37 protein-coding genes and 1 pseudogene are annotated in these 41,043 nt (G+C 36.2%); 4 read left to right on the forward strand and 34 right to left on the reverse strand.

The genetic code is table 11. The features are described 5' to 3' along the window. Nucleotides 1-503: 503 nt before the first annotated feature. Both GCWU000282_RS15430 and GCWU000282_RS15435 read right to left on the reverse strand, forming a co-directional pair. Nucleotides 504-764, reverse strand: a complete 261-nt coding sequence (locus tag GCWU000282_RS15430) for a glutaredoxin domain-containing protein (protein WP_023356136.1) — start codon at nucleotides 762-764, stop codon at nucleotides 504-506. Nucleotides 765-844: 80 nt separating this feature from the next. Continuing rightward, entirely contained in the window at nucleotides 845-2,005 is a 1,161-nt protein-coding gene (locus tag GCWU000282_RS15435) for a CapA family protein (protein WP_023356137.1), read from the reverse strand. A 393-nt stretch (nucleotides 2,006-2,398) separates the two neighbouring features. On the opposite strand from GCWU000282_RS15435, the gene GCWU000282_RS15440 reads away from it, so the two are divergent. Further along, on the forward strand, nucleotides 2,399-5,266 hold the full coding sequence (locus GCWU000282_RS15440; RefSeq protein WP_023356138.1) for a transglutaminase domain-containing protein: 2,868 nt from the start codon (nucleotides 2,399-2,401) through the stop codon (nucleotides 5,264-5,266). An 88-nt stretch (nucleotides 5,267-5,354) separates the two neighbouring features. On the opposite strand, the gene GCWU000282_RS15445 is transcribed toward GCWU000282_RS15440, so the two are convergent. The 6 genes from GCWU000282_RS15445 to GCWU000282_RS15470 all read right to left on the reverse strand — a co-directional run bounded on the left by GCWU000282_RS15445 (nucleotide 5,355) and on the right by GCWU000282_RS15470 (nucleotide 9,423). Then, a complete protein-coding gene (locus GCWU000282_RS15445) occupies nucleotides 5,355-5,789 on the reverse strand; it encodes an NTF2 fold immunity protein (protein WP_023356139.1) in 435 nt (144 codons plus the stop codon). Between the two features lie 27 nt (nucleotides 5,790-5,816). Then, nucleotides 5,817-6,800, reverse strand: a complete 984-nt coding sequence (locus GCWU000282_RS15450) for a glycerophosphodiester phosphodiesterase family protein (RefSeq protein ID WP_023356140.1) — start codon at nucleotides 6,798-6,800, stop codon at nucleotides 5,817-5,819. Nucleotides 6,801-6,867: 67 nt separating this feature from the next. Then, entirely contained in the window at nucleotides 6,868-7,725 is an 858-nt protein-coding gene (locus tag GCWU000282_RS15455) for a PQQ-binding-like beta-propeller repeat protein (RefSeq protein ID WP_023356141.1), read from the reverse strand. A 203-nt stretch (nucleotides 7,726-7,928) separates the two neighbouring features. Further along, a complete protein-coding gene (locus tag GCWU000282_RS15460) occupies nucleotides 7,929-8,249 on the reverse strand; it encodes a branched-chain amino acid transporter permease (RefSeq protein ID WP_023356143.1) in 321 nt (106 codons plus the stop codon). After that, nucleotides 8,246-8,944 carry an AzlC family ABC transporter permease gene (locus GCWU000282_RS15465; RefSeq protein WP_023356144.1) on the reverse strand — a complete coding sequence of 233 codons (699 nt, stop codon included), beginning with the start codon at nucleotides 8,942-8,944 and terminating at the stop codon, nucleotides 8,246-8,248. Before GCWU000282_RS15465 ends, GCWU000282_RS15460 begins: the two co-directional genes overlap by 4 nt. A 41-nt stretch (nucleotides 8,945-8,985) precedes the next feature. Next, nucleotides 8,986-9,423, reverse strand: coding sequence for a DUF523 domain-containing protein (locus GCWU000282_RS15470; RefSeq protein ID WP_035041475.1), 438 nt, complete (start codon nucleotides 9,421-9,423; stop codon nucleotides 8,986-8,988). 401 nt (nucleotides 9,424-9,824) lie between these two features. On the opposite strand from GCWU000282_RS15470, the gene GCWU000282_RS15475 reads away from it, so the two are divergent. Then, complete coding sequence (locus GCWU000282_RS15475) at nucleotides 9,825-10,463, forward strand: hypothetical protein (RefSeq protein WP_023356146.1); 639 nt, start codon at nucleotides 9,825-9,827, stop codon at nucleotides 10,461-10,463. 185 nt (nucleotides 10,464-10,648) lie between these two features. Here the strand turns inward: GCWU000282_RS15475 and GCWU000282_RS15480 are convergent, their stop codons facing one another. The 20 genes and pseudogenes from GCWU000282_RS15480 to GCWU000282_RS15575 form a co-directional block, all read right to left on the reverse strand. After that, a complete protein-coding gene (locus GCWU000282_RS15480) occupies nucleotides 10,649-11,215 on the reverse strand; it encodes a GNAT family N-acetyltransferase (protein ID WP_023356147.1) in 567 nt (188 codons plus the stop codon). 3 nt (nucleotides 11,216-11,218) lie between these two features. Beyond that, a pseudogene (locus GCWU000282_RS17245) lies at nucleotides 11,219-11,458 on the reverse strand (DUF4368 domain-containing protein); the annotation flags it as partial. Between the two features lie 19 nt (nucleotides 11,459-11,477). Beyond that, nucleotides 11,478-11,984, reverse strand: a complete 507-nt coding sequence (locus tag GCWU000282_RS15490) for a hypothetical protein (RefSeq protein WP_023356149.1) — start codon at nucleotides 11,982-11,984, stop codon at nucleotides 11,478-11,480. Between the two features lie 110 nt (nucleotides 11,985-12,094). Further along, entirely contained in the window at nucleotides 12,095-13,318 is a 1,224-nt protein-coding gene (locus GCWU000282_RS15495) for an ATP-binding protein (RefSeq protein WP_023356150.1), read from the reverse strand. Between the two features lie 412 nt (nucleotides 13,319-13,730). Then, on the reverse strand, nucleotides 13,731-15,032 hold the full coding sequence (locus GCWU000282_RS15500; protein WP_035041476.1) for an ATP-binding protein: 1,302 nt from the start codon (nucleotides 15,030-15,032) through the stop codon (nucleotides 13,731-13,733). 370 nt (nucleotides 15,033-15,402) lie between these two features. After that, the gene (locus GCWU000282_RS15505; RefSeq protein ID WP_023356152.1) at nucleotides 15,403-15,699 is read right to left on the reverse strand and encodes an AbiH family protein; all 297 of its coding nucleotides are present in this window, start codon (nucleotides 15,697-15,699) and stop codon (nucleotides 15,403-15,405) included. Between the two features lie 275 nt (nucleotides 15,700-15,974). After that, a complete protein-coding gene (locus GCWU000282_RS15510) occupies nucleotides 15,975-17,849 on the reverse strand; it encodes an FtsX-like permease family protein (RefSeq protein WP_023356153.1) in 1,875 nt (624 codons plus the stop codon). Beyond that, on the reverse strand, nucleotides 17,830-18,585 hold the full coding sequence (locus tag GCWU000282_RS15515; RefSeq protein ID WP_023356154.1) for an ABC transporter ATP-binding protein: 756 nt from the start codon (nucleotides 18,583-18,585) through the stop codon (nucleotides 17,830-17,832). The genes GCWU000282_RS15510 and GCWU000282_RS15515 overlap by 20 nt, the downstream gene beginning before the upstream one ends. Nucleotides 18,586-18,927: 342 nt before the next feature. After that, complete coding sequence (locus GCWU000282_RS15520; protein ID WP_023356156.1) at nucleotides 18,928-19,917, reverse strand: sensor histidine kinase; 990 nt, start codon at nucleotides 19,915-19,917, stop codon at nucleotides 18,928-18,930. Continuing rightward, nucleotides 19,907-20,593 (reverse strand): response regulator transcription factor, encoded by a 687-nt coding sequence (locus GCWU000282_RS15525; protein ID WP_035041477.1) that lies wholly within the window; start codon nucleotides 20,591-20,593, stop codon nucleotides 19,907-19,909. The genes GCWU000282_RS15520 and GCWU000282_RS15525 overlap by 11 nt, the downstream gene beginning before the upstream one ends. Before the next feature lie 177 nt (nucleotides 20,594-20,770). Further along, nucleotides 20,771-21,589, reverse strand: coding sequence for a hypothetical protein (locus tag GCWU000282_RS15530; protein WP_023356158.1), 819 nt, complete (start codon nucleotides 21,587-21,589; stop codon nucleotides 20,771-20,773). A 13-nt stretch (nucleotides 21,590-21,602) separates the two neighbouring features. Further along, entirely contained in the window at nucleotides 21,603-22,619 is a 1,017-nt protein-coding gene (locus tag GCWU000282_RS15535; RefSeq protein WP_023356159.1) for a hypothetical protein, read from the reverse strand. Between the two features lie 4 nt (nucleotides 22,620-22,623). After that, nucleotides 22,624-23,124, reverse strand: a complete 501-nt coding sequence (locus GCWU000282_RS15540; protein ID WP_023356160.1) for an imm68 putative immunity domain-containing protein — start codon at nucleotides 23,122-23,124, stop codon at nucleotides 22,624-22,626. A gap of 34 nt (nucleotides 23,125-23,158) precedes the next feature. Beyond that, nucleotides 23,159-24,337, reverse strand: coding sequence for a DUF6138 family protein (locus GCWU000282_RS15545; protein ID WP_035041478.1), 1,179 nt, complete (start codon nucleotides 24,335-24,337; stop codon nucleotides 23,159-23,161). Nucleotides 24,338-24,366: 29 nt separating this feature from the next. Beyond that, nucleotides 24,367-24,786 carry a hypothetical protein gene (locus GCWU000282_RS15550; protein WP_023356162.1) on the reverse strand — a complete coding sequence of 140 codons (420 nt, stop codon included), beginning with the start codon at nucleotides 24,784-24,786 and terminating at the stop codon, nucleotides 24,367-24,369. Further along, nucleotides 24,779-25,225, reverse strand: coding sequence for a hypothetical protein (locus GCWU000282_RS15555; RefSeq protein WP_023356163.1), 447 nt, complete (start codon nucleotides 25,223-25,225; stop codon nucleotides 24,779-24,781). The genes GCWU000282_RS15550 and GCWU000282_RS15555 overlap by 8 nt, the downstream gene beginning before the upstream one ends. 75 nt (nucleotides 25,226-25,300) lie before the next feature. After that, the gene (locus GCWU000282_RS17250; RefSeq protein WP_242828980.1) at nucleotides 25,301-26,200 is read right to left on the reverse strand and encodes a DUF6630 family protein; all 900 of its coding nucleotides are present in this window, start codon (nucleotides 26,198-26,200) and stop codon (nucleotides 25,301-25,303) included. Further along, entirely contained in the window at nucleotides 26,187-27,077 is an 891-nt protein-coding gene (locus GCWU000282_RS15565) for a ketopantoate reductase family protein (RefSeq protein ID WP_023356165.1), read from the reverse strand. Before GCWU000282_RS15565 ends, GCWU000282_RS17250 begins: the two co-directional genes overlap by 14 nt. 311 nt (nucleotides 27,078-27,388) lie before the next feature. Beyond that, nucleotides 27,389-28,123, reverse strand: coding sequence for a YjjG family noncanonical pyrimidine nucleotidase (locus GCWU000282_RS15570; protein WP_242828981.1), 735 nt, complete (start codon nucleotides 28,121-28,123; stop codon nucleotides 27,389-27,391). A 201-nt stretch (nucleotides 28,124-28,324) separates the two neighbouring features. Then, a complete protein-coding gene (locus tag GCWU000282_RS15575; RefSeq protein ID WP_023356167.1) occupies nucleotides 28,325-32,335 on the reverse strand; it encodes a hemoblobin-interacting domain-containing protein in 4,011 nt (1,336 codons plus the stop codon). A 385-nt stretch (nucleotides 32,336-32,720) separates the two neighbouring features. Between GCWU000282_RS15575 and GCWU000282_RS15580 the strand changes: the two genes are divergently transcribed. Beyond that, the gene (locus GCWU000282_RS15580) at nucleotides 32,721-33,464 is read left to right on the forward strand and encodes a DUF975 family protein (protein WP_051384220.1); all 744 of its coding nucleotides are present in this window, start codon (nucleotides 32,721-32,723) and stop codon (nucleotides 33,462-33,464) included. Continuing rightward, nucleotides 33,457-34,203, forward strand: a complete 747-nt coding sequence (locus tag GCWU000282_RS15585) for a spermidine synthase (RefSeq protein WP_023356170.1) — start codon at nucleotides 33,457-33,459, stop codon at nucleotides 34,201-34,203. Before GCWU000282_RS15580 ends, GCWU000282_RS15585 begins: the two co-directional genes overlap by 8 nt. A 53-nt stretch (nucleotides 34,204-34,256) precedes the next feature. Here GCWU000282_RS15585 and GCWU000282_RS15590 read toward each other — a convergent pair whose 3' ends face one another. From GCWU000282_RS15590 to GCWU000282_RS15615, 6 genes are all read right to left on the reverse strand, one after another. Further along, a complete protein-coding gene (locus tag GCWU000282_RS15590; RefSeq protein WP_023356171.1) occupies nucleotides 34,257-35,096 on the reverse strand; it encodes an aldo/keto reductase in 840 nt (279 codons plus the stop codon). Nucleotide 35,097: 1 nt separating this feature from the next. Next, the gene (locus GCWU000282_RS15595) at nucleotides 35,098-36,132 is read right to left on the reverse strand and encodes a M42 family metallopeptidase (RefSeq protein ID WP_023356172.1); all 1,035 of its coding nucleotides are present in this window, start codon (nucleotides 36,130-36,132) and stop codon (nucleotides 35,098-35,100) included. A gap of 13 nt (nucleotides 36,133-36,145) precedes the next feature. Next, on the reverse strand, nucleotides 36,146-36,580 hold the full coding sequence (locus GCWU000282_RS15600) for an RrF2 family transcriptional regulator (protein WP_023356173.1): 435 nt from the start codon (nucleotides 36,578-36,580) through the stop codon (nucleotides 36,146-36,148). Continuing rightward, on the reverse strand, nucleotides 36,577-37,215 hold the full coding sequence (locus GCWU000282_RS15605; RefSeq protein WP_023356174.1) for a hypothetical protein: 639 nt from the start codon (nucleotides 37,213-37,215) through the stop codon (nucleotides 36,577-36,579). The genes GCWU000282_RS15600 and GCWU000282_RS15605 overlap by 4 nt, the downstream gene beginning before the upstream one ends. Before the next feature lie 43 nt (nucleotides 37,216-37,258). Further along, a complete protein-coding gene (locus tag GCWU000282_RS15610) occupies nucleotides 37,259-37,996 on the reverse strand; it encodes a hypothetical protein (RefSeq protein ID WP_035041479.1) in 738 nt (245 codons plus the stop codon). Nucleotides 37,997-38,141: 145 nt separating this feature from the next. Next, nucleotides 38,142-40,277 carry a methyl-accepting chemotaxis protein gene (locus GCWU000282_RS15615; protein ID WP_023356176.1) on the reverse strand — a complete coding sequence of 712 codons (2,136 nt, stop codon included), beginning with the start codon at nucleotides 40,275-40,277 and terminating at the stop codon, nucleotides 38,142-38,144. Nucleotides 40,278-41,043 lie beyond the last annotated feature (766 nt).

Raw genomic sequence — 41,043 nt, forward strand, 5'->3', positions numbered from 1 at the left:
CGGCTTGCCCTTGATGGCTCATAAAAGAACTGCTACACTGCTGTAAGCGACGGAGAAGTACTAACTGTTCTCATCATCTTCGCCGTCGGTAACGACCTTCCAGCAGTTCTTGTTGTGCTGTCAAGGGTGGCGTGCTGTTAACACAACCTAAAATATCTACAGTTTTCAAGGTGCAAAAGTGCTTTTTTTCTTACTAACGTTTTTTCATATGTCAGTTGACACTATCTATTAAAAATTAAATCCGTTTATTCACGAAACATCTTGTTCTTTCTGACTTTGGTTAGTTCTAACTAATATTATAGTAGCATTTTATGATACAAGTGTCAAAAGTAAAAGAGTGCGTGCATACACACACTTCGCGCGCGAGCGGTGCAGCAAGGCAAACTTCCTTACCGCGAATCCAGCATCCCTCGGAGAGATTTTAATTTAATAGGAAGTTTTGAAGAAATTTCCTATTAAATTAAATAAGAGCAGGATGTATCTCCCACTCTTAAACCGAAGCGTTATTTCTGACTTCTTATATAACCTTCCCAGTCAAGGGTTATTTCTGTAGGGCTTGTAATAAGTGCCGGAATTCCTATACTTGTACCGCTGCCCCTTACATCCTGAAAAGCATCCTTTGTATCTCTGAGCTTTAAGAACTGTTTCATAGAACCGAGGCTGTCAGTTATGTTCAGATATTTATACTCTATACCGTTTTCTTCAAGAGCCTTCTTGGCTGCAACACAGTCAGGGCAGAGATCAGTTCCATACATCATTATCATAATAAGTATCCTCCTTAAAATTAAATTGTTCGCAACTTAATTGTAGCATTATTAATGATAAAATGCAACCGGAAATTTCCTTACATCTGCTCCAAGATATACTCCTTAACAGCCGCAAGCTTTGACTTCTTCCATTCTCCCTCTGCTGCCTTTTCAGCCAGTGGGTACATAATCTGAAAGTCCAGTCCTTCCCCCTCAACCCTGCCGCTTCTCTTAGGGTTGAAGAAATTTTCCTTCCATTTTTCCTCATCAGCATCTTTATATTCGGGCTTAAAGTAAATCTGCTGCCTCTTATAAGCCGCCACCAACATTTTAGCCGCTAAAGGTGCCAAAAGTTTGTATTCCTCTTCTTCAACATTTTCAAATATCCTCGGAAGCTTCTCTTTTACTATATGTTCTGTTTCTCTGTCTATCCTCAGTCCAAAAGCTTCCCAGGTATAATTATCTTTTGTGAAATTAAGCTTTACAAGCAGACCGAACTCTGTATTAAACTGCGCTCTCTGATAGTCTGTATCAAAGATAAAGTTTCCAAGTGAATAAAAAATGATTTTCTCCCCAACCTTTTCATAGTTCATAGGAACGTGAGGATGGTGTGAAACAACTATATCCGCCCCCATCTCAAGATATTTTAGATATCTCTCCCTTGTGTAAGGTGACGGCAGGGAGGTAAATTCCTCTCCTCCATGCACAACCATCACACACCAGCGGCACTTGTTCTTTACTTCTTTAAGCTTCTTAGCTATCATTTCCGTTTCATGCCACATAAAACAGCCTGCCTTATCTACATCAGCAGGCTTACAGCCCCTTCTGTAGCCCACGCTTATTAAACCTATTCCACCTGCTTCCTCCAAAATAAGCGGTTTTGCCGCCTCTTCTATATTTCTTCCTGCACCTATGGTCTTTGCCTTATGAAGCTCTGCAAGCCTTAAAGTTTCAGACACACCTGCCTCTCCCGCATCCATAATATGATTGTTGCAAATGTTCCAGATATCAGCCTTCATCCTGTCAAGCACCTTCACCGCCTTCGGGTTCATAGAGTGAAGAAGCTGTCCTACACCTGTAGTATCTCCCAAACCTGCCCCATCTATCAAAGCTCCCTCTACATTGGCTATTACATGATTTCCACTATGTAAAAACTCTAATACTTCCTTAGAAATAAGCTCGTCATCATCCCATTTTCCATCCATATATTTATCAAAGCCTATATCCCCTGTAAATACCAAAGATGTTAAATCCTTCATTATTATGCTCCTTTATTTATCGCTTACGTAATTACATTTTCATTATCAGCAACTATATTATAACATTATTATTTACATTTTGCCTATTTATTCAGATTATGATTCTTAATTTGTTATAACGGGGTTCCTATTCAGCGCTCAAAATATTCATTATTTGCAAATCAAGCTACAGCAATTCACGTTATTTCTTAAATCTTTATAAATTTTTATTTTTTGATGACGAACTCTTTTAAATATGTTATACTCTGTATTCAGGTCGGTTACTTAACGCGTTTTAATTGTATTTGAGTTAAAATTTTAGTAACCATTATGTTTATAACCAAAAACTATTAAAGAAATAATTTATTTAGCCGAAATTATTAACGGGTAAAATAATAGGAAGGAAAAGTTAAAATGCTAAAAGATACCAAAAGACAACTGTTTATGACTACTGCAAAGGGTATATGTTGCAGTTTACTGGCTACAGGCTTGCTTCTGCAAACCGGCACTGCGCCTGCATTTGCCTCTTCATCCGGTCAACATATAATAAATACCGGTGTACTTGCAGCAAATATTTCCAATACTGAGTTACAGGATTTAAATACCAGAATTGCCGGTCTTGAGGCAACAACTCAAGCCGAAATTGCCGATGTCTTAATTAATGAACACGAAACCAGTCTTAATATTGGTGATACTTTTCAGTTACAGCTTACTGATAAGTACGGCACTAAAATAAATAATGTAGAGTGGTTTGTAAAAGTCAGAGTACCTCAAGATATTTTATATACTGCCGAAGATTATAACCTTGAAAATAAAGCCTGTACTGTAGGCAATGACGGACTTATTACTGCCAGGTCTGAAGGTACTGCCGAGGTATGGGCAAAATATAAGAATGCCTTGTACAGATGTGTTATAAATGTAAAAAACAAAATGGACTCCGACCTCGAAAATAAAGTTGTTGAAATAGCTGATAAATTCAGGCATTTAAGTGATGTTGACAAGGTAATGGCAGTACATGACTATCTGATAGACCATATAGAATATGCATATTCACATATTGTAAGACGTGCCTATGGTGCTTTGATAGAAGGAAAAGCTGTGTGCCAGGGTTATGCACAATCTTTTCAGAAAATTTTAAGTAATCTTAACATTGAAGGACATACTGTTATAGGATGGAATATATCCGAGAAACCTGTATTACATGAATGGAACAGAGTGAAATTAGATGGAAAATGGTATTATATCGACCTTACCTGGGATGATACTCCTTGGGTTTCACACAGAAATTATAAGCATTTTTTGATAAATACTCCAATGCTTGGCAAAGACCATCAAAAATGGTATTCAATTGCCGGAGGAGCCGAAGCTGATGGAAGCAAATACCTGTACTATGCTTACAAAAAGCATGGAATTCTTGCAAACAACAGAGAAGAACTTGAAAACATAGTTAAATCTCAGATTAATTCAACTGACTTACCTAATGTTGATGTAAATGTGGCTGTTCCAAATACAATTGCTGATTATGAAATTATAGATACCATTAAGAAAATAGCAGGCAGAACAGTTACCATTAATGAAAATAATGACCTGAGAAATACTTTGGGAGATTATCATCATTACTGCTATCAGGTTGGATACATTAAGACACAGCCTACAACAAATATAAATTTAATTGAGGTTAAGCCTTTAAATGCAGAAGGTGGAACTACAACAAAATTAGAGTTGACCTTTGACAAAGACATAGATAACCTTACTTTGGATAATATCAAAATAAATGGCGTACATAAGACCGGCTTAGAAAAAATCAACTCACGAGTTTATCAGCTTTCATTTACTGACATAATGTCTAGAACAGATACCGAGCTTACTGTTCAGGTAAGTAAAAGAGGCTATAACATTGCAAACAATGAAAAAACCGTAAACATAAGTGTGGTAAAAGAAGCTAAACCTGAAGCTGTTTTTGAGGCTACAGGACTTAAAGAAGGTATACTTAAAAACATTGAAGCAGGTATGAAGTACAGCTTGGGAGATGGTATCTGGCATGATATAACTTCCTCCGAGCCTATAAATATTACCACCATTTACCTTTCATCTATTTATTTAATTAGAAAAAGCAGTGGCAGTGGCATACTGGATTCTGATACACAATTAATATATCCAAAAAATGTCAGGGAGCCATATGGTGTAAAGGCTGTAAATTCTATAGGAAATGAGTCAAATGGTAAAATAATCTACGTAAACCGCAAGATGGAATATCAAAAAGATGGCGAACAGACTTGGACCGCCTGTGAGGGTAATGAAGTAACAGGACTTTCAGCCGGTAAATATAATGTAAGATATAAAGCTGATGGACTTAAACTTGCTTCAAGTGAAATCCCTGTTACTGTAAATGCAGTACCGGGAGAAAACAACAAAGATAACAAGCCTTCTACTAAACCTGATGTTTCCGGTGGCGGTAGTTCCAATAATGGCGGTAGCAACTCAGTTGGTGGTAGTAATAACTCCGCTGATAATAGTGGCTCAGCCGGCGGAAATAATAACTCCGGTGATAATAGCGGCTCAGTCGGTGGAAATAGCTCGGCCGGTAGTAGCAATGGCTCAGCCGGTGGCGGTGGATTTGCCGGCGGTGGTGCCGGTGGATTCGCAGGTGGCGGTTTCGGTGGTGGTTCTGCTTCATCTGTAAATGATAAGGCAAATACTGATTTAAATAGTGAAAAAACTACCAATACAAAAAACGATGACACTCAAATTAACAAGACAGAGAATACTCCTGTTAAGTCTGAAGCGGTAGAAAATATAAAGCCTGCCATTTCTAAAAATGTTGCTTATTTTTCAAAATCAGCTCTTGAGAATATTATTAAATCAGGCATAAAAACATTTGATTTTACAAGTAATAAAATTAAACTCAGCTTTGAAACAAATGTATTAAAATCACTTAATAGACAGGCAGACTCAGATATTCAGATAAAAACAGTCAATGTAGATAATACCAAGCTTTCCGATAATGCAAAAAAGCTTATAGGCAAGCATCCTGTTTATGATTTGAGGATTTCAGATAAGAGCGGTACTAAGATTACAAAGCTTGGAAAAGGTAAGGTAACCATATCAATCCCTTACAAACTTGGAAAGAAAGAAAAAGCTGAAAATGTAGCTGTATATTTTATTGACAAGAAGGGTAATGTTAAAAAAATATCAAACTCTGTTTATGACTCTAAAACAAAGACCTTCACCTTTACAGCTAAATCCCTTTTGCGTTTTGCAGTTGGACGTAAAAGTAAATAAAGTTTTCACTCCTATTGGGTTTAATAGAAAAAATCCTCTTACTTTGATAATTTCAGAGTAAGGGGATTTTAACATTTTATTCCTATATCTACAAAATCCCGTTAACCCATTTTTTCTTCCAGTTACTCCATCTTTTATAATCGTCAATTCTCCAGCCGGTTTTCTTTTTAACAACAACGAATAAATAGCCTGTATCACCAAATTCCTTAGTTTCTGTCTTAAAGATAACTTCTGCTTTGTGTTCATTTTTAAGTTCAACTTTAATTTGGTATGCAGATTCAATCCCTGAATATTCCGGAGGATAGCCAAAGCTGTGAGGATTTCCGCCATAAACACGCTTTTTATCCGTACAATAAGCTTCAAAAACAGGGCGATACCTCTTGTTATATTCCTCAAACCAATCTTTCTTATCATCTTCATCTTCTTCTGACTTTAGATAAATATCGGTTTCTATTTCATTCATCTTTATTGCAAATGTCAAAACTAAGTCCGATAAATATTGTTTTAATTCCTGCTCGTCCAACTGCTTCTCCTCCTCAGTTTATAATATCTATTCTTTGGCTGTAGCCGGATTTACGATATCAATTCTGTTTGTCCAGATAAATCCCGGGAAATTCTTCGGAGACGACTTCAGGCTTTCAACTGTATCAAAGCCCTCCGAAAGACCTGAGCCATCGGCTGTTATTTCCACTCGGGTGCCGGCTTTCTCCATCCTCTCCATAAATTTATATGGCCATCCCCATAAAAGCTTAGCATATGTAAGGGGTATTCTAAGGTCCGTATTTCTTATTTCCTGCGGAATATACCCTGTCCAGCCAAACAGTTCATATTTTATCAGTGCTTTAATCATAGAATTTTTCGACATTATCTTCAGTTCTGAGCTCTGACTTCTCAGATATTTCGCTCCGTCATCATTAGCACAAACCACGCTCAAAAGGTTTACTTTCTCTGCAGGCATAGTTGATAATTTCTTCCATAAAGCCTCATAGGTCTCTATTTTCCAGTCTTTTACCTCTACAATAAACTTTTTATCCGGGAAAATAGATAAGACTTCATCCAATGTCGGCATTAGGCCAACGCCTTTACCTCTTAACGGATATGTTGTGCCGCCATCGGCAGTATAGCCATAGCCTACATCCATCTTTTTCAGTTCTTCCATTGTATAGTCTTGAATCTCTCCTTCAACTCCGCAGCGGTACAACAAAGTTGAATCATGGAAAACCGCGAGTTGCCCATCTTTGGAAAGCTTTATATCAAGCTCAACAGCCTCTGCTCCCAAATCAAAGGCAGCCTGCATAGATGAGATTGTATTTTCAATATAGTTATGAATCGGTTTATCAATCATAGCCGCAGTATTACTGTCCCAACCCGCCTTCGATTCATCAAAAGTCTGAGCCAGCCCTCTATGTGCCAAAAACTTATAACCTATATTTTCATGTGAACTAAATAAGCTTGTATTATTCAGCCACAGAAAAAATATAAACAAAATAAGAATTGCGGCAATGATTTTTCTTTTCTTTATTTTTTTATTCAAAATATGTCCTCTTAACTACTTTTTTAAATTCCGGTCGGTAAATTAAATAATTTGCCTTATTTTACATTTAAGCAAGCTCTGTACATACTGCATAAACAGTATCTTTTTTAGATGCAATAGCATACAAATTATCATTTACAACAATCATCTGCTGATATACGGTTATTATATAATTTTCAAACTCTATCTCCTTAAATAAGCTGCCATTATTTCGTTTTATTAAAATCGGTTTATTCTTTTCATCAGATAACAGGACACATTCTTTATAAAATATAAAGTTTGAAGTTCCCCTTGTGTTGTAACTGTATATTATACTGCCATCCTGCAAATTAAGTGCGAAGAACTTGCCGCCGTTGCCATCGGTTCCGAAATAAATAATACCGTTTTCTTCCTTTACTTCCGTATATAAATATCCGCCTATTTTTGTTTTCCAGACAATCTCTCCCGAGTGAATATCTCTGCAAGCCATAATAAAGGGAGAATACATATACACTTCCAAGTCCCCGAATCTATAATTTTTACTATCATTATATATCTGCCTGACCGGCTCCGGCGACTGTCCAATTTCAACCAGGGCTGTATCCGAAACTTCAATAAGCTTTTCTATTGTTGCCGTATATCCCTTGTACTTCTTTGTATTTAATATAAATCTTCCGCCATCTTCATACAGTTCAGCGTCTGAGGCAGAAAAGAATTTCTCCTGAAAATAATGTAAATTAGCTTTGCTGTGTTCCTTAAAATCCTTTGAAAACATATCAAGCAAAACATAACTTGGAATCCTTTTATCGTCTTCAGGCTGTTCCTGTGGCACAAAGCCAAATGCACTGTGAAGTACGGCAATCCTTTCTTTTATCTGATAAATACCTATTATACCATGTTGTCTAAACGGAACATCTTCAAGTATAAGCGGGTAAGCTCTTACCATTTTACTGTCCTTTCATTTAATACTACAAGTGTCATAAGAATTTATTATCTTTTAATACCTGTATCATTTATATCTGTTTCATTCTATCAGTTCTTTCCACATTTTGTCATTTAACAAAGCTTCGTCCAAAGCAGAGTCCGGTCTGATGAACCGAATACCACGCTTACAACATTCGGCTTGGATTGCTTCTGTGACAAAATTTGTCATATAAGTCGAATAATCAGCATATACACTGCTGTACCGGCCAGGATGCTAGGCAGAGATTTACGTGTTTTAACCTGCAAGATGATGATTGCAGTGATGGCAATCAGCTCAGGCATCCCGAAGGGCGGTATCCGCACAGCAGTATTTCTCAGGCAGTACACCACAAGCATTCCGATAATAGCCGGAGGCAATACTTTTCCCAGATAAATTACATAGTTCGGAACCTTTTTTCGGAAAACAGCAAACGGCAGGAAACGGAGAAGAATCGTAAAAGCCGACATTGCAGCTATAAGAGCTGCCGCATGAAAGTTTCTGTTCATTCGGCTACCTCCTTTTTACCTTGAAGGCGTCCTCTTAAAAGAGTCAGAACAAGCGTAATGAGCAGCATCGCAGGAATCAGAAAGATTTCCGGTCCGAATACTAGGAGACAAAACAATGAGCTGAGCAGTCCGGTGAGAGCCGGAACATGATTATCTGCTGTAAGCCACTGTTCCACAAAAGAAGTTATGAATAACGCTGTCATAGAGAATTCTATTCCCTTCGAAGAAAACGGAAGCACCGAACCCAGCAGATTTCCTAAGACACAGCCAATCACCCAGTAACTGTGATTAAACAGGGAAACCAAAAACCGGTAAAGATTTGCATTCTCTTCATCCGGTACACTTCCCTCGCAAAGAAGAGAATACGTCTCGTCTGTTAAGGCAAAAATCAGATAAGGCTTATAGCGGCCGGAATCTTTGTACGTGCTTATCATAGATATGCTGTAAATAAGATGACGGGCATTTACCATGATGGTTGTAATAATCGTCATAATTACGGATGCACCGCCTGAGATCAGACTTACACCTATATACTGCATCGAACCGGCATAAATAAGCAGACTCATTGCAAATGCCCATAATACCCCATAGCCCGCGTCCTGCAAAAGGATGCCAAAACCAATACCAAGAACAAGATACCCGGCCATTACCGGCAGTGTTTTTATAAAGGCATTTTTTACAACGCTCAATTTCATGCTCAGACCTAATTCCTTTCTTCTGAAATACAAATTCTGATTTAGCTGCTACCCGATTCATCAATAAACGATTCAACATCGACAACCTTATATCCCTTTTGCTTCAATGCCTGTGCAAATAATCCCATACCGGGAATCAGTTTTCCGCTAAAACTTCCATCATAAATCTGATTCACACCACAGGTAGGACTTCTTGACTGCAGGACAGCAAGCCCTATATCATCATTTTCAATTTTCGATAAGGCAATCTCTGCCGCTTGCATGTATTCTGAATGAACATCATTTCCATTTTCATCCGTAACGACCCCGTTAACAATTTCCGCACATGGTCTGGGCGTTTTCATACCTGCAAGCATCTCCGGGCAAATAGGGATAATCTCATAATTTTTTAACAGATTAATAGCCAACCGGTTTCTATTATTCTTTCCGTTATATTTACAATTTTCGCCCAATATACAGGCACTTACTAATACCTTCACACAAAACATCCTCCGCATTAAATTCAGCCTTAAAACCATATGTTTTTATAATTTTAACACAAATCTCACCTGAGGTCACTATTTATATGTACAAAACGGTATTTCCTCACCTTATTTTTCTTTCCAGACTATCACATCATCATTACTGCCTACATACTCCCGAAATACTTCTCAAGTCTATAAAATCTGATTTTTTATTTTAGTATATTTACAAGTTAAGAGAGATAATGTTAACAAAACTTGATTATACTTAATGCTTTTGATAGAATAATTTTAAACTTACCTACCGGCTATCTTGAACATATTGATAGTTTTCAGGAAAACATATGAAAATATCTGAATTTGTTTATTGAGGGTATCATATATCATCTTTGGAACAGCCCCGCAAAAGGAGAGAATAGATGACTACTAAAAACTTTGCCAAATATATTGAAAAACAGTGTAAAGGGATAAATAATTTTTCGCTGGAAGCTCTTTTTGGAGAGTATGTCGTTCTTGTTTCAGGAAAACGAGTTGGAGTAATATATCAGGAAAAATTCTATGTTCTTTATGCTCCTACTTTTGAAAATGTAGAAGATATGATTCCTGATTTTAAGGTTGTTAATTTATTTTCTTGGGAATATCATAACTTTATTGAAATCAAAGATATTGAAGATAAAGAGAAACTAAAAAACATCATAAACTATGTTTATCATGAGCTATATTTTGCCAAAGATCTTGTTATCGATATAGGTTTTTTCTTTCAAAGCTTTAGGGGATATCCGGATAGAATATATAAGTTGTACCAGCAAAACATTACTTTTCTGCGTTTTGCTTATGAAAAAAAGCTTCTAAAAGTAAATCCTTTGGACTCTGAAGAAAGAATAATTAAGCTTTCATATACAAATAATGATTTAACAACTGAGGGACAGCAGATATTACATTCGTTATATAATAAATGGCTTGCTTATACGGACAAAAATGATGCTGATTCTTTAAAAAGAGCCGTAAATGTAAAACAGTTAGAAAAATATTACAAAAAGTTAATAGACAAAGATTGACTAACAGAATGTATAAGCCTTCCCAATATCCATAATTAACTGTTTATGTCGTGGTGCTTTTATCTCTCTTTTTTCTTCTTCCATGTGTCCTCCTTTCCGTTTTTAAGCAAAGAAAAAACAGTAAACCTTTTTCGATTTACTGTTTCCTTGAATTTTAACTATATTTTTTGTTAATCTATTATTTTTTATTTATGAATTGTCCAATAGTCTTTATATGAATATCCATCATGTGTTCCTACTAAAAAATTATCCGATTTTGTAAAACCAATACCCGATGCAGCTGACATTCTTTCAATGGCGTAATTAGGAACTTTAGTAATAACTTCTTCGCAATCAAATAGTTCATAAGTTGGCGAAACTATAAGCTCTAAAATTTCTTTAATAACTTCTTCTTTTTCATATTCGCTTTTCAAATCCAGTCTAAGTACGCCCATTCCATTAAACTTATCTTCTGATGTTCTATTAAACAGTTCAATAGTTCCAATTGCTTTTAATGAAATCTTATCAATGATAACCCAACGAACGAACCATTTTGTCTGATATGATTTTAGCCAAAAATCAATAGCTTGTTCCATCTTATCTTTTGTTGGATAGTAAAAATTATCCCCATCACAATTATCGCTGTTGAAAAAAGGTAATGAATTTTTATCACTATAAACTTCAAATAAATCATCTACATCAGCTTTATCTACAAATCGAAGTGAAAATTTTTCACTTTCAAATTTAGGAACATTCTCATATATATTTGACATAGTTTAGTCCTCCCAACTAATATATCTCACCTTGAATCTGTTATATATTATACCATTTTTAAGCCTTTTTTCTATATCAACTTTCTGTGGGACTTGACAGTTACCTATAAAATTAAAGTACACATCAACTTGTGGTTTTCTGTCTTTGCCTTGTCTTCCCCCTGTTGCTTCATGGACTACTACTTTTTCTATATACTCATTTATCATTGGTACTGTCAGTTCCTCAATATCGGTATATTTTTTAGATACAATATAATACAAATTATCTTCCTAAAAATCCGACAATCAAAGCCTGAATCACCGATACAACAGGAATAATTAAAAAAGGTGCGGCTAAAAAATGTTCCCTAACTGCCAAATGTTTCATCCAGTTACTAAATTCATAATCTTCGTGTCCCTCTGTCCCCGGAATTACAATCTTATCCTTATATTTTCCCTGAAACAACAGACAATCTAACAAGAAAAAATCTCCCAGGTTTAATATACTCCACTGAATATATCCCATCCAAAATACATTCCAAAAGCCAACAATTCCCGAGTGCAAAAGGCTTACAATCGAATAAACAAAACAAATCCCAACAATGACAACTGTTAATATCCCATTTATCTTCTTCTCCTGTTTTGTCATTTGTTCGGGTGCAGCCTTCTGAATAGCTTTGGGATAAGAATCAAAAAAGAATCTTGGATTAATGAGTACCAAGGCAGCTACTGTCCCGTTAAATATAGCCGCTATAGCAATTCCATCAAGAACAGCTTGAATTATATCCATAAAATCCCCCTCTTACCTTTGAGTCGATTATCTGTTAACTGAAGAACAATCTAATTTTTATAAGTAAAACAGGCTCTATAAATCTCATTGTTTCTGCATCAGAGAGTATTTCAAATCACCCACACCGGTACAATATAGTTCTCTCTGTCAATAGCAGACAGCTCAGGCTTCATACATATTATAGCTCCCTTGTCACGAGCCTCTGACGCTTTGTCCAACAGACCAAACACCTTAACAAGTTCCGAACCCGGATTTGATGATTTTTTAATTTCTATAGGATTAATTACTCCGTCATGCTCTAATATAATGTCAATTTCTTTAGCATCCTTATCTCGATAATAGTACATAACCGGCTCTCTGCCAGTATTTAAATATGTTTTCATTATCTCAGAAACAACATAATTTTCAAGTATTGCTCCATTCATAGCCCCACTTTCCAAAGTTTCTGCATTGCTCCATTTAGTCAGGTAGCATACTATACCTGTATCAAAAAAATATAGCTTAGGAGTTTTAATGAGGCGCTTTAACATATTATTTGAATAAGGGTGTAAATAAAAAATAATCCCCAGGGTTTCAAGAATAACAAGCCAGTCTTTTGCCTGTTTTTGATTAATATCCGCATCCCTTGCAATATCAGCTATATTTAATATCTGCCCACATCTTGCTGCTGCTGCTGTTATAAATCTCAAAAACTTTAATGAGTCAATCGAATCCGAAAGTTCTCTTACATCTCTTTCGATATAGGTTGACAGATAGCTGCTATAAAAGATCTGACTATTATTATTTTTACCGCTCATAATAGCAGGCATTGACCCCTTAAATATTCTGTCAAATATTTCTCTGACATTAGCAGGCTTTCTTCCTTTACTTCTTACCGTCAATGCTTCCATATCTATAGCAAACGGTTCTCCACCGCTTCCATAAATTTCACTTTGTGATAAAGCTGTTAGCGAGAGTACTGCTACCCTTCCCGCTAAAGACTCCTGCAGTCCATTCATCAGCTTAAATGCATGCGAACCTGTAAGCCAGAAATCCCCCATGTTTTGATTCCTGTCCACATATATTTTTATATATGTAAACAATTCAGGAGCATATTGAACCTCATCTATCAGTATCGGAGGCTTGTGCAACTGCAAAAACAATTCCGGATCAGTTTTTGCAAGATTTCTTTCATTCAAATCATCCAAGGACACATAGGCTCTGTCAGTTCCTTCCATAAGCTTCTGAAGCATAGTAGTTTTTCCGACCTGTCTCGGCCCTGTTACAAGCACTGCAGGGTATTCCTTTGTTACCCCTAGAATAACCTTTTCTAAATGTCTTGAAATATAACTCATACAGACCCCTTTCGGCTAATTTGCATTATGATTACATATTAGCCGAAATATTATTATAATGCAATATTTTCAAAATTCTTTTTCGAGATATATTTTTTACTTCTTTGCATGGTCTCAAAGTTAAATTCTATACATTAAGCAGGATGTATTGTTACCATAACTCATAGCTTCTCAAACCTCCATAAATTTGAAGTTGTAGGGCTAATGTACCCGAGTATATGTATTATATGACTAAGTCACGCCTTCGCTGATAAATTTGCCATTTAATCTATCATATGCTAAAAAATATACTTGCACGAGATGTATAAATTAATTGACAAAGTGACGCCTTCACTAATAAATGTCCAGACTCGCTCCGGTTTTCGTTAGCTACTAAAATCATATTTTTAGTTTTTGTATCAAATCAGCTTAATTAGATAAGCAGACTGTTTGCATCCAGCAAAAATTCTTTTACCCCCATCATCAAATAGCCATTCTCATCATAACGAGGTTTCATACTCTTCTCAACAATAATAATCTTTTTGAAAGAATCCTTAGTGCGTTCAAATGACATTATTTCCTGCTCATACTTTTCTTTATTTTGGATTGCATAAGCCGACTGAATATAATATTTTTTACTTCCCAAAATAGCTATAAAATCAATCTCTCTCTGTACTCGTACTTCCTCTCCGTCAGCGTCTTTTTCCCTTGATTCCACTGTTCCAACATCTACCTGGTAGCCTCGAAACCTTAATTCATTGTAGATGATATTTTCCATAATATGAGTCTCTTCAATTTGCCTGAAAGCTAAACGTGCATTTCTTAGTCCTATATCCTCAAAATATATTTTATACGGTGTACCAATATATTTCCTTCCCTTTACATTATATCTTTTTACACGGGTAAGCATAAAAGCCTCCTCTGCATAACCAATATACTTATCAACCGTTGTATCGCAAGTAGTCGTTCCATGAACAGAGTTCATTGTTTTGGCTATTTTTCTTGGATTTGTTAGTGTAGAAATTCCCGATGCAATTACGTCCATTACCTCACCGAGTGCGGCTTCATCCTTTACTGAATATCTAAGAATGATATCCCTAAGATATACATTCTTCATCTGTGAAATCAAATAGTTTGTCTTCTGTTCTTCTGTTGTCATGAGCGCAACTGCCGGAAGTCCACCATACACAGAGTAATCATCATAGGCTTCACCTTTATCACCTTGCTTGAATGCGTAATATTCTGAGAATGATAAAGGAAGGACATGAATCTCATCTCCTCTACCCTCAAATTCAGTCAATATGTCCTTTGATAAGAACTTAGAATTACTACCTGTAACATAAACATCCACATTACTATTACGAAGGAACCCGTTCAATACTGACTCAAACGCTCCTAACTTCTGCACCTCATCCAATAAAAGATAATGCATTTCATCTCCATTTATCTGTGGCATTATCCAGTTAAGGAACTTGGAAGGATCTACTTTTCGGTCTTCTTTTTCGTTGTCGAGAACAATAGGATCTTCTCCTATTTTTAATAAATCTTGTGCTGAATCAAAGGCAAATTTAATAATATGATCCTCTAATATATTTTCACTTTTCAAATGATTATAAAACAATGTATTTAAGAGATATGATTTTCCGCATCTTCGTATTCCGGTTATTACTTTAATAAACCCATTGTGTTTTCTAACAATAAGTCTCTCAAGGTATGCATCTCTATTTATTTCCATAGCTACCTCCATTTAATTTTTTTGCCGTAAACGGCGCTTTTGTTAATTATAGTATAACAAATTCAATAAATTATGCAACCTTTCATTTAATTTTTTTGCCGTAAACGGAATTTTTATTAAATAGGTATCAAGAAACTGTCTCACAAGCTAGGAATCATCAAAGAAACACCCTTTATTTTAATCCTTTTATCGTCTATTCTTTTTTACTTCTGATAACAGGCACACCGTCTCCACATGGAACGAGTGAACACTATGTTTCCTGGCTGTATGTAAAAAGATATCTATGAACCTTTTAACGATATAAAGGCTATCATTAAAAGATTTCAGACAGACATACTGTGATATGTATTACAATCTATTTCTGATTTCATCAAAGGCTTTTATTCGTTCCTAATATTTCACCCATTGTTTTAACATGTATTTTGTTTCTAAGCGAGTATGTGTTACATAATGACACTACGCTGTTTATTCCATTTACATCTCTCACAGAGATTGTCCATTTTACCGGCCGAATATACTGTTCAGCTAGTTCAAAATATTCCCTATCTACATTACCCATTCCATGTCCCAAAACAACTACTTCATCAATATGTTTTAATTTTTTTAGATAATCCTCTAATTTATTAGTTTGCTTTCCTTTTTTATTTGCAATATAAAAATCTACCAATAATACTTGTTAAAAAAGACTCCTTGAAAAATACAAGACCTATTTCATTTGAAACCAGTCTTCCCTGCTTTCCTTTCGCAGATTCCTTTTGTTTTAAGTAACTCGTAAACCTCTGCCTTGTTCATATCTTTCCCTCCTAAATATTAGATTTGCTATTATATCACACTTCGATGATTTTCAACAAACTACCTATAGCAGGTCATGTAGATACACATACCTGCCACAGAAAAAAACATTAAAAACGTTCTCCAAAATTGCTTAATCCCAAATTGGGTTTAATATATGCTATCACATACCTTTTTCTGATATCTTTTCTTTATTATCATATACATAATAAATTCCGTGAAAAGATAAATTATACTGCAAACTACGGCCAGATTTGTGTAAGATGTCAATGTGACTTTATTGATAAGGCTGATGGCAATCCACGATATGGCCAGAGCGGTCACAAACGGAACGACCAATATCCATCTTAAGGTGCTTGCCAGGATATCTTTTATCTCCTCTCTGCTCAGTCCCATTTTCATCATTATACTGTACTTTCTGCTTTCTTCATCCACTGAAGAATACAACCTTGAATAGATTATACTTGCTATTCCTATTAAAAATGATACGCATAAGATACTGCCAACATAGGCAACCAGTCTCCTTGTCAGATTCTCGATATCATAATAATAAGAATATGACATCAGAGTTTCTTTCCCTGTTTCAAAGCCTATGGCTTTTTCTAAACTCTCCAAATCTTTCACCTTGCCCGACTTAATATCACTTAACATAAAAGCGTATATTTTGTCCTTAACCAGATCTTTTGACAGAACTTTGTACATTTTATCGGATACAACGGTAACGCTTGTAAAATAGCCGGACATTGCGATGATACGCTTCTCCTTGCCGCTTTCTTTATCTATACCGTTTTCTGCCAGCTTTTTACTTAATTTATCCGGCAGATTAGGTTCTTCTTTGCCATCTACTCCTACCAGGAAATACTCATCATCCGCAAGCTTTATTTTATCCCTGTTTAGAAGATTGGCTACAGAATTATACATTTTATTTGACAAAATAATATGTCTTATTGTTCTGTGCTCACTTTTAAGTTTAACAAAGGATATTGTAAGTTCCTTAACATCATCTGTCTTTGCAAGTTTTTCCTTGATTATTTCAGCCTTATTTTCTCCTTCTGCCACATTTTCCCAATTTGCATATAAATAAGAATACGGCATTATCTTTTCCGCATCTTCGGCAATATTCATAGGCGCTCCCACTATATACACAAAGGCGGTGAGAGTTATACAGAACAATATCATTGCACCTGCCATAGTCTTGATATTGGTATTTATCTTATACTTAAAATTACTTATCTTTATCAGATTATTTTTCTTGTAAAGCTTTCCGCTTTTTCTCATTATAAAATGATAAACACCGAAAATAAAATGAAAAAGGAAGTAAGAAACACTTATTACGGACAGCAACTGCAATACATAAATAAAGATGAAAATCTCTTCTTTTATATAAAAGTAGATTGTCGGAGTTAAAGTGATGATAAGAGCAGCCAAAGACCAAGTAAAATGATTTTTTTCGGCAGTTTCCTCTTTTTTCAGAAGATCGATTATCTTCTTCTTTCTTAAAATTATCGGAGCAATTAATGATATGGCTAAAAACAGACCTCCCATAAGTGCCAGTGTAAGTATCAGTGCCATAACCGGAAAATAAAAATGCAGTTCCAGGCCATCTATCGTTCTCTCTGCTGCCATCAGAAAAATCTTTGAAAAAATAAGGCCGGTTATTATTCCCGCAATCAGTGCAAATACGGATATTATAATATTTTCAAGAAAAATCAGTTTATTAAACTGACCTCTGCTCGCCCCGATAATATTCAGGATTGCAAACTGTCTGCTTCTGTTTTTCAGAAAATTTCCCACCGAATAAAGTATAAGTACAAATGAGAACATCATAGATACTATACTTGCCATAAATATAATAATCCCGATTGTACTGTCCAAATCCACTTCCTTTAATGCCGGATGCAGAGCCAGTGTCGAAAACAGCAGGAAGATAAAAACAGAAAATACACAGCTTAAAAAATGGTAGAGATAGGTCTTAAAATCTCTTGTTATATTGTTATATGCAAAATTAAACAGCGTCAATTTCATCACCTCCGAGAAGACTCATTGTATTCAGGATTTCTTTTCTATATGTCGTTTCATCATTTCTGTTAATTATTTCCTGATAAATATTACCGTCTTTTATTATGTAGGTTTTATCACAGTAGGATGCAATATTAGGATCATGAGTCACCATAATAATTGTTACCCTCATTGTCTCGTTTAACTTCTTAAACAGTTTCATCACATCTTTTGCGGACTTGGAATCCAGATTTCCTGTTGGCTCATCCGCAAGCAGGATTGAAGGATCATTTATTACCGCTCTGGCTATAGCCACTCTCTGAGCCTGTCCACCCGAGATTTCATATGTCCTTTTGTCGAGCAAATGAGAAATCCCCAGAAACTCACTGATTTCTTCTACCTTTCTCCTCATTTCATTCACAGGCACATTGGATAAGGTCAGAGGAAGCATAATATTTTCCCCTACAGTCAATGTATTTATCAGGTTGAACTGCTGAAATACAAAACCTAACTCCTCCCTTCTGAAAGTTGAAAGCTGTAAATCGTTCATTTTGTAAGGATTTTTACCTGCGATTAAAACGGAACCACCCGTGGGTTTATCAATTGTAGAAATCGTATTTAGAAATGTACTTTTTCCGCTTCCGCTAGGCCCCATTATTGCTACGAACTCGCCCTCCGACACTTCCATATTTATATTATTCAGTGCCTTGAAAGATACCCTCCCTTTATATGTTTTTTCCAGATTTGAAACTTGTAAAATCATGTTGTCCTCCTTTGGTTATCCTCATTTTATTATCTTTTTTGTTATCCGAACCGGTTTTATATAAAACAGAGATTTATGTGCCATCTCCTTATTTCTCTTACATTTTACAAAATGAGACCGCAAATAAAAATCCGATAACATTACATAAGCTTACAATTTTGTAATGTTACCGGAAATTTTCCGATTTATCTTAAACCAACAACCGTACCAATCTATATTATAAACACACAGAGTTTTGATGGATATACAACTCCTTTACCGTATTATAGCCAACTCCGATTATTAACGCCATAAGTTACAGCTCTCTAAGCCGAGATATATGGTGATTAAAGCATATTCGGTCTAAAATACAATCCTTACTGTCGTACCCTTGCCCACTTCAGACTCCACTTCTGTTTTATGTCCCAGATATTCGGTAACTCTTTTTACTATATAAAGACCTATTCCGCTTGAATCGGCATTATTTCTTCCGTTTTTACCTATATAGAACAGCTCGAAAATATTCCTTAAATCAGCATTTTCTATTCCAATACCCTCATCAATAACAGATAAGACAACTCTATCCTCTTCCTTTTCTGCTCTTACAGTCACACTTTGCCCGTTATCACTGTATTTTATTGCATTGGTAAGAAGCTGGTGTATAATCAGTTTTAACCATTTGGAATCCGAATACACATAAATATCGTCATCAATATCCAGTTTTGGATAGATTTGCGAAGCAATAAAATAATCTTTCAGCCCATTAATACAGTCCTTACATACATTTTTCAACATTACTTTTTCGGATACAAAATCATTCTTAAACTCTTCCAGCCTGTATACATCAAGCATCTGATTCAGGTTATACTCAAGTGCATTTATATTTCTTCCGATTTTTTTGTATTCACCTTCTTCACTGTGCTTTTCTAAGATAAGCTTCAGCACCGACACAGGAGTTTTCATCTGATGCACAAATCTGTACACCATGACTTTCTGCAGCTTTTTATCCTGTTTTTGCATTATTTCTCTTTTATTGTTATTATCTATCATTTCTTCAATCATCAGATTATAATTTTCTTCAAGCCTGCTTCTCGGTTCGTCTATCAGATAATCATTCAGAAGTTCGCTTTTTAGTAAAAGCTTCCCATACATCCTCCCCATTTTATAGAACCTTACAAAAAAGAATATAACCAGTACGAAAAAGACCAGAAAGCTGAAGTAAACAGTCTCCTCAAACCAGATTCCTTTGATATAAAATAAAAATCCGAAGAAAATCACCTGAGTTAAAAAGATGATTAAAAATAAGGAAATATTATCCCGAATGAACAGCTTCAACGCTTTTTTATCCTTCATATTCCACCTTGTATCCCATACCTCTTACCGTTATTACCTGCAAGTTTGAGCCCATATCTTTCAGCTTTTTTCTTACCCTGCTGACAGTAACATTTAAGGTATTTTCCTCCACAAACATATCACTGTCCCATATTTCGGACAAAATCTTTTCGCGGCTTACCACGTTAGGGTAACTGTCAAATAAAATACCTATTAATATAGCCTCATTTTTTGGCAAATCAATCTGATTGTCTCCGCATTTTAATGTAAATCTGAGCTTGTTAAAGGAGCAATCCCCACAGTCGGTTGCTGTCTCATTTCCTGCATATTCCCCGTAAGCTCTCCTAAGCTGGGAGTTCACCTTTGCAAGCAGAAGTTCATGTGAAAAAGGCTTTGTGACATAGTCATCTCCTCCGCTCATAATTGCCCTTACCTGGTCATAGTCTTCTGTCCTTGCAGACATAAATATAATTGGAACCTTTGTTATTTTTCTGATTTCACCGCACCAATAAAATCCGTCATAGTACGGAATGTTGATGTCAAGCAAAATCAGATTCGGACTATTCTCTTCAACAAGTTTATCTATATTCTTAAAATCCTCGCAAATAAAAACCTCAAAATCATATCTTACAAGATGTTCCTTTATGAGATTTGCCAAATCCGAATCATCTTCAATCATGCATATCTTAAATGTCATTATTTTACCATTCCTTCCGCTTCATTCAAGGTACCTATAAGCCCCAATTATTCACACCATAGACTAAAGACCTCTTGCTCTGCATAGTACAGTAGGGTAAACAGTTTTTGGTCTGTGACTATGGGAGATAACCAAACATCTGCAAAATATCGTAATGTGGGGCTTGTGGCTTGATTATTATATTTCACAAGATGTTTCGTGAATATTTTTGATTAAATAATAAGTATCCTTAAACCTAAGATGCCATATTGCTTTATCAGCCGTAATTTCCTCATATATATCATCCAGGGTATGAGCCGGTGCCAACATCCCCAAAACATAGTCCTCCGGTACAAACTCTCCTATTTTGTGAAGTTTATCAAGTAAAAGCCCCAAATCCTTGTGATTAAACCAACAGTCAGTATCAAGCGCATATTTTGTGTTACACATCTTGCAGGCAATTTTGCTGTTAAAAAAATCCTCCATAGTCGGCTTATCCTTTAGTAACAGTCTTGTGCAGGCAAGGTGATATTCTATCTTTCGAGGACTCACATCAACATCTGAAACAAAAATTACTCCGTATTCATTTTCAAATTGAACCGAAAGCACATCTCCTACCTTAAAATACGGCTCTCTCTTTATTTTTGTCTTTGGAACTTTAAGAGGCTTCGGATTTTCGCTTTGTAACTGAACAGCCAGTTTATCAAGCACCTTCTGTCTTTGCTTTTTTGCCTTGCTGTCAATTTCAAGCCAGAACTCATCTGCGCCTTTTTCTATTATCTTAAGAGCTTTAGTTTTTATTTCCTCAGGTAAATGCCCTATCTTCCACAAAGAATAAGCAAAGGCTGTCCAATAAATTTCCGTATAAAATCCGTCCGTGCAAAAATTTTTCTCATCATTTAACACATCTTCAATTATCTTGTCTACATTTTCTCCGTCTTTATATCTTTCTACTATGGTATTATAAATATCATAACCATCATCACTGTCTATGATCTTTACTCCGTCTATAGCCATTGTTACCTCCTGTTTACTCTTGCACAGTCATTTTACAAAGTACAAGATTCTCCGTCTCATCACTGATAAATACACTGTCATCCCAGACATCCATTATCCTGTATTTTGTAAAACCTCTTGGAAATGTAATATCCAGAAGTTCATTGTCGGATAATCTAAGTAATTTTTGTTTTCCCTTCCACTCGTCTGTCTTAAATACAGGTGATAAAATAAGATATTCTTTATCTGCACTGAATTTCCCTCTCATACCTTGCTTACCCGGAAGCTTTTCCAGTTTTTCTTGTCCCCAAATTTTCTTTTTGTAAACTCCGTCTTTAGTAATTTCCAAATACCAATAGAACTTAAACTGAGACAGGCTGCAAGGGTTAATTATGTCAGCTTCTATGAAAGCGTAAATTGCCTCATCCTTTATCATAAGGCTACCTATCTGCGGATAAGAATAGTTAAAATCCATTTTATGATAAACACCACCTGCCTTTTCTAAGGATTCCATAAATCTCTTCCTTACTTTTTCTTCTGTAAACACAGGAGTCAAGTCACTATTCCAGCAAAGTGTATTGGTTTCATTGTTATAATTAAAAAATGTAAAGCTGTTTGCAGCAAAAACATCTCCACCCACCCTGCAGATAACAGGAAATTTCCCATTTTCTGAAAGTGTGGAAATTTCTGTAATATACTCACTTGCACATTTATTCTTGCTTTCTACCTTAGATATTTCTCCTAAATCAGATAATCTAATTACTTCCCCATCTTCTCCGCCGATAATTAAAATGTCGGAGCCTGCATCAAGCAACAAAGGATTGTTCCATTTTCTCTTTTGTACAGGAGAAGGTATAAATGTACTCTGCTCACCCTTTATCCAAAGAATCCCATAGTTTGAGCCTCCATCATTGCTGCACCAGATAACAAATTCATCTTTACCCCTTGCAAAATGATTCTTGGCGTTTACAGGTGCATACTGATATGCCAGGCTTCCCAGCTTAAATCCCGGAAATGTCCACTCAGAAATCTTGTCTAATTTTGCCTTCATAATCTTATTCCTCAAATAACTCCTTTGCCAAATCTTTGCATATTTCTGCCATCTCTAACATATCTTCTTCCGGACACATTTCACTTAAATTATATTCAAGAGGATGAGTATAAAAATCTTCCAATACAGTTTTTATTATGTTCTCTTCTTTCTCTGTACTTATAATACTGATAACTACAGGCTTTAAGTCATCTCCAAGCAGTTCATTTACATCTACACTTCCGCTTTTTTTGCATTCCAGTAAAATTGCAGCGAGGTCTGTAATTATGTCAATCGGATAGTAAAATTCAACATCATACTCATTATTTTCATTATCTTTTAATCTTACCATAATCGGTTCATCATTCTGTCTGAAATTACCGTTTAACTTATCTAAACCTAAATCCGAAAATATTTCCGCAAGAGATATTTTTTCCTGCCTCTTATACATAAGATATGAAGCCAGTGTCAGACTATCATCGGTGTCGCCTATATAATTGTTCCAATATTTATCTGCTATATACATTTGTGTTTCCCCTTTCCAAATCTGTTTAATGCTATTAAGATTTTTTAACAGCTTTCAAATATTTCTCATACAATGACATCAGCTTTTTAGGAAGATGCTGTATATTTTTATCGCAAATCCTGTATAACTCAAGTCCCTTGTCCGTAAACCCGGATTTTTCAATATAAGCCAGTACAAATTCTCCCTGAAGGCTCTGGTGTTCTCCGTCACAAAGAGATAAATAATCGCATACAAGCTGATGATATTTCTCGTCATACAGTCCAAGTGCAAATACTGCAAACGTGCCGGGCATTGCACAGTATTCACCATCCAAATTATTGTACCATTCACATTCATTCATAGCGAGGCGGGCATATTTCTCTATTTTACTATGTATTTCCGGATAAAGCACCGCATTGGCAAATAGCTGATTTATGCCTTTTTTAGGCAGTTTTTTTATTGGTAAATAGTTTTTCTCCGGACTTTTAAATTCAATGGCATAACTTTTAGGAAAGCCAAATTCGAGCAAGTCACAAATATGGTCAAAAATTTTACTGTAAGTTGCTTCACTTTCTGTTTTAACTGTAATTTTTATAGTGGCAAAGGCATCATTTGCGGCAAATGAATAGTCAGCCGTTTTAGCAAATGCAATCTCTTTAGGTACTAAACCGCTGCCATTTTTCTTTATCTCTGCCGGCAAGCTGCTGCCAAGTGCTGTTACAAATGAAAAAATTTCTTCCGATAAGATTCTGTCGTAGCTCTCTCCATACTTTCTAAAACATATAGCTATGAAACAGGCATATTTAAGATATTCCTCCGATAAAACATTCTCCATAGTTTCAGGTTTTAGCACCCATTTACGATTAAATTTATCATTATTTTCATCATAAAAAAACGGCTCTCTCAAAATTTTATTTATCCATTCTGTGAGTTTCCTGTCCACGTCCCAACGCCAGCCGCATAGCACCCTCATCTTATCGGTAAACTCCTCAGCAGGCTTACTTACAAATCCGGTACTCTGCAAATTAAACAAATAATATTCCAAAACTTCCCCGGTTAGAATTTCTTTCCCATCTATTCTAAAGCAGGGATGTGACGGGTATCCTTTTTCTGCACGTGTTTTTGATACTCTTATACTTCCTTTTTGTATCTCATTAATACATTTTTCAAAATATGGTATTAATGTTTTATCATTTAGTACATCAATAAACATCAGATATTTTCTGTTTGACATAAAGCCCCCTTCCTACAACTTAGATACCTTCAATTTTCATCATAAATCGGCGGAAGATTAAAATACCTCTCCTCAATCTTTACTCTCGCATAAAGTATTCCATCCTGATAGAAATATCCCTCAAACGGCGGATATTTATCCAAAGCTTTTAATACTTCATCAGGAAGACTTCTAAAATCATAATCCCTCAAAGCCCCTGCGCCAATCAGTTTCCTTGTCCTGACAGCCTTGATTTCTTTTTCATATTTCTTATAAAATTCTTCCGGCTCTTTTTCATACATTTCTGTATCTTCCTCATCCAATACATAATATCTGTCATAGCCTGCTACCCATGAAATATGCACACAGAGCAGATGTTTTTCAATCTCCGGACAATATCCCAACATAAAGAATTTATCTCTATCAATTTTTTTATTTTCTATAGTTATATTCTGTATTATATTATTCATATTTATAGTAGTCCTTCATACCGATACCAAGTGTATTCCAATGTTTTTCTTCATCATTTTCACGCCACAATCCTATGCTGGAATTTAGAAAAGAATAGCAGAAGTCTGCCTCGCTATCATCAACTTCATTGTCATGTACGGTCATTATCTCAATCAATTCATCTGCATCTGTTTCAAAAACTGATATACCATAGATATACGGTCTGAGAATACCCTCAATTCCGGCAAGAAACTCAATGAATTCCAGTTTACCGTCTTTATCAAAATCCAATCCTAACTCACTGTTAAAATAAAAATACCTGTAAGACTCTCCACCATAATTCTCAAAAATTCTATCCGGTTTCCCAAGCAGTTCCTGCACCTTATCTGCTTTCATTCCAAGTAAAATTTCTTTGTCATCAAACTTTATTTTCTCAAGCGGAAATACTTCAATTCTCATTCTGCTTCCTCCATAGTTAAATTTATTCGCTTTTATCTCAAAATATTCACATCTTGGGGCACAGGTCTCTTCTTCTCACATATTTTTTGCAAAATCAAATCGCTGATTTACCTTTTTTCCTAAACCCATAAGATTCTCCAAAGTTTCTCTCCTGCAAACAAACATTACAAAGCTGTCACTGTCTATATCCATGGCCCCTACGCAAAAGCCCTGACTGTTCCATTCTTCATCCAGAATTTCACACCAGTCGGGAATATTCACCCCCCTTTTAAGCCGGTTCTCTTGCAATTCCAGATTATTTTTATCTGCCAAATTTTTCATCTGAGCTATAAATTCCTCAAATCCCTCTTTCCAGTCAAGTTCTATAACGTCTCCGCTCTCTATCAGTTCATCAACTATAGCTATCCATACAATCTTATCTTTCTCTTCGTCCGCTTCTATACAACGCTCATCATAACGCTCTGCATTTTCATCAAAATACGTCTTTGGAGAATCAAAACATCTTGCCAATTTAGAAATAACAGTCTTATTATCTGTAAGCAAGCTTACTATTTTATTATATGTTTCTTTATCTACTTCAGTCCTCATATCAAGTACAATTTCCCAGCCCTCTATATCCGGAATTGCATTGCTATCAAGAATCTTTTTAGTTATCTTAAGTAATTCCTCTCCTGTAAATCCGTCCTTTCCGTAAATCAAGACTTCATCTTCCTGTCCTGCTCTTACCGTACCTATCTCTAAATGAAAATAGCCGAAATTCTTATCCTGACAAGTTTGCACAAAACTACACACACGTCCTATCCTGCGTGTCTTAAGCGGTGATGACGGCGTTATAATGATAAATTCTTCTTCACCTCTGCCTATACGGTCAAGGTGATTTTCTATATCTTTTACTGTAAATCCCCCTTGTTCTTCCCCGTCAGCTTCCAAAGCCCAACCGGAGTATTTCTTTTCCAAAAAATCAAATAATCCCATTTTTTCTCCTCCTAAGATATGCATAAAATTGTTTATGTAATTGCTTCATTTCATCCTGTGCCTTCATTGCATGCCTATACATAAACTTATCTCCGAATCTGCTGTTAAAAATAATTTTCAAGGCGAATGCCAGTACATTCAACGGAATAAACCTAAAGACATTCATTTTCCCCGGTGAAAGCTCTCCCACCTCTTTTTTCAAAAAGCAAAAGTTTCTCTTTAATCTTTTTGCTGTTTTTAGCATTATGTTTTTTTCATCTCCGACTTTCCCGGGATTAACTGCCTCATAATATGCATCTGCAATCGGCACTACCATAGCCAAATGGCAAAGTTGCCAGATATGCATGTTCTTTACTTCCCGGTAAGGAATACAGGCTTTTTTTAATATCTCCGCAAGCTTTCTTGTCCTCTTTGTTTTTATTCCAGAATTTTCTCCGAAGGTAGTCGGCTGTATCAATCCCGGAGTGAGAGCACCATCAAGTATATCCCCGTCAATGCTGCCTCCCGCTCCCGGAAATGCCGGGAGAATTCTCCCCCTTCCACAGATTTGTTCCCATTTGCTATAATCATCAACAGAGTTTACCATAGTAACTATGCATCTGCTCTTATTCGTTTTCAATTCCCCCAGTGCCTGATAAAGCTGATTTTCCCTGACTGTCAGGAAAATAAAATCATAAATATCGTTATCCTCTAATTTGGAGCATATAGAAACATTTGCCTTCCTTATACTTTTATTTTCAAGATAAAGAAGTCCTTTAGTCTGTAATACTTCTAACCTTTTTCCCCTCGCATAAATGCTTACATCATATCCGGTCTTAGCAAACAGGGCTGCATACAATGAGCCTATTACCCCGGCACCGTATATCAATATCCTCATAAATCCCTCCTCATAGTATGTTAAGTACTTTAAAATCTCCGCTTACACCCATACTAATGTATACAGCAATTATATGATGTGGGTGTCAAAAGTATTTGACACCCAATGATACAGGATTGCTTCGGCTTCACCTCACGCAATCCTTGCAAAAATATTCGTAATCCGCTCATTTTTTTACAAAAAATGACTACTTACTCATATTTTTTGCGTGTCAAAAGATAATAAATTCTCTTGCAAGCAAGCTTGCATCGAATTTTTATACTTTTGACACTTGTATCATTATATTAAATATAGCATTTTTATCCCTAAACTCAAATTATTGTTTCCAACTCATGTAAATTTCTGATTGTATATGTAGGGATGAGATTTGTATCATTTATCTCACCCTTTGGGTTGTACCAGCAGGTATCGATTCCTGAGTTACATCCTCCCTGAATGTCACTTGTGAGTGAGTCCCCTATAATAACCGCCTGACTTACATCCTCTATTCCTGCCTCAGCTATTACCTTTTCAAAGAAATGTATATTAGGCTTTTCAAAACCTACAAGTTCTGAAATAAAGATATTATCCGCAATTTTATCAAGACCTGAACGCTCTAACTTCTTTTTATGTGCGATGGCGGTACCATTGGTTACAATAATAATTTTACAGTTCTTCTTCTGAGCCTTAATTATTTCCAAGGCATCATCATTAAATACTATTGTATCACCGAGGGCAAGCTGATACTCCTTGTTAAACTCCTTTACCTCATCAGTCCTTATACCTTCTTTTGCAAAGAATTCTTCAAATCTTTCTACCAGAATTCTCTCCTTTTCCATCTTGCCGCATTCCAAAAGTTTCCAGTATTTTTTATTTATTTTGATATAATGTGAAAGCATCTCATCCGAACATTCGCCCAGATGAAACTTGTCAAACAAAGTTCTGATAGCCGCTTTTTCGGCTTCTTCAAAATTAAGTACAGTACCATCTATATCCCAAAGTAAATATTTGTATTTTGACATAATCTTACCTGCCTTTATCATATTTTTTAAATAGTTTTTACTCACACAAAGCTCTTCTAATATTTTAAATGAAAAGCCGATAACTTACAATACAAATTATGTTAACCGAAATAATTCCCACAAATCAAGACTTTTTGACATAAATATATCCACCCGCAATATAATTCCGAACAAACAAATAACTCCCGATCCTTATACAATTGGGAGTTATTTGTTTTAATTATTTCTAATTGAATTTGAGTTATACTATTTTTTTAATGTAAGACGTATGCTGTATTTTCCTGTTCTGACAATCACAATATCAACAGGTTCTTTAACACCGTCAAACTCTACTCTTACATCGTTATCACCCTCAGCAAGCATATTGCCAATCGCTGTCGAATATCTGCTGGTTTTAAGATCGCTAATCTGAATATGTCCTTCTTTCATCTTAAATGAGCTGTTTTCTATTTCCTTGTATGAACCGTCACTTCCCTTTACAGACATTTTCACAGCGGAAGCCTTAAGAAGATCTTCACGCTTAGGATTTATATAAAGTTCATGAACCCCAAAGGCACTGTTAAACTTAAGGTCGGTAAAGGCAGGCTCAGTATTCTTTGTTCCGTCTTCCGCATCTTTATTCGGTGCTGAAGCAGCATTTGTTTCCACAATTTTAACTAATTTTGGATCATACTGATTTCTGGTGTCAAGTATAAAAGTATAGGTCTTAAAACCTGTAGATTCAATCACCATAGGACGATTCTCTATTGCATTATAAGACAGTCCGACTGTTAACTCACCGGATTTTACTCCATATTTATTGGTTCCTGCACCACCAAACATACCGGTAGTATTTTTCTCATATGCTTTACCGTCTACAGTAACAGAAGTAATATTTTTTATCCATTCTTCTGCATTTGTTGCACCAAAATCAGACTTAATTACAATTTCATTAAAATTCTTTCCATTGCGAAGTTCCGCTCCTTCAGGAATATCAAGGCTTTTTAATTCATTCTCCTGCTTTCCGTTGTTATCACCGGTGTTTGCAGTTTTAGTCTCTTCCATCTTGATTATATCCGCCGAATATGGAGAGCTGTTATTAAATGTGATAGTATAGCTCTTGTAAATGCTTGATTCTATAACCAGTTCCACAGATTTCTTTGTATTATTAGGTCTGCGTATTTTTAGCATTTCGAAGGAAAATCCATACTGGTTATCTTCCAAATTACCAAAGAAGCCAAGCTCTCCTTTATTGGTATACTTAACACCATCCATGGTAATTCCTGTAATGCTCTTTAGCCACTCTCTCGCATTTTCAACAGCAAACCCGGAACCAATTGTAAGAACACCATTATCACCGGTCATATGAAGTTTGTCGCTATTAATTACAAGGCTCTTCAATCCATTTTCAGGTTTCTTATCACCCTGTCCCGGATTTTCAGGTTTCTTTGGCTCCTCAGGCTGTTTTGGTCCTTCAGGTTTTTTATCCGCTTTTGACACAATAGCTTCAACAGTATGTGGCTGATAACCATCTGCGTAAACTGTAATTGTAAGTTTTTTATTATATTCTTTTAAGTACTGATCGCGGAAAAATGCACTGCCTTTAATAATAAGCTTGTCATTGTCAACTCTGTAATCGGAAGTTTTTACAGAATATCCATTTTGAGTACCGTCATAGTGAGTTGTATAATACTGGTTATGTAACACTTTAATCTTTGAAAGATAGGTTTTATCAGCGTATACAACTAATTCTTCATTTTCCTTAACTTTATTGCCATTAGGATAGGTAAAACCTTCCATAGGTTTTCCAAGATAGCTTCCGTCCATTACAAGCTCACCGAGAAGGTTATCTTCAAGCACTTCCTTAACTCTTGTGAGCCTATTGGTTGTCTTTACGTTAGGTGTCTTTACATATTCGGAGAAAGTTAAATACTTACCCTTTGTTTTTGCTGTATTTACTGCAGTATTATAATATGCCCAATCATAGAACACCTTGCCTTCTTCATCGTAGACAGCAATAAAGTTTGTCATATCCTTTTCAAATCTGTCCACTATTCCCTTTGCATAAGCATTCTCGATTCCGAGTTTTTCAAAAATCTCTGCATTGGCAACAAGGTCTGTGTTGAAAATAATATTAGCAGATATAGCATTTCCGCCACCACTTGAGCTGTCACCCGGAGTTGTACCTACTTTGGTAGCTCCTGCTACTGCATCAAATCTCATTCCGTCAACAGACAACAGACTTGACCTGCTGCCCATAGTCATAACTCTGTTATCAGCGTTCTTTTTCTCTTCCTTCTTTTCAATATCCTTTCCGTCAGTTACCCTGAATACCGTATCTACTGTTTTATAGCTATGGAAATGTACTCTAAGAGTATAATTACCGTTGTAAGGAATATTGTTTACTCCCTTTGTTCCATCCTCTTCTTTTCCCCTTGTAACATCATTGTAAAGTACAAAGAGGTCATTAAACATAAAGTAATCACCGATAAGCCTCAGTGTTTTTATTTCACCTGTAGGAAGGATAAGTTCTGCTTTCTCAACAGGTCTCTCAAGTCCGACTGTGACATTCTTCACTGCAAAATGAAGGTTCTTACCTGACTGTACCGATGGCTCTTTTAAGAGGAACTCAGGTGTTTCTCTGCCCTCCACCTTAACACGAACCATAACAGCCTTGCTTGCATCAGACTTGATTCTGATTCTATAGTAACCTCTGTTTCTAAAGTTTACCTGCTGTGTTGATGTCGTAAGAACCGCTACAGTTTTTCCGTTATGCTCTTTAAATGACTTTGTATAAACAAGCTCCTTATTAAGGGTTGTCTGGTTTTCATTATCAGATACTAACTGAAGTGCACCCTTAGGCTGAATACCGTCAAACCATTTTTTATCTGCCTCATCAGTATAGTTAAACTGAACCTGAACATCACCCTCTTCTACAGCAGGAACTGTATAATAAGGTCTTTCGGTAAGCTTTCTTGTAGCCTTTAAGTTTAAGTCAAAAGTGGTCGATTTTGGCTTATAACGAAGTTTTCCCTCGTCATCATAATTGCTGAGATAATAATCCCAAACAGCAACCTTTCCATATCCTATAATGTACTTTGGTGACTTAGCTTCCTTAGTAAGTACAGGAGCTACAACCTCACCCGCATCAGCATCTCTGTTCAATTTAACAATCTGGTTTAATTTGCTATCTGTCTTGCTTACAACCTTTACTTCTGCCGGATTAAGATTATCTACTTCCCATTTAACAAGAGTACCCTCTTTATCAACAGGAGTAAGCTCGCTTGTAATATCCACTCCATCTACATAGGTAGCAGTATTATCCTTTGTGTATCCTTTTTCAAAGTTTACAACTACATATCTGAGGAAACCGGTAGCATCAATAATCTTGGTTCTTGTCTCATTTACAAGCTTGGTTGTTCCAACCTTATTACCTGCATTTCCACCATTATTGGATGAATTTCCACCATTGTTACCTGTATTTCCGCCATTGTTGGATGAATTTCCACCATTATTGCCTGCATTTCCGCCACCGCCGGATGATCCGCCTCCGGCAAAACCACCGCCTGCAAAACCTCCGCCTGTGTTACCACCCGCTGTATTTCCGGCAGTTCCGCTTCCGCCTGAAGCATTGTCCTCATTCACATCTACATTAGCTGCACCCTGTGCTGTCTCATCATCTTCTATATCTAAATTTTCATTAGCGTATCTCTCACCGGGCTTAACAGTTACCTTTTTGTCTGCAATAACCAGCTTAACAGTCTTCTTGGTTTTATTTTCTACTATAAGGTCCACCTTAGATGTGACCTTAGCCGACTCTGAACCTGCCTTGTATGTAAGCTCTGCGTAAGCCGCCTTACCGCTTATATTAAGCGCAGTTCCGGATGCAATTTCAATCTTACTTCCGGACTCGTCAAGTACAAGACTTGTATTCTTAACAGCTCCGAGATATATTATTTTCTTAAACTTAGCTCCCTTTGAAATATATATCTTTGATTTTTCAGCCGCATATATAAACAAAGTTTTATCCTTGTAATTTCCCTTTGGTATACTTAAAGTTTTTGCTGAAACTGCATTTAAAATTATTCTTTTTATACTTTTATTCTTTAATGCACTTTTAATACCTTTATTGCTGTTTACGGTAATCTCAGCCTTCTTTACTGTTACCTTCTTAGTCTGTGCCGCACTTGCCACAGTAGGGTTAAACTGTACCGGCAACATACTGAGCGACATTGTCATTATCATAGCTGCCGCTATATTTCTTTTAAGTTTTCTCATCTTTCCTCCCGGTGAAATAATTTAGTAGTTTCTGCTTATCAAATTAGCGATAATGAAATCTAACCTCATTACGATAAGCCATAATATCATAGCAATTCAATAGGAAAAGTGCAACCTCTTAAAAATATCATCATCCATCTTCTTTGTAAGATTTCAACAGTATTTTTTAAATACTATTACTTTTTATAGTAATTAAACATAAAATTTTTCACTTTGAACACATTAATGATAACTTTTCTCATTAACACCCTAGTAATACTATTATAATTTTACATCAATTCCCCTCTTTGTCACATAATCTTAAGAAATATTATGAACATTTTCTTGAATATTTATCCATTTTGTTATATTATTATTCCTATAAATAAAATTGTAGGAGGGTTTTATGTGGACAAGAGCTATGCTTAAAACAAATGCCCGGGCTGCGCTTAAGAAAAACTATGTGAATGTTGTTATTGCATCTTTAATTTTTGCTTTTATATCCGGAGCTTTCAGTACTTCTTCCGCCGGCAATAGAGGTGCTTCTTCCTTTGCTTCCGGTAATATATCCAAGGAATTCATTGCCTTTTTAACCATGCTTCTTGGAATTATCGTTATTGTCGGAGTAATAGGAATATTGCTTTCAATATTTGTTTTCAATCCACTAAATGTTGGAGTACAGAAGTTTTTTATAGAAAATCATTATTCAAATTCCGGACTTAGCTCTCTTCTCTGGGCTTTTAAGACCAACTACGCAAATATAGTAAAAACGATGTTTCTTATGCATGTATATCTTTTTCTTTGGTCTTTGCTTTTTGCCATACCGGGGATAATAAAGGGCTATTCCTACCGTTTAGTTCCATTTATACTTGCTGACAATCCTGATATGGATCCCGATGATGCTATAACTCTTTCCAGAGAAATGATGAATGGTCAGAAGTTCGATGCCTTTGTGCTGGATTTAAGTTTTATACTATGGTGGATTCTTTCAGGAATTACTTTTAATATAGCAGGTATTGTATATGTATTCCCATACATATATGCTACAGATGCAGAATTGTATCTGGCTATCAAAAACGGCTCTGTTGACGATATTACAGGTTCCTTTAATAACAACCCGGATAATAATAACGGAGATTATTATGGTTAATTTCAAACATTTATTTGACAACGGAAAAGTGGTCTATTTTTCTAACTGTTACGGAAATAATGACTTGGAAATAGTGGACAAGACGGAAGAAGGCGAATCTATTCGCCTTCTTCTCGTAAATGGTGCCAGAGAATCCGCAACCTACAACCAAAAAGAGCATAGGAATGACCTTGTATTCCAATATTCAATCTGTTTCAATGATGTATTTAATCTAAGCAGAGAGCTTAACACCTGTCTTATGCTTGGGGGTGCGGGGTTCTCCTATCCTAAGTACCTTATCAGCCACTATCCCGCTAAGACTATGGACGTGGTTGAAATAGACGAAGGGATGGTTGAACTTGCTTTTAAATATTTTTATCTTGATGAACTTTTTGACGAATATAATCTATATGAAAACGAGCGCCTCAAAATCTATGTGATGGACGGTCGTGAATATCTGGCTACTACTCCAAAGACTTATGATGTAATTTTTAATGATGCTTATATTTCTGATTCTCCCGCAGAGGGGCTTATGAGTTTTGAAGCGGTTTCAGTTATAAAGAACCGGCTCAATCCCGGCGGCGTTTATGTCGTAAATATGATTACCGCCATCTCCGGAAATGCTGCCTATCCTCTCTTTTCAGTAATGGCCTATATTAAACAACATTTTAAGTATACACAGCTTCATAAATGTCGGGCTGATACGCCTGCAAATGAAAGACAGAATTGCCTGATATTTGCCTCCGATACACCTTTTTAAAACAAACCACCCACTTTATATAATGGATGGTTTGTTTTCATTAATCTGTTCCCTCAAAATTCTACTTCATCGGGATTGTGGGCGTGGCCGCCTATATAAGGCAGAGCCTCAAGCAAACTCAGGTCTTCTTCTTCAAGTTTTATAAATCTCAGATTTTCCTTCATTTTCTTAGGCGAAACAGTTTTGGGAAGTATAATTATACCTTTTTCTCTTAAAAATGAAAGGCAAATCACTGAAACCGTTGTTTCATATTTTTCTGCTGTTTTAAGCAGAGTTTCATTGTCAAGCAAGGCTCCTGTACCTAAAGGGCTGTAGGCTTCGGTTACTATGTCGTTAGCCTTATTATATCTCACTACCTCTTCCTGCATATAGCCTACATGAAGTTCAATCTGATTTACCATGGGTAAAATCCCGGCTGTTACCTTTAATTCTTCTATATGATGAGGCAGAAAATTGCTGACACCTATGGCTTTTACCCTTCCGCTTTCATAGAGTTCTTGAAATGCCCTCCAGGTTTCCCTGTTTACCTCTGAAGGATTTTTATATTTCTTGGAATTTGCCGGCCAATGTATCAGATAGAGGTCTATGTAGTCTAAATCAAGATTGCGCACAGACTTTTCAAATCCCTTAAAAGCCTTGTTATAATTGCGGTTTGTATTCCAAAGCTTGCTTGTTATAAAAATATCAGACCTGTCTTTTATTATTCCTTCACGCAGTGCCGCCTTTACACCAAGCCCTACGCTTCTTTCATTGCCATAGGCTCCTGCTGTATCTATATGCCTGTATCCTGCTTTTATCGCCTCAAATACAGCTTCTTCACATACTTCTCCGTAGGGTATATTCCACGTTCCGAAACCAATATCAGGTATATCTCTTCCGTTTCTAAGTATCATATCATTCTGTTATATAGCTAAGAATAAGTGCGTAAGTATTGTTCATGCCGTCTATGTGGGAACGCTCATAGCCATGTGTGGCTCTTGTACCCGGCCCGACACAGGCATGTCTAATATCATGTCCTGCCACTATGGAAGTATCTCCGTCAGAACCATAGTGCGGAGTAAAAATATCAAGCACATAGTCTACCCCCGCCTTTTTAGCAGCTTCTATAAGTTCATCATTAAATTCATAATGATATGGGAAACGGGAATCCTTGCAGAATATACTTACTTTTCTCTCATCCGTAGTCTGCTCAGGGCCTACACAGGCTATGTCCACACCAAGCACATCAACTACATCCTTAGGTATCCAGGAAGTTCCATGACCTATTTCCTCATAGGCGGCAAAATACATATATACCTTGCGGTTCAGCTTAAGCCCTTCTTCCTTTACAGCCTTCATTATTTCTATAAGAATGGCTACCTGTGCCTTATCATCTATGAAACGGGATTTTATATAGCCGTTTGAATACATATACCTTGGCTCTAAAGCAATCATATCACCCACCTGTACTCCGAGTGCCTCAGTCTCCTTGTCTGTCCTTACATCCTCATCAAGTACAACTACTACGTTATCTTCGTAATTAGGGGCTATTTCAAAATATTTATCGGGAGTTACATGTACGGAAGCCCTATCCCTCTGCACTGCTCCGGTTATTATCTTACCGTCTCTTGTATGCAGCCTTATATTCTCTCCGAGTGCCGACTCAGCGTGAAGTCCGCCAACCTTACAGACCATAAGAGTTCCGTCCTTATTTATATGGCGTACCATAAGCCCTATATCATCCAAATGAGCGGTAATTACAAGCGGTTCTCCCTCTCCGCCGAGACAGGCCAAAACTCCGCCCTTCCTTGTCTCAATACATTCATATCCTAAATCTTTAATTTTTTTCACCATATAATTATGGATTTCCCTGAACTGTCCGGTAGTTGAATCTATTGCGAGCAAGTCCCGGAATTCTTTTAAAAATGCTTTTTCATTCATCTTCTTCATAAAAATTATCTCCCTAAATCACATAATTTCCATTTTCAGCACTGCTTCTATCCAGTATATCCTGTACGGTAATGCTATCAAGATACTCATTAACCACCTTGTATAAACCTTTCCATACAAAAAGTGTCTGACAACAATCCTTCCTTTCACAATAGTTAACTTCGGTTTCAAGGCAGCTGACAGGCGCCACACTTCCTTCTGTAGTTCTTAAAATATCTCCGACCGTATATTCAGATGGTTCTTTTGAAAGCTTATATCCGCCTCTGTTTCCCCTGTTGGTTGTAAGCAGGCCCGCCCCATTTAAAACTGGAACTATCTGTTCCAGATATTTCTTTGAAACATTCTGTCTCTTAGCAATATCTTTAAGTGCTATGAAGCCGCTCTCTTTATGTTCTGCCAGGTCTACCATCAGCCTTAGCGCATATCTTCCCTTAGTTGAAATTTTCATATCAAACCATCCACTTCCTCTGTTAATCTTATTATGTATTTCTTCTTATCCTTAAATGAAGGAAGAATTTCCTTGTATATATTCAAAAATTCCGCTTTCAGCTCTGACCTGGACAGCCTGGCATTGATTGGCAGAAACAAAATATTATACTCTTCATCCGAAAATTCCGGTATAATATCCGTTATATAAGCTCCCAGCTTTCTGTAAAACTCAAGTTCTCTCTGCCTCTTATCCAATACCTTCGCTGACATATCTCCAACCCCTGCCAGCTCTATAAAAATCCCAAGTACTTTACTTTCGTCATCTGCTGTTTCTTCTTCAAAAATATGCATTTCTGTCAGCATTTCAAAAAATATCTCAGGGTAATTATACCCCCTGTATTTCTTTAATACCACAAAATAATCTAACAGCATTACCCTTTTTTCCGCATCATTTATAAATAATCCGAAGCAAAGTAAATGTCTTTTATCATCATAAAGCCCATAACAGCTGCAGAGGTTTCTTGCAATTAACCATCTTACGGCTGCCTCTGATATAAGAAAGCTTTCATCATTTCCGCTAAAAAATTTTGTCAGAAACCTTTTATATAATGATAAAATTTCTTTTTTAGTCAATTCCTTTAAAATAAAATTCAACTCAGCGCTCCTCTTAGGGACAAAATTTATCCCTCATTGTGGTCTACTTATAATGAAAACCTGTTATCAGATATCCATTCTTTGTACTGTTTACTACTATGTTAGGCTCGGATAAGCCCAGTAAAAATCCGTCACTGTAGGCATTGGTGACAAATAAATTGGTTCTTGATACCGAATTTACAAGTCTTTTTGTAAATACCTCACTCTTCTTAATAGATATGAAATCCTGTACACTTCCTATCCTTCTTTCCTTCCCTGTATCAAAAACCAGCGGATACTCACAAAGTCTTGCAAGCGTACTCTGATCCTTACTTTCTATAGTTAAGATTATTGCTCCTGCTGCTGCAAGGGCAGATTTATCAAGATTCGGAAGTTTTTCCGAATCAGTTATCTTCTTGATTTTAACTTTTTTAGATGAGTTCCCGTTAAACTCACCTTCATACTCAACTCTTACCGCTGCTCCTGTAGCTATTCCTTCTTTTGCTCCGGTGATATCAATATCTTTATTCAAGCCGAATTTCACTGTTGTGCCCATATCGCTCTGCAAAATCATAGATTTCTCTGAAGCATCTATAATTATTCCATACATAACCCCATTGCTGCTCATAGGAGGTATTTCCACACTAATTGCCCCCGAACTCGCTGAATCTGTCCGGCTTTGTTCTTTTGATTCACTTCCGGAAGCAGTATCGGACTTCTTTCCGCAAGCAGACACTACAACTGTAGAAGCAACAATTGCCACAAAAATCATTATAACCTTAATAAGTTTTATATTCGACAAATTTCCCTCCGATTAATTAAGCTGTTCATCATACAAACCGCTCCGGTACAAATAAATTTAATACCTATATCATACTATGTTTAAAATATTTTTACAAGTAAAAAGTCCATCCCAATGTAAGCGAATGGACTTTATAAATCTAATATTACAACCTGAACTTAGATACCTCATTCTGCAGATCCATAGCGATTTGTGCAAGATTATCACTTGCATGTGATATATCTTCTATAGTTTTAGTCTGAGTTTCTACACTGGCTGCTGCCTCTTCTGTTGAAGCGGCATTTTCTTCAGCAACTGCTGAAATATTTTCAATTATACGGATTACATTACTGTTTTCAGCTTCCATAGTTTTAGAAGCTTCATTTATTGTTGTTACAATGGTCTTTGAATTCTCAACAGCCCTTGATATCTCATCAAACTTTTCACTGGTTTCGTCAACCTTTTCACTCTGTGAAATAACCATCTTGCTTGAATCTTCCATCATACTTACGGCTGACTCAGCCTTAACCTTCAGCTCATCAATTACTGCTCTGATTTCTGCTGTAAAGCCCGCACTCTGCTCTGCAAGTTTTCTTATCTCATCTGCTACTACCGCAAATCCCTTGCCTGCTTCACCTGCTCTTGCTGCCTCAATAGCTGCATTAAGAGCAAGAAGGTTAGTCTGGTCAGAAATTGACTGAATCATTTCCGATGCACTTGAAATCTTCTCTGTAGCCTGGCTGGTTTCATCTATAACCCTGCTTACCTTCCCTGAGATTTCCCTATTCTCATCAGTAATCTTAACAAGTTCTTTAAGGGTTGCATTACCGTCATTCTTGCATTTATCAATTATATCTGTTGCCTCAGCAAGTTCTTTGATGGTTTCAATCATTTCCATAATATATCTGCCTGAATTCTCCGCTGAAACAGCTGCATTCTGAGTATCCTGTGCCTGACTTGTAGCACACTCAGCTATATTTTCTACAGCTCCGGCTACATCTGAAGCCATGTCGGCAGTAGACTGTGCTGTTGATGTAAGCTCTTCTGCAGTCGCCGCAGTTGTCTGTGCATGAGCATTAATCTCTTTTATAATCTCAACAAGGTTTTTATTCAGCTCGCCCATAGCGCGCATTGTCATACCTACCCTGTCATTTACCTTTAGATATCCTCTGCTATATACAATTTCAGCTTCCTTGCTTATATCAAGATCATAGTCCGCAAACTTCTTAATAGCTATTGAAAGTAATTCCAAAGGCTTTGATACCATCTTATCAAGAATAATAAACGTTACACCTGCAATAATAATGATGGCAAATAAACTCACAACTATATTTATTACAACACCGTTCGCAGCATCTTTTACAAAATATGCTTTGGTTGCAATTGCCTCAACTGCCCAGTAACTGTCTGTTCCATCTATTTTTACAGGAACATATATCATTCTTGATTCTTTACCTGTAAGCTGAGAAACTCCGTCTACTATAACCTCTTCATTTCTGCTTGTAGTAGCAAGATATTCTTTTACCTTAGGGTTTTCATCGACTACATTCCTCATCACCCTGGATTTTTCTATTGAATGTGCTGCAATAACTCCTGTATCAGTAAGCAATACAGTAAAATCATGCTCATTATTCTCAGGCGAATCCCCTGCCATCTTATCTGATATATCATCAATACCTACATCAGCATTAATAGCACCTACTACCTTCCCATCAACCATTATAGGCATAGCATAGGTCACTACCAGTTCCCCTGAGGATGACTCTAAAGGTGGCAGTAAACTAACCTTTCCTGTCTTGACAGGCTCTGTATACCATTCTTTTCCTATATGGTAGTCCGATGTCTTAACACTCAGACTTCCTTTCTTTCCGTAGACATACGCCACCATGGCTCCTGTTTTATTCTCGGAAGTTACAAACGAAGCATCTTTTCCGTCAAACCCGTTTGGTTCAAAGTATATTCCCAAACCTGATAATTCAGGGTTGGTAAGATAAATACTTTTAACTATATCGATAAGTGATGCTCTGCTCATTTCAGTTTCACCGTCAGCAGCTATAGCCGCTTCAGCAACAGCCACAAGCGAAGCCCCTGTTTCATAAGCCTTTTTAAATCTTCCCTCAACTCCTCTTGCCAGACTTTTTAATTTCTTTCTTTCATATTTTTCATGATTTTTGACAGCAAGATTGTATGAAGTAGTTGAGTCATACACTGATTTACATCCTAGAATAACAAGTAAAAGAATGGAAATGATTATTCCCACCTTTATACCTACACTTCCGACTTTCTCCTTATTTTGTTTCATCCTTGAAATAAAGCCTCCTTTTAAATAAAAATAAATCCCTCCATACTATTTCATCCTGTCGCAAATTTCAGATTAATACGGCATATTAAGTCAAATATCTGTCAAACATTGTCTTTTAAATGATGATGTTTTAGATGATTTGGCAATTAAATAATATATCAGAATTTTCAGTCATCATTATATCATTACAAATCGTAAAAATCTAGTCTTTTTTTACAAATTTTGTATTTTGTTACAATTTTGTTACAACTTTCTATTGTTAATTTTAAGAATATGTAAATCTCTCGGATAAAAAATCCACCCCTATACAAGCGGATGGATTTGATTGGCAGGTAATCAGAATTTAATTTTAGTTTTATAATGTAAACTTAGATACCTCATTTTGAAGTTCCATTGCTATATCTGCAAGGTTTTCACTGGCTTTTGATATATCTTCAATAGCCTGTGTCTGGCTTTCCACACTTGATGCCGCCTCTTCGGTTGTAGCTGCGTTTTCCTGGGCTATAGCCCGGGAGTTCAACAGTTAATGCCTTGTAATATATAGCTCAAAATCATCAAGTCCATTGAAAAATGGGCTTTTTTTAATATATTTCTTTGTCAAATTAAAATAATATATTTGTTGTAACTGTTGTATTTTATTAAAAAGTGTGATATAATATTTCTATGAAATTAGGATATAACACAAAAGCCATTGATCCAACTTACTATGTTCAGATGGGAATCAGAAATGGCAATAAAACCACAACTAAAAATATTGAGAAAATTG

The sequence above is a fragment of the Catonella morbi ATCC 51271 genome, assembly GCF_000160035.2.
Taxonomy (GTDB): domain Bacteria; phylum Bacillota; class Clostridia; order Lachnospirales; family Lachnospiraceae; genus Catonella; species Catonella morbi.

Coding starts and splice junctions, on each gene's coding strand:
- GCWU000282_RS15430 (WP_023356136.1), bottom strand. CDS start 764: ATGATAATGATGTATGGAACTGATCTCTGCCCTGACTGTGTTGCAGCC.
- GCWU000282_RS15435 (WP_023356137.1), bottom strand. CDS start 2,005: ATGAAGGATTTAACATCTTTGGTATTTACAGGGGATATAGGCTTTGAT.
- GCWU000282_RS15440 (WP_023356138.1), top strand. CDS start 2,399: ATGCTAAAAGATACCAAAAGACAACTGTTTATGACTACTGCAAAGGGT.
- GCWU000282_RS15455 (WP_023356141.1), bottom strand. CDS start 7,725: ATGGTAAGAGCTTACCCGCTTATACTTGAAGATGTTCCGTTTAGACAA.
- GCWU000282_RS15460 (WP_023356143.1), bottom strand. CDS start 8,249: ATGAACAGAAACTTTCATGCGGCAGCTCTTATAGCTGCAATGTCGGCT.
- GCWU000282_RS15465 (WP_023356144.1), bottom strand. CDS start 8,944: ATGAAATTGAGCGTTGTAAAAAATGCCTTTATAAAAACACTGCCGGTA.
- GCWU000282_RS15475 (WP_023356146.1), top strand. CDS start 9,825: ATGACTACTAAAAACTTTGCCAAATATATTGAAAAACAGTGTAAAGGG.
- GCWU000282_RS15480 (WP_023356147.1), bottom strand. CDS start 11,215: ATGTCAAATATATATGAGAATGTTCCTAAATTTGAAAGTGAAAAATTT.
- GCWU000282_RS15490 (WP_023356149.1), bottom strand. CDS start 11,984: ATGGATATAATTCAAGCTGTTCTTGATGGAATTGCTATAGCGGCTATA.
- GCWU000282_RS15495 (WP_023356150.1), bottom strand. CDS start 13,318: ATGAGTTATATTTCAAGACATTTAGAAAAGGTTATTCTAGGGGTAACA.
- GCWU000282_RS15500 (WP_035041476.1), bottom strand. CDS start 15,032: ATGGAAATAAATAGAGATGCATACCTTGAGAGACTTATTGTTAGAAAA.
- GCWU000282_RS15510 (WP_023356153.1), bottom strand. CDS start 17,849: ATGAAATTGACGCTGTTTAATTTTGCATATAACAATATAACAAGAGAT.
- GCWU000282_RS15515 (WP_023356154.1), bottom strand. CDS start 18,585: ATGATTTTACAAGTTTCAAATCTGGAAAAAACATATAAAGGGAGGGTA.
- GCWU000282_RS15520 (WP_023356156.1), bottom strand. CDS start 19,917: ATGAAGGATAAAAAAGCGTTGAAGCTGTTCATTCGGGATAATATTTCC.
- GCWU000282_RS15525 (WP_035041477.1), bottom strand. CDS start 20,593: ATGACATTTAAGATATGCATGATTGAAGATGATTCGGATTTGGCAAAT.
- GCWU000282_RS15530 (WP_023356158.1), bottom strand. CDS start 21,589: ATGGCTATAGACGGAGTAAAGATCATAGACAGTGATGATGGTTATGAT.
- GCWU000282_RS15535 (WP_023356159.1), bottom strand. CDS start 22,619: ATGAAGGCAAAATTAGACAAGATTTCTGAGTGGACATTTCCGGGATTT.
- GCWU000282_RS15540 (WP_023356160.1), bottom strand. CDS start 23,124: ATGTATATAGCAGATAAATATTGGAACAATTATATAGGCGACACCGAT.
- GCWU000282_RS15545 (WP_035041478.1), bottom strand. CDS start 24,337: ATGTCAAACAGAAAATATCTGATGTTTATTGATGTACTAAATGATAAA.
- GCWU000282_RS15550 (WP_023356162.1), bottom strand. CDS start 24,786: ATGAATAATATAATACAGAATATAACTATAGAAAATAAAAAAATTGAT.
- GCWU000282_RS15555 (WP_023356163.1), bottom strand. CDS start 25,225: ATGAGAATTGAAGTATTTCCGCTTGAGAAAATAAAGTTTGATGACAAA.
- GCWU000282_RS17250 (WP_242828980.1), bottom strand. CDS start 26,200: ATGGGATTATTTGATTTTTTGGAAAAGAAATACTCCGGTTGGGCTTTG.
- GCWU000282_RS15565 (WP_023356165.1), bottom strand. CDS start 27,077: ATGAGGATATTGATATACGGTGCCGGGGTAATAGGCTCATTGTATGCA.
- GCWU000282_RS15575 (WP_023356167.1), bottom strand. CDS start 32,335: ATGAGAAAACTTAAAAGAAATATAGCGGCAGCTATGATAATGACAATG.
- GCWU000282_RS15580 (WP_051384220.1), top strand. CDS start 32,721: ATGTGGACAAGAGCTATGCTTAAAACAAATGCCCGGGCTGCGCTTAAG.
- GCWU000282_RS15585 (WP_023356170.1), top strand. CDS start 33,457: ATGGTTAATTTCAAACATTTATTTGACAACGGAAAAGTGGTCTATTTT.
- GCWU000282_RS15590 (WP_023356171.1), bottom strand. CDS start 35,096: ATGATACTTAGAAACGGAAGAGATATACCTGATATTGGTTTCGGAACG.
- GCWU000282_RS15595 (WP_023356172.1), bottom strand. CDS start 36,132: ATGAAGAAGATGAATGAAAAAGCATTTTTAAAAGAATTCCGGGACTTG.
- GCWU000282_RS15600 (WP_023356173.1), bottom strand. CDS start 36,580: ATGAAAATTTCAACTAAGGGAAGATATGCGCTAAGGCTGATGGTAGAC.
- GCWU000282_RS15615 (WP_023356176.1), bottom strand. CDS start 40,277: ATGAAACAAAATAAGGAGAAAGTCGGAAGTGTAGGTATAAAGGTGGGA.